The sequence below is a fragment of the Mesorhizobium sp. Root157 genome (genome assembly GCF_001427385.1).
Taxonomy (GTDB): Bacteria; Pseudomonadota; Alphaproteobacteria; order Rhizobiales; family Rhizobiaceae; genus Mesorhizobium.
On record NZ_LMGJ01000023.1, the window covers coordinates 1 to 57671 of the forward strand.

General features: G+C 60.8%; 50 protein-coding genes and 1 tRNA gene (1 of these 51 running past the window's edge). 19 read left to right on the forward strand and 32 right to left on the reverse strand.

Going from position 1 to position 57671, the window contains the following annotated elements:
- Positions 1 to 161: 161 nt before the first annotated feature.
- Both ASD64_RS12250 and ASD64_RS12260 read left to right on the forward strand, forming a co-directional pair.
- On the forward strand, positions 162 to 653 hold the full coding sequence (locus ASD64_RS12250) for a hypothetical protein (RefSeq protein WP_056105489.1): 492 nt from the start codon (positions 162 to 164) through the stop codon (positions 651 to 653).
- 390 nt (positions 654 to 1043) lie between these two features.
- On the forward strand, positions 1044 to 2261 hold the full coding sequence (locus ASD64_RS12260; RefSeq protein WP_156460127.1) for a hypothetical protein: 1218 nt from the start codon (positions 1044 to 1046) through the stop codon (positions 2259 to 2261).
- 29 nt (positions 2262 to 2290) lie between these two features.
- On the opposite strand, the gene ASD64_RS12265 is transcribed toward ASD64_RS12260, so the two are convergent.
- Positions 2291 to 2365: transfer RNA gene (locus ASD64_RS12265), tRNA-Val, on the reverse strand.
- 61 nt (positions 2366 to 2426) lie between these two features.
- A complete protein-coding gene (gene cpdR / locus ASD64_RS12270; RefSeq protein ID WP_056105492.1) occupies positions 2427 to 2789 on the reverse strand; it encodes a cell cycle two-component system response regulator CpdR in 363 nt (120 codons plus the stop codon).
- Positions 2790 to 2949: 160 nt separating this feature from the next.
- On the opposite strand from cpdR, the gene ASD64_RS12275 reads away from it, so the two are divergent.
- On the forward strand, positions 2950 to 3891 hold the full coding sequence (locus ASD64_RS12275; protein WP_056105493.1) for an N-formylglutamate amidohydrolase: 942 nt from the start codon (positions 2950 to 2952) through the stop codon (positions 3889 to 3891).
- Between the two features lie 261 nt (positions 3892 to 4152).
- Entirely contained in the window at positions 4153 to 4926 is a 774-nt protein-coding gene (gene hisN / locus ASD64_RS12280) for a histidinol-phosphatase (RefSeq protein ID WP_056105494.1), read from the forward strand.
- A gap of 7 nt (positions 4927 to 4933) precedes the next feature.
- Here the strand turns inward: hisN and ASD64_RS12285 are convergent, their stop codons facing one another.
- The gene (locus tag ASD64_RS12285) at positions 4934 to 5893 is read right to left on the reverse strand and encodes an alpha/beta fold hydrolase (protein ID WP_056105495.1); all 960 of its coding nucleotides are present in this window, start codon (positions 5891 to 5893) and stop codon (positions 4934 to 4936) included.
- A 455-nt stretch (positions 5894 to 6348) separates the two neighbouring features.
- On the opposite strand from ASD64_RS12285, the gene ASD64_RS12290 reads away from it, so the two are divergent.
- On the forward strand, positions 6349 to 6816 hold the full coding sequence (locus tag ASD64_RS12290) for an Hsp20 family protein (protein WP_056105496.1): 468 nt from the start codon (positions 6349 to 6351) through the stop codon (positions 6814 to 6816).
- Positions 6817 to 6888: 72 nt separating this feature from the next.
- Here the strand turns inward: ASD64_RS12290 and ASD64_RS12295 are convergent, their stop codons facing one another.
- Positions 6889 to 7941, reverse strand: coding sequence for a threonine aldolase family protein (locus ASD64_RS12295; protein ID WP_056105497.1), 1053 nt, complete (start codon positions 7939 to 7941; stop codon positions 6889 to 6891).
- 438 nt (positions 7942 to 8379) lie between these two features.
- Here ASD64_RS12295 and gltB point away from each other — a divergent pair, with 438 nt between their 5' ends.
- Positions 8380 to 13107, forward strand: a complete 4728-nt coding sequence (gltB, locus tag ASD64_RS12300; RefSeq protein WP_056105498.1) for a glutamate synthase large subunit — start codon at positions 8380 to 8382, stop codon at positions 13105 to 13107.
- Between the two features lie 189 nt (positions 13108 to 13296).
- A complete protein-coding gene (locus tag ASD64_RS12305) occupies positions 13297 to 14751 on the forward strand; it encodes a glutamate synthase subunit beta (protein ID WP_056105499.1) in 1455 nt (484 codons plus the stop codon).
- A gap of 26 nt (positions 14752 to 14777) precedes the next feature.
- On the opposite strand, the gene ASD64_RS12310 is transcribed toward ASD64_RS12305, so the two are convergent.
- Together ASD64_RS12310 and ASD64_RS12315 are read right to left on the reverse strand one after the other, a co-directional pair.
- On the reverse strand, positions 14778 to 16010 hold the full coding sequence (locus tag ASD64_RS12310; RefSeq protein WP_056105500.1) for a DUF459 domain-containing protein: 1233 nt from the start codon (positions 16008 to 16010) through the stop codon (positions 14778 to 14780).
- Between the two features lie 28 nt (positions 16011 to 16038).
- Entirely contained in the window at positions 16039 to 17265 is a 1227-nt protein-coding gene (locus ASD64_RS12315) for a lytic murein transglycosylase (RefSeq protein WP_056105929.1), read from the reverse strand.
- A 210-nt stretch (positions 17266 to 17475) separates the two neighbouring features.
- Between ASD64_RS12315 and galU the strand changes: the two genes are divergently transcribed.
- Complete coding sequence (gene galU / locus ASD64_RS12320; RefSeq protein WP_056105501.1) at positions 17476 to 18378, forward strand: UTP--glucose-1-phosphate uridylyltransferase GalU; 903 nt, start codon at positions 17476 to 17478, stop codon at positions 18376 to 18378.
- A gap of 4 nt (positions 18379 to 18382) precedes the next feature.
- On the opposite strand, the gene ASD64_RS12325 is transcribed toward galU, so the two are convergent.
- Positions 18383 to 20086 carry an outer membrane beta-barrel protein gene (locus ASD64_RS12325; protein ID WP_056105502.1) on the reverse strand — a complete coding sequence of 568 codons (1704 nt, stop codon included), beginning with the start codon at positions 20084 to 20086 and terminating at the stop codon, positions 18383 to 18385.
- Between the two features lie 144 nt (positions 20087 to 20230).
- Here ASD64_RS12325 and ASD64_RS12330 point away from each other — a divergent pair, with 144 nt between their 5' ends.
- Positions 20231 to 21235 (forward strand): KpsF/GutQ family sugar-phosphate isomerase, encoded by a 1005-nt coding sequence (locus ASD64_RS12330; RefSeq protein WP_056105503.1) that lies wholly within the window; start codon positions 20231 to 20233, stop codon positions 21233 to 21235.
- A 37-nt stretch (positions 21236 to 21272) separates the two neighbouring features.
- Here the strand turns inward: ASD64_RS12330 and ASD64_RS12335 are convergent, their stop codons facing one another.
- From ASD64_RS12335 to ASD64_RS12380, 10 genes are all read right to left on the reverse strand, one after another.
- Complete coding sequence (locus ASD64_RS12335) at positions 21273 to 21740, reverse strand: NfeD family protein (RefSeq protein ID WP_056105504.1); 468 nt, start codon at positions 21738 to 21740, stop codon at positions 21273 to 21275.
- Between the two features lie 24 nt (positions 21741 to 21764).
- Positions 21765 to 22712, reverse strand: a complete 948-nt coding sequence (locus ASD64_RS12340; protein WP_056105505.1) for an SPFH domain-containing protein — start codon at positions 22710 to 22712, stop codon at positions 21765 to 21767.
- Positions 22713 to 22856: 144 nt separating this feature from the next.
- The gene (gene hemH, locus ASD64_RS12345; protein WP_056105506.1) at positions 22857 to 23921 is read right to left on the reverse strand and encodes a ferrochelatase; all 1065 of its coding nucleotides are present in this window, start codon (positions 23919 to 23921) and stop codon (positions 22857 to 22859) included.
- Between the two features lie 123 nt (positions 23922 to 24044).
- Entirely contained in the window at positions 24045 to 25982 is a 1938-nt protein-coding gene (locus ASD64_RS12350) for a 5'-nucleotidase C-terminal domain-containing protein (RefSeq protein WP_056105507.1), read from the reverse strand.
- 264 nt (positions 25983 to 26246) lie between these two features.
- On the reverse strand, positions 26247 to 26624 hold the full coding sequence (locus tag ASD64_RS12355; RefSeq protein ID WP_056105508.1) for a hypothetical protein: 378 nt from the start codon (positions 26622 to 26624) through the stop codon (positions 26247 to 26249).
- Positions 26625 to 26703: 79 nt separating this feature from the next.
- Positions 26704 to 28149 (reverse strand): homospermidine synthase, encoded by a 1446-nt coding sequence (locus tag ASD64_RS12360; RefSeq protein ID WP_056105509.1) that lies wholly within the window; start codon positions 28147 to 28149, stop codon positions 26704 to 26706.
- A 224-nt stretch (positions 28150 to 28373) separates the two neighbouring features.
- Positions 28374 to 29288 (reverse strand): heme-dependent oxidative N-demethylase family protein, encoded by a 915-nt coding sequence (locus tag ASD64_RS12365; RefSeq protein ID WP_056105510.1) that lies wholly within the window; start codon positions 29286 to 29288, stop codon positions 28374 to 28376.
- 68 nt (positions 29289 to 29356) lie between these two features.
- Entirely contained in the window at positions 29357 to 30019 is a 663-nt protein-coding gene (locus ASD64_RS12370) for an aminotransferase class IV family protein (protein ID WP_056105511.1), read from the reverse strand.
- Entirely contained in the window at positions 29968 to 31119 is a 1152-nt protein-coding gene (locus tag ASD64_RS12375; protein ID WP_244480786.1) for an aminodeoxychorismate synthase component I, read from the reverse strand. Before ASD64_RS12375 ends, ASD64_RS12370 begins: the two co-directional genes overlap by 52 nt.
- A gap of 265 nt (positions 31120 to 31384) precedes the next feature.
- On the reverse strand, positions 31385 to 33220 hold the full coding sequence (locus ASD64_RS12380; protein ID WP_056105513.1) for a M3 family oligoendopeptidase: 1836 nt from the start codon (positions 33218 to 33220) through the stop codon (positions 31385 to 31387).
- Positions 33221 to 33357: 137 nt separating this feature from the next.
- Here ASD64_RS12380 and ASD64_RS12385 point away from each other — a divergent pair, with 137 nt between their 5' ends.
- Positions 33358 to 34887 carry a sigma-54-dependent transcriptional regulator gene (locus tag ASD64_RS12385; protein ID WP_056105514.1) on the forward strand — a complete coding sequence of 510 codons (1530 nt, stop codon included), beginning with the start codon at positions 33358 to 33360 and terminating at the stop codon, positions 34885 to 34887.
- Between the two features lie 310 nt (positions 34888 to 35197).
- Complete coding sequence (locus ASD64_RS12390; RefSeq protein WP_244480787.1) at positions 35198 to 36934, forward strand: DUF882 domain-containing protein; 1737 nt, start codon at positions 35198 to 35200, stop codon at positions 36932 to 36934.
- 82 nt (positions 36935 to 37016) lie between these two features.
- Here the strand turns inward: ASD64_RS12390 and ASD64_RS12395 are convergent, their stop codons facing one another.
- Together ASD64_RS12395 and ASD64_RS12400 are read right to left on the reverse strand one after the other, a co-directional pair.
- Complete coding sequence (locus ASD64_RS12395; protein ID WP_056105515.1) at positions 37017 to 37655, reverse strand: 2-dehydro-3-deoxy-phosphogluconate aldolase; 639 nt, start codon at positions 37653 to 37655, stop codon at positions 37017 to 37019.
- Between the two features lie 90 nt (positions 37656 to 37745).
- Complete coding sequence (locus ASD64_RS12400) at positions 37746 to 38618, reverse strand: N-acetylmuramidase domain-containing protein (protein ID WP_056105933.1); 873 nt, start codon at positions 38616 to 38618, stop codon at positions 37746 to 37748.
- A 182-nt stretch (positions 38619 to 38800) separates the two neighbouring features.
- On the opposite strand from ASD64_RS12400, the gene ASD64_RS12405 reads away from it, so the two are divergent.
- The 3 genes from ASD64_RS12405 to ASD64_RS12415 all read left to right on the forward strand — a co-directional run bounded on the left by ASD64_RS12405 (position 38801) and on the right by ASD64_RS12415 (position 41534).
- On the forward strand, positions 38801 to 39727 hold the full coding sequence (locus ASD64_RS12405) for a rhodanese-related sulfurtransferase (RefSeq protein WP_056105516.1): 927 nt from the start codon (positions 38801 to 38803) through the stop codon (positions 39725 to 39727).
- 106 nt (positions 39728 to 39833) lie between these two features.
- Positions 39834 to 40571, forward strand: a complete 738-nt coding sequence (locus tag ASD64_RS12410; RefSeq protein ID WP_056105517.1) for a tellurite resistance TerB family protein — start codon at positions 39834 to 39836, stop codon at positions 40569 to 40571.
- 201 nt (positions 40572 to 40772) lie between these two features.
- A complete protein-coding gene (locus ASD64_RS12415) occupies positions 40773 to 41534 on the forward strand; it encodes an SDR family oxidoreductase (protein ID WP_056105518.1) in 762 nt (253 codons plus the stop codon).
- A 15-nt stretch (positions 41535 to 41549) separates the two neighbouring features.
- On the opposite strand, the gene ASD64_RS12420 is transcribed toward ASD64_RS12415, so the two are convergent.
- Positions 41550 to 42737, reverse strand: a complete 1188-nt coding sequence (locus tag ASD64_RS12420; RefSeq protein WP_056105519.1) for a pyridoxal phosphate-dependent aminotransferase — start codon at positions 42735 to 42737, stop codon at positions 41550 to 41552.
- An 82-nt stretch (positions 42738 to 42819) separates the two neighbouring features.
- Here ASD64_RS12420 and ASD64_RS12425 point away from each other — a divergent pair, with 82 nt between their 5' ends.
- The 3 genes from ASD64_RS12425 to ASD64_RS12435 are packed head-to-tail and all read left to right on the forward strand — an operon-like array spanning position 42820 to position 44747.
- Positions 42820 to 43506, forward strand: coding sequence for a GNAT family N-acetyltransferase (locus ASD64_RS12425; protein ID WP_056105936.1), 687 nt, complete (start codon positions 42820 to 42822; stop codon positions 43504 to 43506).
- A 13-nt stretch (positions 43507 to 43519) separates the two neighbouring features.
- Positions 43520 to 44500, forward strand: coding sequence for a cation diffusion facilitator family transporter (locus tag ASD64_RS12430; RefSeq protein ID WP_056105520.1), 981 nt, complete (start codon positions 43520 to 43522; stop codon positions 44498 to 44500).
- 40 nt (positions 44501 to 44540) lie between these two features.
- Positions 44541 to 44747: a hypothetical protein gene (locus ASD64_RS12435; RefSeq protein ID WP_056105521.1), complete on the forward strand. Its 207-nt coding sequence runs from the start codon at positions 44541 to 44543 to the stop codon at positions 44745 to 44747.
- 2 nt (positions 44748 to 44749) lie between these two features.
- Here the strand turns inward: ASD64_RS12435 and ASD64_RS12440 are convergent, their stop codons facing one another.
- The 4 genes from ASD64_RS12440 to ASD64_RS12455 all read right to left on the reverse strand — a co-directional run bounded on the left by ASD64_RS12440 (position 44750) and on the right by ASD64_RS12455 (position 48670).
- Positions 44750 to 45814 carry a nickel/cobalt transporter gene (locus ASD64_RS12440; protein ID WP_056105522.1) on the reverse strand — a complete coding sequence of 355 codons (1065 nt, stop codon included), beginning with the start codon at positions 45812 to 45814 and terminating at the stop codon, positions 44750 to 44752.
- A gap of 10 nt (positions 45815 to 45824) precedes the next feature.
- The gene (locus tag ASD64_RS12445) at positions 45825 to 46487 is read right to left on the reverse strand and encodes a DUF1007 family protein (RefSeq protein ID WP_056105938.1); all 663 of its coding nucleotides are present in this window, start codon (positions 46485 to 46487) and stop codon (positions 45825 to 45827) included.
- 88 nt (positions 46488 to 46575) lie between these two features.
- Positions 46576 to 47475 (reverse strand): LysR family transcriptional regulator, encoded by a 900-nt coding sequence (locus ASD64_RS12450; RefSeq protein WP_056105523.1) that lies wholly within the window; start codon positions 47473 to 47475, stop codon positions 46576 to 46578.
- 4 nt (positions 47476 to 47479) lie between these two features.
- Positions 47480 to 48670 carry an amidase gene (locus tag ASD64_RS12455; protein WP_056105524.1) on the reverse strand — a complete coding sequence of 397 codons (1191 nt, stop codon included), beginning with the start codon at positions 48668 to 48670 and terminating at the stop codon, positions 47480 to 47482.
- Between the two features lie 548 nt (positions 48671 to 49218).
- On the opposite strand from ASD64_RS12455, the gene odc2 reads away from it, so the two are divergent.
- Entirely contained in the window at positions 49219 to 50352 is a 1134-nt protein-coding gene (gene odc2, locus ASD64_RS12460; protein WP_056105525.1) for an ornithine/lysine decarboxylase, read from the forward strand.
- Positions 50353 to 50488: 136 nt separating this feature from the next.
- On the forward strand, positions 50489 to 51055 hold the full coding sequence (locus tag ASD64_RS12465; RefSeq protein WP_056105526.1) for a GNAT family N-acetyltransferase: 567 nt from the start codon (positions 50489 to 50491) through the stop codon (positions 51053 to 51055).
- A 54-nt stretch (positions 51056 to 51109) separates the two neighbouring features.
- Here ASD64_RS12465 and ASD64_RS12470 read toward each other — a convergent pair whose 3' ends face one another.
- From ASD64_RS12470 to ASD64_RS12505, 8 genes are all read right to left on the reverse strand, one after another.
- Entirely contained in the window at positions 51110 to 51394 is a 285-nt protein-coding gene (locus tag ASD64_RS12470; RefSeq protein ID WP_056105527.1) for an SCP2 sterol-binding domain-containing protein, read from the reverse strand.
- Positions 51395 to 51550: 156 nt separating this feature from the next.
- A complete protein-coding gene (locus ASD64_RS12475; RefSeq protein WP_056105528.1) occupies positions 51551 to 52069 on the reverse strand; it encodes a hypothetical protein in 519 nt (172 codons plus the stop codon).
- Between the two features lie 22 nt (positions 52070 to 52091).
- A complete protein-coding gene (locus ASD64_RS12480) occupies positions 52092 to 52517 on the reverse strand; it encodes a hypothetical protein (protein WP_056105529.1) in 426 nt (141 codons plus the stop codon).
- 4 nt (positions 52518 to 52521) lie between these two features.
- On the reverse strand, positions 52522 to 53112 hold the full coding sequence (locus ASD64_RS12485) for a rod-binding protein (RefSeq protein WP_056105530.1): 591 nt from the start codon (positions 53110 to 53112) through the stop codon (positions 52522 to 52524).
- A 25-nt stretch (positions 53113 to 53137) separates the two neighbouring features.
- Positions 53138 to 53521, reverse strand: a complete 384-nt coding sequence (locus tag ASD64_RS12490) for a hypothetical protein (RefSeq protein WP_056105531.1) — start codon at positions 53519 to 53521, stop codon at positions 53138 to 53140.
- Between the two features lie 5 nt (positions 53522 to 53526).
- Complete coding sequence (gene fliR, locus ASD64_RS12495; RefSeq protein ID WP_056105532.1) at positions 53527 to 54279, reverse strand: flagellar biosynthetic protein FliR; 753 nt, start codon at positions 54277 to 54279, stop codon at positions 53527 to 53529.
- On the reverse strand, positions 54276 to 56363 hold the full coding sequence (flhA, locus tag ASD64_RS12500) for a flagellar biosynthesis protein FlhA (protein ID WP_056105533.1): 2088 nt from the start codon (positions 56361 to 56363) through the stop codon (positions 54276 to 54278). Before flhA ends, fliR begins: the two co-directional genes overlap by 4 nt.
- Before the next feature lie 113 nt (positions 56364 to 56476).
- Positions 56477 to 57671: the 3' portion of an MFS transporter gene (locus ASD64_RS12505; protein ID WP_056105534.1), read on the reverse strand. The gene runs 452 nt beyond the window's last position; 1195 of the gene's 1647 nt are visible here — the last part of the coding sequence; its start codon lies off the right edge, out of view; it ends in the stop codon at positions 56477 to 56479.

Sequence of the window (57671 nt, forward strand, 5' to 3'; positions counted from 1 at the left end):
AAAGGCCAATCCCTTGACCAAACCCTGATCAGAAAACCATACTCAGAGGTGGCTCACTTCTCGGTGGAAAAACCGGCTCAGTTCCGCGTGGAAACCAACAAGCCGGCACCAAGGCGATCTACAAGGCCTTCACTAAAGCACATACCGAGTGCGTCCGCCTGATGAAGGCGATCCACCGAGCGAAGGCGACGACGCTGGAGGGCTTTGCCGTCAAGGCTGCCGCCGTGGCGTTTGATCAATCGGACTTCGAAGTCTCCGATCCAGTCCCGACCGATGTAGCCGAACGGATGCTTTATCGGCTGGCGCGAGATATGGCGAAGGCGGTGAAGCCGGCAGATCCTGCGCCATCGCAATTGGATGCACTGATTGCTGCTCATCAAGCATCATGGGCGGCGCTAGACGCTGCCTGCAAGGTCACAGACGATGCTTTTGGAACGCCTGCCGAGGCCGCTGCCGAAAAAACTCAGGCGAAGGCAAGCGATGCCACGTTCGCCGCGATATCGAGCATCATCGAACATCCTTATGCGTCACTCGAGGAACTGAAACGGGGAGTTGCTTACGTCATCGGTCACCATCGGGCCACCGGTGACGGTGACCTAGGGGAATGGTTGCTGGGCTTGGCCAATCACTTGCTTGGCGAGGTGGCATCATGAAATCGCTCCGTCTCGTAGTCGCCTGTGCGATCCTCGCCGTTGCTGGCGTCCTGGCGGAAGTCATAGCCGGTCCGCCTATTGGCGAGCGACAGCCGCTCCGCCCCGTTGAGCAAATGCTTCTTGGCTCCATCGTCGGTCTTGCTATCTGCTTCTTGTGGATCTGGATCAGCGCGAGGGCAGGGCGGTGAAACCTGGCCTTTCGCACTTCGACCAACTGATGACCGAAGCTGAGGCGTGTAAACGGTATTCGCAACTCATTGGCGAGCGAGAGTTGCGGTCCGCCCGCCAACGTGCGGAAATAGCCTACGTCGTCGGCAAGAAAGGGGTGGTTCTCTACCATCCCGACGACCTTGCCCGGTATCTGAGTTCAAAGGCGCGGGGGGTTAAGGAATGTCAGCCAGGTTGTGGGAATACGCCGGATACTGGATCGGAAGCGCCCACGGCACGGAAACCCTCTACGCCTACTGGTATGACGACGGAAGACGCCAAACTCGTCGCAGATCGCTTGGCACAAAAATACTCGAAGATGCCAAGGAAAGGCTCATCACGCTTGCAGGAGCCACAAGGACAGACACCACCCGGTCGCCAGATCGGGTGATGCTGCTGGTCGCTCTCGACCACTACTACGACAATGACGTTTCGGGGAAACCATCTGCAGAGCAGGCGTTCCGGGCCATCACGATCCTGAAAGAGTACTTGTCGGCCAAGCTGCTGCCTACCGCGCCGGTGTCCGCCTTCGGGCCATTGCGTCAGCGCGAGTTCATGACGTGGTGCCGGGACCAATACAAGCATTCGGCCAACACCATCGCCCGCAACCTGTCGGTGATTTCTGCCGCATTCCGGTTCGGCAAGCGCGTCGTCGTGATCCGAGACGGATTCGGCAACGAGCAGGAAGTGCAACTTCTCGATATGGCTCCCGATGTCGTCACGCAGGCCAAGCGGGTAGCGGAACTCATCAACCTGCCGGCGCCGACGCCGCGCGAGTGGCTTCCAACCTTTGAGGAATTTGGCCGCTTCATCGACGGCATCGACAAGCGAAAGGAAAACCTGTTCCGCTTCGTCATCCTGGCCCTGAACACATGGGCGCGGCCCGACACGATCATCCATTTCCACGACACGCCGGAAATGGTCAATCGGCGGTTCGGCACCCTCGACCTCAATCCACCTGGCAGGCGGCAGACGATCAAGTACCGACCCAAGATCAGGCTGACCGCCAACCTGCGCGGCTGGCTGGACGAGTGGAATTCCGAAGCGCCGATGACATGGGATGGAGAACCGATCACCACCATCAAGCGGACCTTCAGGACACATGCGGCCGATTGCCACCTGCCGGATTTTTCACCGGGTACGATTCGGCATTTCATGGCGACAATGGTTCGCAGGGAAAAGCCGCCAGTATCGAAGGAGCAGCGCGACGTGTGGCTTGGCCATGACGAGAAGCGGACGGCAAATGCATACGAATCGTTCGACCCGGATTACCTGACCGAGTGCATGCAAGCCACGGATAGCGTCATCGCCAAGCTGCAGGAGCGCACGACCAGACGCCTTTCAACGTGCAAGGAACGTGCAAGGCCCGAATTTAAGGTGGTTTCGGGCGGTCGTGGCTAGCTGTAAGTATTTGATTTTATTGGGTCGGATGGTGGGCGTAACAGGGATTGAACCTGTGACCCCTACGATGTCAACGTAGTGCTCTCCCGCTGAGCTATACGCCCATCCGAAGCCGCGCATACACCACTTTTGCCCCAGTACGTCAATAGCGGGAAATGGAAAAGATCAGGCGGCTTGCAGCATCTTTTCGACCTCGTTGACGAGATCGCGCAGATGAAACGGCTTAGACAGGACCTTGGCGTCCTTCGGAGCCCTGGAATCGGGGTTGAGCGCGACGGCGGCGAAGCCGGTGATGAACATCACCTTGAGGTCGGGATCGATTTCGGTCGCCCGGCGGGCCAACTCGATGCCGTCCATTTCGGGCATGACAATATCGGTCAGGAGCAGGGAGAACGGCTCTTCGCGAAGCCGCTCATAGGCGCTCGCGCCATTGTCGAAGTCGCTGACCTGGTAGCCGGCGCGTTCAAGCGCCTTGACCAGGAATCGGCGCATGTCGTCGTCGTCTTCCGCCAGAAGAATGCGTGCCATCGTGTTCCGTCCGAATCACCCGCCCGAGCAGCCCATGGCTGGCCCGTTAACCATCCTGTATATGAAGTTGCGCCGGTAAAGATCAAGTGAACGTCTGTGTGAAAGAACTCGTACCGGACACCGGCTAGACCGTCGAGTTGCTGGACACAGTGCGTTCAAGGTGGCAGTTTTTGGACATGACGTATTTTCGCTTACGGGTCCAATCAAGTTGACGACGCCTGCCGAGGACTTTTCGGTTGTCCAGCCCTTCGAAATCCGTTCGGGGGTCGAGCAGCGCGTTCCCTTCATTTTCAGTTCGCCGCATAGCGGCCGCTACTATCCCGAGCGGTTTCTGGCCATGGCGCGGCTGGACCGCAACGCAATTCGCCGCTCAGAGGATTGCTACGTCGACGAGTTGTTCGGTGGCGCGGTGATGCTCGGTGCGCCGATGCTGGCCGCGAACTTCCCGCGAGCCTACCTGGACGTGAACCGAGAGCCGTGGGAGCTCGATCCGCGCATGTTCGCGGAACCGGTGCCTCCCTACTGCAATATCCGCTCGGCCCGGGTGGCGGGCGGGCTGGGCACCGTGCCCAAGCTGGTGGGCGAGGGGCTCGACATCTACTCCAGCCGCTTGCCACTGGCTGAGGCCATTGCGCGCATAGAGGTCGTCTACAAGCCGTTTCACGAAACGCTGAAGAGGCTGCTTGCCCGGACCCACGCAGCTTTCGGTTTCGCAGTTCTCGTCGATTGCCACTCCATGCCGGCCAGCATTCGGATCGGAGAGAACGGCTTCAAGCCCGATTTCATCGTCGGCGACCGTTTCGGCACGTCGGCTACAGCCACGTTGACGGCAACAGCCATCAATTTGTTGTCGGCAATGGGCTACACCGTAGCCCACAACAAGCCTTATGCCGGCGGCTTCATCACGGAACATTATGGGCGGCCTGTGCGGCATCTGCACGCGCTCCAGATCGAAGTGAATCGTGGCCTCTACATGAACGAGAGGACGCTTCAGAAAACGGTCGGCTTCGATGCACTTGCCCAGGACATGGCGCAGTTTTGCGCGGATCTGATGGCGATCCCGGACCATCATTTCCTCGAACTTCCAATGGCGGCCGAATAGGCGAAAGCGCCCGTATAAAAAAGGACCGCATCGTTGGCACGACGCGGCCTAGTCTAGGGAGGAAACGCCCAAGAAGGGCATGGACAGGAAACCCTATCCGAAAACGAGATTATTGTGCGCTGCACAAATGTCAAGCGCCCGCGACTTCTGGCGGAAGACGGAAACTGCCGCGGGGGTTCAGCGCGTGACAATCCAGCCACGATCTTGATATGACAAGTTCGAAACCAACGGCTTTGCGTTGGCGCTTTTCGGGAGACAGATTTGGATATCTCAACCGACTTCATTCGGCGGCTTGCGCATGTGGCTGCGGCCGAGACCCTGTCCCGTTTCCGCAGCCAGGGAACGGTGGACAACAAGTTGGCAGGCGGCTTCGATCCGGTCACGGCGGCGGACCAGGAAGCGGAACGCGCCATCCGGGCGCTGATCAACGCGGAATTTCCCGACCATGGTATTCTGGGCGAGGAGCATGGCAGCGAGAACCTCTCCAGCCGCCATGTCTGGGTTATCGATCCGATCGATGGGACTCGTGCTTTTATTTCGGGTGTGCCGGTGTGGGGAACGCTGGTTGGCCTGACCGTCGACGGCGACGCGGTGGCAGGCATGATGTCGCAGCCTTTCACCGGCGAACTCTTCTACGCCAACGCGTCGGGAGCCCATTATGAGGGGCCGGGCGGCCCGCGCCAACTTGCGACGCGCAAGACGGTGCAACTTTCCGAGGCGATCCTGTTCACCACGACGCCGGCGCTGTTTCAGGGGCAGATGCGCTCCCGCTATGACCATCTCGAAAAACAGGTGCAACTAGCCCGTTACGGCACCGACTGTTATGCCTTCGCGATGCTGGCTGCCGGCAGCGTCGATATTGTCACCGACCCCGGCTTGAAACCTTATGACATCGTTGCATTGATCCCGATCATCGAAAAGGCCGGCGGGGTCATCACCACTTTTGACGGTGGCCCTGCCGAACAGGGGGGCGATGTTTTGGCGGCGGCAACGCCGGAACTCCATGCCGCCGCGATGGCCGCGCTGCGGGGCTAAAAACTGGTTACGAAGGGCCGTCGCCGGTGCCAGGAATGAACGCATGGAACGCGGCGAGGGCCTGTTCGCGGTAGAGGTTCGCTTCCTGGAGCAACTCATGGCGGGCGCCGTCGATGGTCAGCAGCGAACCCAGCCGAAGATGTCTCGCATAGGAGGCAATCGCCTTGGTGGAGACGACACTGTCTGCGCCGGCGGCGATGATCAGCGTCGGGATGCGGATGCTGGCCATGAATTCGGGCGTGCTGACGGCAACAGCAGCCGAGCTTGCGGCGCGCAGCCAGCGGATCGTTGGGCCGCCAAGCGCCAGTTGCGGATGTGTTTCATAGATCGACATATTGCGCCGATACCGCGCGGGATCTGATGTCAGGTTGTTGGTGTCGAAAGGTGCCGATTGTCTGGGGCGCGGTCCCCAGGCTGCATAGAGTCGGCCGAGGCCCAGGAGGCTCAACGTTGTCGTGATGAACCGGATTCTTGCCATCGAGATACGTTGTCCGGGAATGCCGAGAAAGGGTGTGAGCAGCACCATGCGCTGCACGCGATTAACCATCGAGGATGCGGTCAGCAGCGCAACAAGGGCGCCAGTCGAATGGGCAAGGATGTAATAGGGGCCCCGGCAGTCGGGCAGCACAATCTCTTCGAAGAATTGTTCCAGATCTTCCGCATAGTCGCGAAAGCTTCTGACATAGCCGCGCTGCGGATTGCGGAGCAACCGGTCGGATCCACCCTGTCCGCGCCAATCGAAAGTGGCGACGCCAAGTCCCTTCGCAGACAGGTCGCTGACGGTTTCGAAGTATTTTTCAATGCACTCGTTCCTGCCTTGCAGCAGCACGACGGTGCCATTGTCAGGGCGACCAGTCGGGGCGAAACGCGCATAGCGGATTTTCCGGCCGTTGCGCGCCGTCAGGAAGCCGGCCGTTGCGTTGTCCGGAACCGGATTGCCGGGGGTATGGTAGAAGAGATCCGTCATTCGGCGCTTCGGCCTGTCTCTTTGGAGCGTCGTGAGGGCCCCTGTCCGGCTGGCGAGGCATCAGCACGGTGATAGAAAGCAAATGCGTGAATTGCAAAGGATTTCCGGCTGTAAGGCCGGAAGCCGCCCGAAGACGTGCTTCCGGCCTTGTCGACCCGAGAGGAAGGGACGTTACACCCGGTTCGGCCACGGCGCGGTTGATCTCTCCGCTGTTCCGTTGTGATCAGGAAATAGCTGAATGTGGCTGAACAGGCTTTGACCGGCTGGTTCATCGTGCGTTCATCGCTGTCGACGCTTCACGATGTCTGCCTCAAAAAAGAACCTTGAAACCGTTGGTTGGCACACCCAAATGAACTTTGCGGTCGCCGATGTCGGGACCGCTGGTTCAGGAAACGCCGTCAGGGTTTCTGGGCGGACCACAACGCAAACCTTGTTGCTCGACAGGAGAACACACCATGCGTCATGTTGATTTTTCCCCCCTCTATCGCTCGACCGTAGGCTTCGACCGCTTGTTCACCATGCTGGACTCACTTGCCCAGCCGGACGGCGCTCAGACCTATCCGCCCTATAACATCGAAAAGACCGGCGATGACGCCTATCGCATTTCGATGGCGGTTGCCGGCTTCTCGGACGACGAGATTTCGATCGAAGCGCACCGTAACGTGCTGACAGTCAAGGGTGAGCGCAAGGACGAGGCCGACGGCGACGGATCCGAGTTGCTGTATCGCGGCATCGCCTCGCGCGCTTTCGAGCGCCGCTTCCACCTCGCTGACCATGTCGACGTTGTCGGTGCCGCGCTGAAGAACGGACTCCTGTTCGTCGATCTCAAGCGCAACATTCCCGAGGAGTTGAAGCCGCGCAAGATCGCGATCACTTCGGCCTCGGCGAAGGCCAAGCAGATCGAGGCCAAGACCGCGAACTAAACTTCTCTCATCCTCCCGAGAGAAGGGGCGGCGTCGCAAGGCGTCGCCCTTTGTTTTCAAGAAAAATGGTTTCTAAGCGCCGATTTGACCGGCAAAACGGTCGACCTCGTCGGTCGTCGTCGCGAAACTGGTTACGAAACGGTAGAGCGCTTCATCCGAACCCATGGGTTCGGCGAAATTGGCAGGCACATGCCAGTCGTAGAATGCCGCTCCCGAGCCTTGCAGTTTTTCGGCAGCTTCCCGTTTCATGATCGCAAAGACTTCGTTCGCTTCAGGCGCCCAGGCTAGCCGTGCAGTGTTCGAAGCCTTGACCGCCTTGGCAAGGCGGGACGCCATTGCGTTGGAATGTCTTGCAGTGTCCAGCCACAGATCGGCCTGGAAATAGGCGTCGAATTGCGCGGCGATGAAGCGTGACTTGGAGAATAGTTGCGCGGCGCGCTTGCGCAGGAAGGCAAGCTCGTTCGCCCTATCCAGATCGAACAGCACGACCGCCTCGGCGCACCAGCAGCCGTTTTTCGTGCCGCCGAAGGAGACGATGTCAACGCCTCGCTTCCAGGTCATTTCCGCTGGCGTGGTGTCCAGAGCAACCAGCGCATTGGCAAAGCGCGCGCCATCGAGATGCAAGGGAACCGAATGGCGTTTTGCGATCGCCGAGATTGTCGCTATGGCGTCTAGACCGTAAACGGTACCGATCTCGGTGGATTGTGTGATTGAGACCGCCATCGGGCGGCCCGCGTGCACGAATTCCGGCGTGAGGCGGTCGAGAGCCTTTTCCAGATTTGCCGGATCGATCTTGCCGAGCGGGCCGTCCACGGCATGAAGACGTGCGCCACCTGAGAAATATTCCGGCGCTCCGCATTCGTCTTCGATGACATGCGATTCGCGATGACAAAAAGAGATTCCGCCGGGCTTGTTGTAGGCTGTCAGCGACAGCGAATTGGCAGCAGTGCCCGTAGCCACGAAGAAGACTGCCACTTCCCGCTCGAAGATTTCGCTGAAGCGCTGATAGACCGCCTTGTCCAGCGCGCCATCGCCATAGGCGGTGGAAAACCCACCGGCATTGGCTGAAAGATGGGCCGCAATGGCGGGATGGGCACCGGCCCAATTATCGGAAGCAAAAAACATTTGTCGGTCCATGATTGCTAAAAAATCGGGGCGAGATTGACCGAATTGCCCCGTTTTGCGCAAGGGCCAGGCTGCATGGCCTCTATGAAGCCAGGGACTTCCACTCGCTGCCTGCATTCGAAAATTGCTCGGCTGCGACCGTCCGTGTAATTTTCTATCGTCTCCTGTCGGCATTTTTTACGAAACGGTCTTGTGCGGTTTCCGGAATTCTGTCATAAAAAATTTAGGACAGTAATGCTGTCTTATTTATTTGCCCAAAGGCTGCATGGTTTGGCGTATGGTAAAAGGCCATTCCGGCTGTTGCTGCCAGCGCTATTCCATACGGGCCGCAGGGTTCGGCAGGTTGTCGCAAGACGGGCTGCAGACTGAAACGTTGGGGGCGGCAAGCTTCCCAGTTCAACCGGGCGCCTCTCCGGCGCAAAATGGAGGAAGACGACGATGACGGACGTGACGCCTTCTGCGACGACGGATTTCGAGCCGGCCGTGCAGATCAAGGCCGCCGACGTCAAACGCGGCGCTCCCGGCGGCAGTCTTCCAAATGCGCAAGGTTTCTACGACCCCCGCAATGAACATGATTCGTGTGGTGTAGGCTTCATCGCCCAGATGAAGGGTGTGAAGTCTCACACGATCGTCGAAGACGGGCTGATGATGCTCGAAAACCTTACCCACCGCGGCGCCGTCGGTTCCGATCCGTTGGTCGGCGATGGCGCGGGCGTGCTGGTCCAGATTCCCGACCGCTTCTTTCGTGAAGAGATGGCCAGGCAAGGCGTGGAACTGCCGCAAGCTGGTCGGTACGGCGTCGGCCACTGGTTCATGCCGCAGGATGCGGCATTGCGTGCGCATATTGATGAAATCATCGCCGAATCAGCACAGTCCGAGGGCCTGCCGCTGCTCGGCTTCCGGGATGTGCCGGTCGACAACTCCTTGCTGTCGAAGGCGGCCGATATCATCGCCGCCGAACCTTTCCACCGCCAGGTGTTCATCGGCCGCACGCCCGATATCGATGATGACGAGGAATACGAGGCGCGGCTTTATCTGCTCCGTAAGGTCATTTCGGGACGCATCTACGCCGAGAACAGCAACAGGGATATCGGCGCTTACTGCGTGTCGCTGTCAGCGCGCACGATCGTCTATAAGGGCATGTTCTTGGCCAACCAGGTCGGCCCCTACTACAAGGATCTCAACGATCCGCGCTTCGAAACGGCGCTGATCCTCGTCCATCAGCGTTTCTCGACCAACACCTTCCCGTCGTGGAAGCTTGCGCATCCATATCGCATGGTCGCGCATAATGGCGAGATCAACACCGTGCGCGGCAACAATAACTGGATGGCCGCGCGCCAGGCATCGGTCGACAGCGAACTGTTCGGCAACAACATCTCGAAGCTGTGGCCGATTTCCTATGAAGGCCAGTCGGATACGGCGTGTTTCGACAATGCGCTCGAATTCCTGTTCCAGGGCGGCTACAGTCTTGCTCATTCGATGATGATGCTGATCCCGGAAGCCTGGGCCGGCAACAAGCTCATGGATGACGACCGCAAGGCGTTCTACGAATATCACGCAGCCTTGATGGAGCCGTGGGATGGCCCCGCTGCCGTTGTCTTCACCGACGGACGCCAGATCGGCGCGACGCTGGATCGCAACGGGTTGCGCCCGGCCCGCTACATCGTCACCGACGACGATCGCGTCATCCTGGCCTCGGAAGCCGGTGTGCTGCCTGTGCCGGAAGACAAGATCGTCACCAAGTGGCGGCTGCAGCCGGGCCGCATGCTTCTGATAGATTTGGACAAGGGCCGCATCATTTCCGACGAGGAGATCAAGTCGGAGATCGCGACCAGGCACCCTTACAAGAAGTGGCTCGCAAACACGCAACTCATCTTGGAAGACCTCAATCCGGTCGAGCCGCGCGCATTGCGCAAGGATGTCTCGCTGCTCGATCGCCAGCAGGCATTCGGCTACAGCCAAGAAGACCTCAAGCTTTTGATGTCGCCGATGGCAACGACCGGCCAGGAGGCTGTCGGATCGATGGGCACTGACACGCCGATCGCGGCGATGTCGGATAAGCCGAAGCTGCTTTATAATTATTTCAAGCAGAATTTCGCGCAGGTCACCAATCCGCCGATCGACCCGATCCGCGAGGAACTGGTGATGAGCCTGGTTTCCTTCATAGGGCCACGGCCGAACATCTTCGACCTTGTCGGCTCGTCGCGCCGCAAGCGGCTGGAGGTGCGCCAGCCGATCCTGACCAATGCCGACCTCGAAAAGATCCGCTCGATCGGCCACACTGAAGAGCGCTTCGACACCAGGACCATCGACATAACTTATGCCGCAACCGAAGGGGCCGCAGGCATGCCTGCCGCCATCGAGCGACTGTGCGAGCGCGCGGAAGCGGCGGTGGCGGGCGGCTACAACATCATCATCTTGTCGGACCGGCAGATCGGGCCGGACCGCATCGATATCCCGACGCTGCTGGCCACGGCGGCCGTCCACCATCACCTGATCCGCAAGGGCTTGCGCACCTCTGTCGGCCTCGTGGTTGAATCCGGCGAACCGCGCGAAATCCACCATTTCTGCTGCCTGGCGGGGTATGGCGCGGAGGCGATCAACCCTTATCTCGCCTTCGACACGCTGACCGATATGCACAAGAAGGGCGCATTTCCACCGGAGGTGGATCCCCACGAGCTCGTCACCCGCTACATCAAGTCGATCGGCAAGGGCATCCTCAAGGTGATGTCCAAGATGGGGATTTCGACCTACCAGTCCTATTGCGGCGCGCAGATATTCGACGCCATCGGACTGAAGTCCGATTTCGTCGATAAATATTTCACCGGTACCGCTACGCTGATCGAGGGCGTGGGGCTGGAACAGATCTCCGCAGAGACGGTCGCCAGGCACAGCTCCGCATTTGGCGACGATCCGGTTCTGCGTAATTCGCTCGATGTCGGCGGCGAATATATGTACCGCATGCGCGGCGAGGCCCATGCTTGGACGCCCGACGCTGTTGCGACCCTGCAGCACGCGGTTCGGCAAGGTTCGTGGGAAACCTTCAAGGTCTTCTCCGAACAGGTCAATGATGCGGTCGCGAATGCTCACTCCATACGTGGTCTGTTCAGGATCAGGACCGCCGAGGAAGTCGGCCGCAAGAAGGCTCGGCTTGATCAGGTCATGCCGGCGTCCGAGATCGTCAAGCGCTTCTCGACGGGCGCCATGTCGTTCGGCTCGATCTCCAGAGAGGCACACACGACGCTGGCGATCGCCATGAACAAGATCGGCGGCAAGTCCAACACCGGCGAGGGCGGCGAGGAACCGGATCGCTACCTGCCGCTGCCTGGCGGCGGCAGGAATCCGGAGCGCTCGGCGATCAAACAGATCGCTTCCGGCCGCTTCGGGGTGACGGCTGAATATCTCGTCAATTCCGACATGATACAGATCAAGGTTGCACAGGGCGCCAAGCCCGGTGAAGGCGGCCAACTGCCGGGACACAAGGTCGATGCCACCATCGCCAAGACCCGTCACTCCACGCAAGGCGTTGGCCTGATTTCGCCGCCGCCGCACCATGACATCTATTCGATCGAGGATCTGGCGCAACTCATCTATGACCTGAAGAACGTCAACCCGGCGGCGGATGTATCGGTCAAGCTCGTCTCGGAGGTGGGGGTCGGCACCGTTGCCGCCGGTGTTGCCAAGGCGCGCGCCGACCATATCACCATTTCCGGCTACGACGGTGGCACCGGTGCTTCGCCGCTGACGTCGTTGAAGCATGCGGGCAGCCCTTGGGAAATGGGTCTGGCCGAGACGCACCAGACGCTGGTCCTCAATGGTTTGCGCTCCCGCGTGGCATTGCAGGTCGACGGCGGCCTTCGAACCGGGCGCGACGTGATCATCGGCGCCCTGCTTGGCGCAGACGAGTTCGGTTTCGCCACCGCGCCGCTGATCGCGGCTGGCTGCGTGATGATGCGCAAGTGCCATCTCAACACGTGCCCGACCGGCATTGCGACGCAGGACCCAGTGTTGCGCAAGCGCTTCAAGGGCGCGCCCGAGCACATCATCAACTACTTCTTCTATGTGGCGGAAGAGGTGCGCGAATTTTTGGCTGAAATGGGCTTCACCCATCTCGACCAGATCATCGGCGATACAGACCTCCTGGAAAAGCGGGCACTTGTCGAGCATTGGAAGGCCAGGGGCCTCGATTTCTCGAGGATGTTCCACAAGCCGGACGCGCCTAGGGACCAGACGCACTGGACCGAGCGGCAGAAGCATCCGATCTACGACGTACTGGACCGCAAGCTTATCGAACTGGCGCAGCCGGCCCTTGAGGCCAAGCAGGCGGTGACCATCGACGTGCCGATCCGCAATGTCGACCGCTCGGTCGGTGCGATGCTGTCGGGCGAAGTGGCCAAGCGTTTTCGCCACAAGGGCCTGCGCGAAGACACGATCTCGGTGAAGCTTACAGGCACGGCCGGCCAATCGTTCGGCGCCTTCCTGACGCGGGGCGTGTCATTCGAACTGGTAGGTGCGGCCAACGATTATGTCGGCAAGGGGTTGTCGGGCGGACGCCTCGTCATCCGGCCCCCGGACGAAGCCAGGATTGTGGCGGAAGACTCCATCATTGTCGGCAACACTGTGCTCTACGGCGCTATCGAAGGCGAGGCCTATCTGCGTGGCGTTGCGGGTGAACGCTTTGCCGTGCGCAATTCAGGCGCCGTCGCGGTCGTCGAGGGCGTGGGCGATCATGGCTGCGAATACATGACCGGCGGCGTCGTCGTGGTCATCGGCAAGACCGGCCGCAACTTTGCAGCCGGCATGTCGGGCGGGGTCGCCTATGTGCTCGACGAAGCGGGCGACTTTGCCAAGCGCTGCAACATGGCGATGGTCGAACTCGAACCGGTGCCGGAAGAAGACGACATACTGGAGAAGCTGCACCACCATGGCGGCGACATAGACCACAAGGGCCGCGTCGACGTGTCGGGCGACATGACCAGCCACGACGAGGAGCGCCTTTACCAGTTGATCTCGAACCATGTGCATTTCACCGGTTCGAAGCGCGGCCGGGAAATCCTCGACAACTGGGCGATCTTTCGGCCAAAATTCCGCAAGGTGATGCCGGTTGAGTACCGGCGCGCATTGCTGGAGATGGAGCGCGCTCGCATGAGCGTGGCGGCGGAATGACAATGACAATGGCCGCCATGCTTGCGCAACGAAAACGGGTTGGACACAAACCGGGGGCGCGCCCGCGCTGACCGGGAGGCTTCGCAGGCTTCATAGCGCCGGCATGAAAACCCGGCATTCCTATCCGATCCGTACGCACGACCGACGGCAAATGATCCAAGGTCGAACGCAAGTCCGAGGACCAAACGCATGGGCAAGGTAACAGGCTTTCTGGAGATTGATCGGCAGGTGCACAAGTACCAGCCGGCCTCCGATCGCATCCGGCATTTCCGCGAATTCACGTTGCCGTTGTCGGACAGCGAGGTCGAAAAGCAGGCGGCGCGCTGCATGGATTGCGGCATACCGTTCTGTCATGGCCCGACGGGCTGTCCGGTGCACAACCAGATCCCCGACTGGAACGATCTCGTCTACAACGGCGATTGGGAAACGGCGATCCGCAACCTGCATTCCACCAATAATTTTCCCGAGTTCACCGGCCGCATCTGCCCGGCGCCTTGCGAGGAAGCCTGCACGCTGAACCTCGAGGACATTCCCGTCGCCATCAAGACGGTGGAACAGGCGCTTGCCGACAAGGCTTACGAGACCGGTTTCATCCGGCCCTATCCGCCCCAGACCAAGACCGGCAAGCGCGTCGCGATCGTCGGTTCGGGCCCCGCCGGCATGGCGGCGGCGCAGCAACTTGGCCGCGCCGGCCATGAGGTCCACGTCTATGAACGTGAAAGCCGCCCCGGCGGGCTGATGCGATACGGCATCCCGGACTTCAAGATCGAGAAGCATTTCATCGACCGTCGCATCGAGCAGATGCAGGGCGAGGGCGTCACCTTCTTCTGCGGGTCCAATGTCGGCATCGACAAGCCGATGGCGGAACTGCTCGCCGACTATGATTCCGTGCTTTATTGTGGCGGCTCGGAAACGCCGCGCGCGGCTGGCATTCCCGGCGACGACCTCGACGGGGTGCATGATGCCATGCCCTATCTGGTGCAGCAGAACCGGCGTGTCGGCGGCGAAGACATACAGTCCGTGGCATGGCCGTCGCAGCCCATACTGGCCAACGGCCAGCATGTCGTTGTGGTTGGTGGCGGTGACACCGCTTCCGACTGCGTCGGTACGGCCTTCCGGCAAGGGGCGGTGCGGGTAACGCAACTCGATATCCGTCCACAACCTCCGGAAAAGGAGGACAAGCTTGCCGTGTGGCCCTATTGGGCAACCAAAATGCGCACCTCGTCCTCGCAAGCGGAAGGTGCGGAGCGCGAGTTCCAGGTGGCGACGCTGGAATTCATCGGCGAGGACGGACAGTTGACCGGCGTCAGATGTTGTGAGGTCGATGACAAGCGCAAGCCGATACCGGGGAGCGAGTTCGTCATCCGTGCCGATCTTGCCTTCATCGCCATCGGCTTTGCCGGACCATTCGCGGACGCTGTCCTGTCGGAACTGTCGGATGGCATGAAGACCGTTGTCGACAGACGCCGTTCCAAGAACATTGCAGCCAACGACCGTGACTATCGAACCAGCGTCGACAGGCTTTTCGCGGCTGGCGACGCGCGTCGCGGCCAGTCACTCGTCGTCTGGGCGATCCGCGAGGGTCGTCAGGCCGCGCACGCCATTGATGAGGCGCTGATGGGGTCGACCGTGCTGCCGCGCTGACTGGACGGCGACCACTCGGGCCTTGCTTAGCGAATGATCGCGGTAGTCTTGTCGCTGACACCCTGCGCGGCGTCCGGCAATTTCTTCTGCGGCCAGGAGAAGTCGTCGGCCCGGCCCGGAGACGCTGTCTGCTGGTGGTCCGCGCCCGCAGTCGTTCCGACGGATATGGGCTTCGTCAAGGCAGCGCCGGTACCAAGCAGATCGATGCCGCCGTCGAGAGCCGGATCGTTGAGCAGCATGGGAGGAGTTCGGTCGATGTTGATCGGAGCGATAGTATCGGCCGGAGTTCCCGCAGACAGGCCCATCGGCGTCAATGATGATATCGTTGCCGTTGGTGAGGTCAGGCCAAGGATCTTCAGCAGCGGCTTTTCCGTGTAGAAGGCTACTTTTCGCTTGCCGGCGCGCGTGAGATTGATCCCGTCGTCGGCGCGCAGGGTCACAGGCTGGCCATTGATATCGGGTCCCCTGGTGATGAAGGCACCGTTCTCATCGACGAAACCGTCCCAGATATCGACGAACTCGCCGCCGATCTGCTCGGCGGAAGCACGGTAGATCTCGTTGAAAGCCAACATATCCGACGTCATCTTGGCCGAACGAAAAGCCGGCATTCCGACCCACAGGAACGGCACCTTGGTGCTCGAAATCTGTTTGCCGAACGCCACAGTTCGTTTCTCGTACTCCTTGGTCCAGGCTTCCGAAAGCGGTGGCTCACGGACGTCGCCGATTTGCAGTTGCTGGCGGTCGTTCGACCCCAGCATGACGACCACTGCGGCAGGCTTTTCGGCTTCCAGAAGTGCACCGATTTCCGCGGGCCAGTTGTAGAAATCGTCACGCACAAAGCCGGATGAGCCTTTGCTGCGATCAACGACCCTGACGGCGGCGTTCTCGGCAAAGACCGCCTCCAGGTCGTTTGCCAGGCTGCCCGCCATGAAATCGCCCACCACGAGGATCGCGCGGGCGTCAGGCAGCTTTTCGACGACAGGCTTGGGCGGCGGCTCTGCGGGAGCACTGCGCTGGATCGACTTGCGTGTTTGCGTCCGGGCCTTTGGCGGCTGCATCGGGATGGCTTCGGGCGGCGCAATCCGCTCGCTCTTGCGAGGCCTGAACAAATCGCGCAGCGACCATGAGCGGTATTGCGGCTCTTGTGCCATGGCCGGGGAGTGCAGCGCTCCGGCAAACACCGCCAGCAAGGCGGCGAAAGCCAAAATCAGGATTGGCGTGCGGAATAGGGTCGCCCGGATACGCAGTGCCGAAACCAAATCAACCTCTCCACCTGCCGGGCTCGGGCTACCTCCCGCGCAGCCATTTGAGAACTTCCATGCTGGGGTGGCCGTCCTGGGTCAAGCCCGCCTGAGCCTGAAAAGCCATGATCGCCGCTTTGGAACCCTCTCCGATCTTGCCGTCGAATTTGCCGCTGTAGTAGCCGTGCTCGGACAGCCGCTTCTGCAATTCCTGCCGTTCCTCGAAACTCAGCTTCGTGAACGGACGGTTCCAATCCTGGACCAGTTCGCCATAGCCGGCAATCTGGTCGGCAAGAAGGCCGACGGCAAAGGCATATTTGTCGGCATTGTTGTAGCGCTTGATGACCGAGAAGTTCTTGATCACCAGAAATGCCGGCCCTTCCCGGCCTCCTGGCAGCTTGAGCACGGCCTGCTCGGACCCATTCCTGAATGGTTTGCCGCTGGCGCGGGTGACGCCGAGGGACTGCCATTTGTCGATCGACAATGATCCCGCCGGGAATTTGCGGCCGGGCGGAAGCGCCACTTCGTAGCCCCATGTCCTGCCGCTCTGCCAGCCGTTCTTCTTCAACAGGTTTGCCGCGGTTCCCAGTGCATCGGGAATCGAATTCCAGATGTCGCGCCGGCCGTTGCCGTCCATATCGACCGCGTAGGCCTGATAGCTGGTGGGGATGAACTGGGTGTGGCCCATCGCGCCTGCCCACGAGCCCGTGAGGTGGCTTTCATCGATGTCGCCGGTTTGCAGGATCTTCAAGGCGGCGATCAACTGCGTGCGTGCGAATTTCGAGCGCTTGCTGTCGGCATAGCCCAAAGTTGCCAGCGAGCGCACGACATTGCGCATGACGTCCTGGCGCTCAAGGATTTTGCCGTAGTTTGATTCCATCGACCAGATCGCCAGCAACACGTGGCGGTCGACGCCGAAACGCTGCTCGATCCTGTCCAGCCACGGTTTCCATTTGCGGGCCATCTGGCGGCCGATGGCGACCGATTCGTCGTGGACGCGGTTGTCGAAATAATCCCAGGCAGGGGCCGTGAATTCGGGCTGATAGCGGGCCTTTTCCAGGACAACGGGATCGATATCGGTGATACCGCGAAAGGCTGCATCATACACCCTGCCGGAAACGCCGCTTTGCACGGCCGTGGCACGGAAATTCGACACCCACTGGCGGAAACCTGCGTCTGCGAATGCCGAACCTGCCGGCACGAGCAAGGCGAAAGACAGGCTGGCCACGGTCAAAGCGCGCGTAAGGCTTTTTGCGGCGTTGCGAACGGGCATCTTTTCCTCCTTCACTATGTCGGAAGGATCATTCATCGCCGAATTCGGTTAGGAATTAGTTTACCATAGAAGCCTGGCGGAACGAAAATGCCTATCGTCGATTAAGGCTGCAACTGCTCACAAATCTGGCATTCAGCCTTCCTCAATGCCGGCATGACAATGTCCGAATAGAAGGACAGGCTGACAAGAACGGAATGGATCATCGGTAATATGAAGAAAGTTAGGAAAGCAGTTTTCCCGGTAGCCGGGCTTGGCACACGGTTTCTCCCTGCCACCAAGGCCATTCCGAAGGAAATGCTGACAGTCGTCGACAAGCCGGTCATCCAGTATGTCGTGGACGAGGCCCGGGAGGCCGGTGTGGAACATTTCATCTTCGTGACCGGCCGCAACAAGGCCGTCATCGAGGACCATTTCGACGTTCAGTTCGAGCTTTATGACACGCTCGCGCAGCGCGGGAAGGGCGATCAACTCTCGCGCTTGCAAAAATTGCAGCCAGGCCCCGGGCAGACCAGTTTCACGCGCCAACAGGTGCCGCTCGGTCTGGGGCATGCGGTATGGTGTGCGCGCGAATTGGTCGGCGACGAGCCGTTTGCGTTGCTCTTGCCGGACATGATCATGCAGTCGCAGAAGAGCTGCCTCAAGGCGATGGTGGATCTGTACGAAGAGACGGGCGACAACATCATCGCGGTTCAGGAATGCGACCCGGCCGAGGCCCACAAATATGGCATCGTCGGACGAGGGGAGGAAACGCATACCGGCTTCCGCATTACAGAAATGGTCGAGAAGCCGAAGCCAGGCACAGCGCCTTCCAACCTTTATATCAATGGCCGCTATATTCTGCAGCCGGAGATTTTCGGGATCCTCGAAAGCCAGGAAAAGGGAGCGGGCAACGAGATCCAGCTTACCGACGCCATGCTGAAACTGGGCAAGGAGCAGCCGTTCTACGGCTACAAGTATGACGGTCGGACCTTCGATTGCGGTTCGCCGGAAGGCTTCGTTGAAGCTAATGTGGCGTTCGCACTCTGGCGCAGCGATATGAACGAGAACATGGCTAGCGTCATCCGTACGCTGCTGGACGACATTTATCCGCCGCAGAAGCGTTCTGCCGGCTGAGCGCTCAGCGTCTCAGCGTCAGTCCGACATAGATGCTGTTGGTCTTGGCGTCGCGGCCGGGCAGGTTGCTGGATAGTGTTTCGTGCCGGGCACGGGTGGTGATGCCGGCATAGCGATTGAGCCACCATGTCAGCCCGGCTTCCGCACTGAAGATCAGGTCATGGCCACTGGAGCCGCTGTAGTCGCGCCAGTCCAGGCCCAGTTGCGCGGTACCGGTCAAGTTGGCGCGTATTTGGCGCTCCCCCGACAGGCGGCCGGAATAAAGCACTGAGCCGCCTTCGCCGGCGGTGGTCGTCCCTTCCACCGCGGTTGTGCCTCTCAGGCCGATGGTGGTGCCGCGTTCAGGCGACCACCTCAGGTCGGCATTGACCGTCGCGGCAGAGATTGGAGCCAGGCCGTCGTCATCGAATGACTCCCGCAGCCAGCCGGCGGAGAATTCGCCGGCCAATTTCTCGCCGAGGTCAAGTTCGAGACCGCCGCGCCCGCCGATCCTGGTCGCGGATCGTTCGAAGCCGCCAGTATCCACGCGTTCGTCGTAGAGCCGGCGGCCCGTCTCGATTTCCACGAATGGCGTCAAAGCCGGCGATATCTCGTAGCCGGTACGCAAGGTGGCTGTGTAAAGGGTTGAGTTGCGGTCTTTCTGGGACAGGAGACCACCCATGGAAAGCTTCGCATCGCCATAGATGTCGCGTTCGACAGCGCCGGTGAGGCCGATGCGCGCCTTGCCGACATTCTTCTCGATGCCGAGACTGCCATCGATGTTCTGGCGCAGGGGCTGGGAAGCCGTGCCGACGATTACCACAGGCGACGACGCGGACTCCGGCGCAGCTTCGTATCCGAGCTTGCCAACGGCACTCCATTCGTTGCCGAGGTCGATGTTGAGGGTTGCGTCCAAGCGCCCCCGTGCATCTTCGACCTCTTCGCCGGACAGGGTTTTTCGAAGGAGTACGTAGCCGTCGATGCTGGCGGAATTGGTACTCCAGTCGGAGATTGCATTGAGCCGCAGCGTCGTTTCAGAAAGCGCTGCCGGGCGTCCGCCGTTGCTTGCGTCCGCATTCGAGGTGGCGGTGATGCCTTGTTCCACCGATGGCCGCAAGGTGAATGATCCGACGCGGATGCCTGTCGGTGCAAACGGATCCGCCTCCGGGAGCCTGGCTAAGGTTTCGATGGCACCGGTGCGCTCCACGCGAGGATCGAGCGGAAGGTCGTCCTCTGCATCGATGGTGGAAGCGCGGCGGTTCGTGGCCGTGTCTTCTTCTGCTTCGCCTTCGCTTGGAGACGTGGCGTTTTCGGCACCGGCGGCTGGTGCGGTACCGGAGGCCGTGGTTGGGGGCCGGCGACGTGGCAAGGGTACAAGGTCTTCGGCAAAAGTGTTGGTGGCCGGCTGGGCGCCGAAGATGCTGCCGGTGGAAATGGTCGTGTCGTCGTCATCGCCAGCCGCACTCTGGCTCAATGGACGGTAGATGGGTGTGGGCAAGCCGCCAGCCGCAGTTCCGCTTTGTGCGGCTTGTGCCTGCGTCATTTCCTGCGTTTTTGCCTGCTGATCGCTCAGAATCATCGCCGATTCGGAAACTTCGCCACGCAGTTCAAGGTTTTGCGCCAGGAGCGAGTTTGTCGAAATCGGTAAAAGCGCGCTTGCCGCCAAAAGCAGCGTGCGAACCGTTCTGGTCCGCTCGGCCGTTCTGGTTCTGGACTGCGGACGCGGCATCACCACCTCGAAAGGCGCCGGCGCGCCATGCTTACCGAACCGTAAATCGGGATGGTTAACGGACGGTTGAAGCGCCGCCTTTCGGATGGTTGGATAAAGCAAATTGTTGGACAGTTGGCGTCCAACACGCTAAGCGCATCGACCATGAGCGCGGGCATATCCACCAAAAAACAGCAGCCGGATCGTCAAGCTTCGATCGCATCGGCTCTTAGAACCGTATCCACAAGCCAGGCTGGCCTTGAAGCGTTGGTCGAGGTTCTGCAAGACGGGCTGGCCTCACCGTTTGCTGAAGCTGTGGAGATGATATCGGGCATCAGCGGGCGAGTAATCGTCACCGGTGTCGGCAAGAGCGGCCATATTGGTTCGAAGATCGCGGCGACGCTGGCTTCGACCGGAACGCCTGCCTTTTTCGTGCATCCCTCCGAGGCCAACCACGGCGATCTCGGCATGATTGCGCCCGATGATGCCATCATCGCCCTGTCGTGGTCGGGCGAAACGGCAGAGCTGAAGGGCATCATCGCTTATTCACGCCGCTTCTCGATCCCGCTGATAGCTATTACGGCGGGGCAGAAATCGGCGCTCGCCCGCGAAGCGGACGTGGTCCTGCTGTTGCCGCGCGTGTCCGAAGCCTGCCCGCACGGATTGGCGCCGACAACTTCTACGCTGTTGCAACTGGTCATCGGCGACGCATTGGCGATTGCGCTGCTTGAGGCGCGGGGCTTTACGCCCGATCATTTCCGCACATTCCATCCCGGCGGGCAACTTGGTGCCAATCTGACAAAAATCCGCGACATCATGCACACCGGCGGCAGACTTCCGCTTGTGCAGTCCGGCACGGGTATGCGCGACGCAATCCTGGAAATGTCGGAGAAAGGTTTCGGCTGCGTGGCGATTGCGTCTCATGACGGCGCTTTGGCCGGCATCATCACCGATGGTGATATCAGGCGCAAGATCGACGGCGACCTGTTGGCCATGAGCGTCGATCAGGTGATGACAAAGAACCCCAAGACAATCGGTCCGGAGACGCTCGCCGCGACAGCGCTTCAAATCCTCAATTCATCGGCCATCACGACTTTGATGGTGGTGGAGAACGATCGCCCGGTCGGCCTCGTGCACCTGCACGACCTGTTGCGCATCGGCGCTGCCTGATCTGCAGCTATTTCCGCTTGCTTGGCCGCCAAAGGGCCTACTGGATCGCCTCGACGGTCAATTCCAGATCGGTCGCGGTTGCTCCGGTCACCCGTACGCGGGCACCTATTGGCAAGTCCGGCCCTGAAACACGCCACAACGTGTCGCCAAGCTGGATACGCCCGCGGCCTTCCCGGATCGGCTCGGTCAAGGTGGCGGTGCGGCCGATCATCTGTTCGCCGCGCTGGTTGAGCATAGGCTGATCGGTGTCCTGCCGCCGCGACCAGACGATCTGCTTGCCGATATAGGCGCAAATCAGCGACAGCATCAGAAAGACGACGACCTGTGCCTGCCACACCCAGAAGCCGACATCCCAGATAAGCAGCGAGACGATGCCGGTGATCAGCGCGGCGATGCCGATCCAGAGCAGGAAGACGCCCGGCACCATGATTTCAAGCACCAGCAGGATGAAGCCGATGACCATCCAGTTCCAGGGGCCGAGTTCGTGGAAGATGCGCTCAAGCATGGTTGCTGCCTTACCCCATTGCCTTCAGCTTTCGGTGGAGCGAACCACTGGCGGTCGGGTGGATTGGCGTGACTGCTTGCCGCCGTCGCTCCCGAAGACTTCCTTGGCAATCTCTCCGATTCCGCCAAGCGTACCGATAAGCGAGGACGCCTCCATAGGCATCAGCACCACCTTGGAGTTGCTGGCCGAACCGATCTTGGCCAGAGCTTCGGTGTATTTCTGTGCGACGAAGTAGTTCAATGCCTGAACGTCGCCCTTGGAAATGGCTTCCGATACAACTTGCGTTGCCCGGGCTTCGGCTTCTGCCGCGCGCTCGCGCGCCTCGGCGTCTCGAAAGGCTGCTTCTCGGCGACCTTCGGCTTCAAGAATTTGCGACTGCTTGAGGCCTTCCGCTTCGAGAATCTGGGCGCGCTTGGTGCGTTCAGCCATCATCTGCCTGGCCATCGATTCCACCAGATTGGCCGGCGGGTTGATGTCCTTGATCTCGACACGCGTTACCTTGATGCCCCAGGGGTGGGCGGCCTCATCGACGACACGCAGCAAGCGCTCGTTGATGGCGTCGCGATTGGATAGCAACTCGTCCAGATCCATCGAACCCATGACCGTGCGGATGTTGGTCATGGTCAGGTTGAGGATGGCATTCTGCAGGCCGGCGACCTGATAGGCTGCCTGCGGCGCGTTCAGCACCTGATAGAAGGCGACACCGTCGACGGCCACAATGGCGTTGTCACGAGTGATGATTTCTTGTGTCGGTACATCCAGCACCTGTTCCATCATGTTCATCTTGGCGCCGATGCGATCGACGAATGGAACGATGAGGTTGAGGCCGGGCGTCAGCGTCTTGGTGTAGCGGCCGAAACGCTCGACCGTATAGTTGTAGCCTTGCGAAACCGTCTTGATGCCGGTGAACAGCACCAAAAGCACGAGAACGACAAGGACCGGTATGACCACATCGAGACCAGTGAATGCCATTTGCTTTCCCCTCGAATAGACGGCCTGACCGCCTGTGACGCTGCATCACAGAAACACTTAAGGGCGTTTCCTCATCGTTACAATCACGTCATCGATTGCGGCTGATGGTGCGTCCGCCCGTTTCGAAGGCAATGGTGGTCGTTGTCAAACCCAGCCGGACAGTTCCCGCCTAGCCAAAGCCTCGATCACGCCCATGCCTTCTGCACTGTCGTTCAGGCAAGGGATGTGCGAAAATTTTTCGCCGCCGGCTGCAAGAAATTCATCGCGGACCTCACGTTCGATTTCGTCCAGCGTCTCAATGCAATCCGAGGAGAAGCCGGGATTGATGACGGCGATCCGTTTGACGCCCTCATGGGCAAGCTTCTCGACGGTCTTGTCGGTGTAGGGCTGCAGCCACTCCTGCGCGCCGAAACGCGACTGGAAGGTGGTCATGAGTTTTTCTTCGCTCCAGCCGAGCTTTTCGCGCAGCAGCCGCGTCGTTTCCAGGCAATGCCGGCGATAGGGGTCACCCTTGTCCGAATAGGGTTTCGGGATGCCGTGATACGAGGCAAGGATCCTTTCCGGCTCGAAGTCCAGCGACGCCAGGTGTCTGGTGACAGATGCGGCCAAGGCATCGATGTAGACAGGTTCGTCATAATAGGGCGGCACGGTGCGGACGGCTGGCGAGCGGCGCATTTTCATCAGCGCACGGAAGAGCTGGTCGTTGGCGGTTGCCGTGGTCGTTGCCGAATATTGCGGATAGAGCGGAAAGGTCAGAATGCGGTCGCAGCCGCGCTCGACCAGCTTGCGTGCGACGCTACCGGTGGAAGGATTGCCGTAGCGCATTGCCCAATCCACCGTGACATTGGGGAGATCGTGGAGCGACGCCGCTAGCTTCTCGCTTTGCGAGCGGGTGAAGGTGTGGAGCGGAGATTCATTGCGCTCCCGATTCCATATCCTGGCGTAGTTCGCCCCGGATTTGCTCGGGCGGAAGGTGAGCACCGGGCCGTAGAGGATCGGATACCAGATCAGCCTGTTCAACTCGATGACGCGCGGATCGGACAGAAATTCCCTGAGGTAACGCCACATTGGCTTGAAATCGGTGCCGTCCGGCGTGCCGAGGTTGACAAGCATCACGCCTACCTTGGCCGCCTTGCCGGAGGGCGGTGCAGTTCCAGCCGGGTTCGGGTTGTTTGCGCGCCTGGTTTTGGTCGGTTCGGAAAGGGTCATACGGTCGGTTCTCCACGCGCCGCAAACGTAACCGTACGGCGCGTGGATGCAATGCAGCTTGTGGCCGCACCTTGCTTCAACTTATCGTCACCGGCCATGCCGGTAACGACTGCCCCCGCAGTTTTAGTTCGCTGCGGGGATTTGCAAGGTGCCGCCGATGGGAAGCTGACGCGGTTTGTAGGCCGAATTGGCTTCGGCGATCGCCCGCCAGTTGGCTCCGTCGCCATAGATCTTGACCGCAAGGTCCCAAAGAGTGTCACCCGCAACGATGACATGGCTCGTTTCGCCGGTCTGCTCGGCGGCGGGGGCCGCTGGCGTGGTCTCGGTTGAGATCGTCGGTGGTGTTGCCGCTATGTTGCCGGATGCAGACGGCAGTTCCGGCAACTTCGTTTCAGCCTCTGCCGGTTCGGCCGGTTTTGCCGTCTCTTCTGCGGGGGCTGCAGCCGGCTGCCCTGCCGCCGCCTCGGTGATGCGGCCTTCAAGCTTCGGCGTATAGGGATTGTGCGCGCCCAGGTAGTCGGCCACGACCTGTTCCAGACCCGGACCGTAGTCATAGGCGTTCTTGGCGTTGTCGGCGAAAATCTTGTAGCCGTCACCACCCTGCCGCACGTAGTTATTGGAGGCGACCAGATAGTCCTTGCTGGGGTCGATCGGCACCCAGTTGCCGTTGTCCATCACTTCAACGGACTTGATCCGGCTTTCCGGGGCAGCCGACTTGTCGAAGGAATATTTCAATCCCGCAACTTGCGCGAAGCGACCGGCGCCGTCCTCAAGCTGGCTGACGCCGTTCTCAAGCGCCGCAACGATGTCCTTGCCGCCGATCTGGAAGGTTGCGATGGTGTTCTGGAAGGGGAGGACGCCCAGCACTTCGCCCATGGTCACCGGCCCCTGGTCGATCGAGGCGCGCAGACCACCGCCATTGGTGAAGACGATGGTTACGCCCTGATCCTTGACGCGATCGAGAACCGCATCCGAAACAAGGTTGCCCATTTCGCATTCGCGGGCGCGGCAGGCTTCACGGCTGCCGTCGATGGGCGCGGTGCTCTCGCCGACAAGCTTGCCTTTCAGTTCTTCGATGGGGGCGCCGAGTTCCTTGATACGGTCAAGCACTGCCTGGTCGGGGGTGATCGACTTGTCGAGATAGATGGGGTCGCCCGAAGCTTCCTTGACGACGCCATTGTCGTCGAACACCACCTTGAACTCACCAAGATATTTGGAATAGGAGGCGGCCTGGGTGACCGGTACCTTGTAGTCGTCAGGGTTGTCGACCATCGTCGGATACGGGCCTTCGGCCTTGTCGTCGGTGTTCGATAGAAGCGAATGCGTGTGGCCACCGACCACGACGTCGACGCCGGGAATCCTGGCGATCATTTCCTTGTCGCGCGGATAGCCGACATGGGTCAGCGCAATGATCTTGTTGACGCCTTCGGCTTTCAGTTTCTCGACTTCGGCCGTGATGGTCTTCACGTCGTCTTCGATGGTGATATTCGGGCCGGGCGACGCAATCTCCGGGGTCTCCGTGGTGACCGCACCGACTATGCCGATCTTCTGGCCGCCTATTTCAAGCACGACCGAAGGCTTGATGCGGTCCCCGACCTTGGCGGCGGCGCTCGCCTGAACGTTGGCGCTCAGCACCGGGAACTTGATGACGTCGAGGAATGGCGCCAGCGCGTCTTCGCCGTCATCGAATTCATGGTTGCCGACGGTCATGGCGTCGAATTTCATCAGGTTGAGGAATTCGGCCTCGGCCTTGCCCTTGTACGTCGTGTAGAACAGCGAGCCCTGGAAGTTGTCGCCACCGTTCAGCAGAATCACATTCTGCCCTTCGAGTTTCTTGCGTTGCTCGGCAATCGCCGTGACGAGGCGTGCTGCGCCTCCGATGCACTCGCCCTTGGTTTCTTCCTCGGCCGAACATGTGGATTCGAATTTGTTGTTGGATTCGATGCGGCTGTGCCAGTCGTTGATGTGGAGAATGTTGAGCGTGTAGTCGGCAAACGAAGCCCCGGCCGACAAGCCGAGCGTGGATGCCGACAAGGCGGCAATGGCAACGAATTTTTTCATGATGCTCTCCCGAATGGACTTGGCCAAAGGCGCTGAGGTTCCGATCCTGGCCGCCTTCCTTGACTGCAATATAACAGTCGGCGCTCCGCATGTTCACATTGCCGATTTTTGGTTGCAAGCGGAATCGATTGTGCCCCGCACGCCGTAAACAGGCATCCGTTGGGACTGCTCAAGTCGGTCTTCGGGAATCGGGGTCGCTAGACCCTGTCAGTGTATGCGGCAGCCGGGGCGCCATCAGGTGCACCCCGTCACCGCGGATATTGCTTAGGCGCGTCGCGTCAGAACGAAGTTCTGGCCGGCGGCGCTGGTGCAATTAAGCTGGCTGGTGGAAATCATCAGGCAGTTGAAGCTGATCGGCGACTGGCGGATCAGCGAGGTGCCGTTGATTTCGACCGAGGTCGGCCCGGTCATTGTGTAGGATCCATCCGACAACTTCTGGCCGGTGTCGGTCGCCACCGTCTGGAAGGTGCCCGCGTTGAACGTCGAAAGACCGGTCCCCTGAGCGTCGATCCAGGAACCCTCGACACCGGTAGGCGCGGCCGCTAGCGGCGGAGCCGGCGGGCCACTGGTTGTGCAGGCGGCGAGCGCGAAGCTGGCTGCCACGCCCAAGCTGGCTGAAAGAATTTTGCGCGCGATATCCATGTGCTTCTCCTCGGTCCGCCCCTTTCAATCGCCCGATTTCCGGGCGATTGCAAGGTGTGCGGGCGAGGTAGCAACTACGCTATCGGACCAGTATGTTGCGGAATTGCCACGGATTCTTGCGGTCGATGTCTTCCGGGAACAAGCCCGGACGATTGTCGAGCGGTGTCCAGTCCGTGTAGTAACCCTTGACTGGTCCCAGGTAAGGGGACTGCACTTCAAGGCAGCGGCGGTAGTCCATTTCGTCGGCCTCGACGATGCCGGCGTCAGGGTTTTCGAGGGCCCACACCATGCCGGAAAGGACCGCCGAGGTAACCTGGAGGCCGGTGGCGTTTTGATAGGGTGCCAGCTTTCGCGCCTCGGCCAGCGACAACTGCGAGCCGTACCAGTAGGCGTTCCTGTCGTGACCGTAGAGCAGCACGCCAAGCTCGTCGATGCCGTCAACCAGTTCGTCTTCGTCGAGGACGTGATGCACTGATTGCGGTTTGCCGGCGGCACCGAACATTTCGTGCATCGACAGAACTGCATCGTTGCAGGGATGATAGGCATAGTGGCAGGTCGGGCGATAATGCAGCTTGCCCTTCTTGCCGCGCACGGTGAAGAAGTCGGCGATCGAGATCGCCTCGTTGTGGGTGACCAGAAAACCGTATTGCGGGCCGGGCGTCGGGCACCAACTGCGCACGCGGGTGTTGGCGCCGGGCTGTTCCAGATAGATGCCGGCCTCGCTGCCGCCCTTGTGGCCCTTGGCGTTCTTCGGAATCCACTTCTCGTGCGTACCCCAGCCGAGTTCCGCCGGCTGCAAGCCCTCCGAGATGAAACCTTCCACAGACCAGGTGTTCCAGAACACGTCGAGCGGCTTCGGGTTTTTTGCACGCTGCGTGTCGCGCTCGGCAATGTGGATGCCCTTGACGCCGGCGTCCTGCATCAGCTTTGCCCATGCGTCGCGGTCGTGCTGGGCGGGCTGTGTGAACTTCAGGCCGAGATCGGTGGCAAGGTTCACCAGAGCCTGTTTGACAAGCCATGAAACCATGCCGGGATTGGCCCCGCAGGTGGATACGGCGGTGGTGCCGCCCGGATGCTTGTGCTTTTCCTTAAGCAGCGATTCGCGCAAGGCGTAGTTGGTGCGCGAGGCGTTGTCCGCGTCGGTGTCGAAGTAGAAACCGAGCCATGGCTCAATGACCGTATCAACGTACAGAACGCCGAGTTCGCGGCACAGCCGCATCAGATCGACCGATCCGGTATCGACCGACAGGTTGACGCAGAAACCTTGTCCGCCGCCCTTGGTCAGCAGCGGTGTGAGCAGTTCCTTGTAATTCCTCTTCGTCACCGCCTCTTGCACAAAGGCGATGTTGCGCTCGTCGAGCAGCTTGCGATTGGCGTCGTCCGGATCGATGACGGTCATCCGCGATTTGTCGAATTTGAAATGACGCTCGATGAGCGGCAATGTCCCGCGTCCGATCGAGCCGAAGCCAATCATGACAATGGGACCTGTTATCTCACCGTGGATCGGCCACTTTTCATTCGCCATTCTTGTGCAAACTCCCTTCACGCCAAATGTTACCGGCAGCACTGCCGCGCAAGCGGCGCGCTAAATCATAGTTTGATGTCATATACTAGCGCGATTGATGCCAAGCGGAAGCGCCGACGGCCAGGAATTCCAGATAAGCCATTATAATTATTTGACTTTATCGATCGATGGCTTGTCCGAATCTCGGTCAATATGGCTTTCCCGATGGGGTCTTCGGCTCAAAATCAAAGGGCGGCAATGCGCTCCAATGCGGCGATCAGCCGGCCGCGGTCCCCTGTCAGCCCCTTGTAGTCAAGCTGTGCTTCGTCGAGTGCAGCCAGTTGTGCCGCGAAGGAGGTCGCGATGCGCTTGCGGTCGTCATGTCGCGCGAGAACGGCCAGAGGGTCCAGAAAGATGCGTATGGTGAAGAGGATATCGCCGGAAACGGGCAGCTTCCTCAGCGTTTGCCGCTCGACCCGGATGAAGGCGCTGGCGTTGATATCGTTGTCCGTGAAGCGGGAGGGGCGCATCGTGGCGCGGTCGATGCGCTGTTCATCCGACAGCGGATGATAGAGAGCGTCACCGGCCTGGATCGACCAGTTGTAGCGTTCTACCGGTTGTTCCACGGCGAGGCTGTCGAAGATGCGCTCGATCAGGCCGGCTATGCGCGTACCCGGTCCGAAGTCCGGTACGGGAATGTGGATGTCCTGCATCGTCTTGCCGAATTTTTCGGTGAGCGACCATGACGAGGGGAAGCACAGTGCGCCCGCGACGAGCCGCCATCCTTCGGCACTCTTGCGCATCAGGATCAGGTCTTCCTGCACCAGCAGCGAGGCAATGTGGAGCGGCGGCAGATCGGCGGGGATTTTGGGCTGCCCGGCAACGACGATGCTCTTGCCATCGACGCTGTAATGCCACGGGTAGCGGACAGGCAGGTGGTCGATCAGCAGGGAGAGGACTTCCGCCTGCGCAGCTTTTGTGTCCGGTTCCTCGACAAAGACAGTGGGACCATATTCCGCATGAATGCGCCGCTTTTCGCCCAGATGAAAATCGAACGTATCGTCGACCTCGATCCATTCATTGAGATCAAGCGGTTTCAGCCCGATGGCAAAGAGCTTTGACGAGCCGTCATAGGGCGTGTGGGCCGGGCTTGATGCCAAGGCGTTTCCTGCGATTGTTGATGGTTACGTCGATAGCAAGGGTAGCCCATCGCCGCAATCGATGACGCTTAGGCCAGTTTGGCCGGGATCAGCCCGCGCAATGAGTTGCCGACGAAGATTGTTCTGGCGGTTTTCAAGGCGTCGTAGGAAATGACCGCCTCGACGGCACGGCCTTGTTCGAGCAGTTCTCGACGCAGAATGCCCGGCAAAAGACCGCAGTCGAGGCGAGGGGTCGTGAGCAGGCCGTCACCAAAATCGGCGAACAGGTTGGTGATGGTGCCCTCGCAGGCTTCGCCACGCTCGTTCATCAGCAGGATTTCATCGGCCTGTGTGACTAGGTGTTCTGCTCGTGCCCGGACATAGACCTCGCGGCGTGTGGTCTTGTGAGCGAGCAGCGTGTCCGTCGAATCGAGCCGTACGCGGGCGAAGCGCAGGCGCCAGATCTTGTTGGCGGCGAGCGGTACGAATGGTTGCACCGCAGCTTCGGCAGTTCCGTTCCTTGTCAGGACGAGGCGCACGCGCTGGGGGGACGCGGCATCCGCAACCGCCTTGCCGAGCGCTTGCCCGACATCGCTTGGCTCGCATGCGAAGCCAAGGGTGGCGGCCGAACTGTAGAGGCGCGCCAGATGCCGTTCCAGCCGTACGAAGCCGGTGTCGGGCTCCCAGCGCAGCGTTTCGATCAGGTCGAAGTTGGCGGCATTCCCGTCGCGAAGCGCGCTTTGAGCAGACACTCCTTGTACTCCTCTTCCGCCGTGGAATCGAACACGACACCGCCGCCGACATTGTAGACGGCTTCGCCGTCCGGGTAGAGAGATATGGTGCGGATGGCGACCGAGAAACGCATCGTCCCGCCAGGAGCGACCCAGCCGATGGCGCCGCAATAGACGTTGCGCGGTCCGCTTTCCAGGTCGTGCAGCACTTCCATGGCGCGGATCTTGGGTGCGCCGGTGATGGAACCGCAGGGAAACAGGGCCGCGAATATCTGCCGGATGGTCAGGCCGGGCAGAAGCTTGGCCTGCACCCGGCTCACCATCTGGTGCACGGTCGGATAGCTTTCGATGCGAAACAGTTCAGGGACGTCGAGGCTGCCAACTTCGCTGATCAAGGAAATATCGTTGCGCAGCAGGTCGACGATCATCCTGTTCTCGGCCTGGTTTTTCTCGTCGTTGCGCAGAAATTCCTTGAGTTTTCGATCTTCCTCGACCGTCGCACCGCGCGGTGCCGTGCCTTTCATCGGATGCGTTTCGATGATGCCGTCGCGGGTGACTTCGAAGAACAGTTCGGGCGAACGCGACAGCACGACCGGGCCGTTTCCAAGCGAGACCAGGGCTCCATACCTGACCGGTTGGCGCTCTGTCAGGGCATTGAAGGCGGCCAGCGGGGCGCCCGACCAGTGGGCATCGACCCGGAAGGTCAGGTTGCCCTGATAGCAGTCGCCTTCGCGGATGTGGCGGTGCAATCGATCGAACCTGGGGCGGTAGTCGTCGAACGACCAGTTAGCCCTGGCGTCGAAAATCGGACCGTTGGTGGCGGCGTTGTCTTGTTGGGTGGCGACCTGTTCGGACGGCCGCTCGAACACGCCGAGGCAGAACAACGGCACTCGCCTGCCCTCTGGCAAAAGCGGCACCAGCTTGGGTTCGAGCAGGTAGCCTGCCTCATAGGAGAAATAGCCGGCAAGCCATTTCCCGGCTTCGTGGGCCTTGTGAACTTCGGCCCATGCCGCTTCGAACTCACTGGCCTGCGTCGGCGCAATGATGGCCGAAGGCCGTTCGAACAGGACCTCGCGCCCGGCGAGGTCGTCACGAAAAAGGGCGAAGGGGGAAGCGAGCAATTGAGAGCACCAACGATATTGCCGAGAAGGCCGTTCTTTAGGACCAATCGACATTCAGGTTTCGGGCGTGGCGCGAGCCGGATTTCGGTCCTGACAAGGAGAAAAGCGCAAGGCGGTGTCGACCACCGTCTAGCATTTTCGACGCAGTCGGGGCTGAAATCCGCTGCGTCCCGCAGGGATATGGCCAAAATCGCCCATTTCCACGTCGCGAAGCCTCGACGGTGGGCAATCATACCACGCTCCAAACCCTGAATGTCGATTGGTCCTAGTTCAGCGCTTCCAGTTCGTCGATAAGGTTGCCGATGATGCCTAGGCCAATCTGCCAGAAGGCGGGATCGGTTGCATCGAGGCCAAATGGCTCCAGCAATTCCGAATGGTGCTTGGTGCCACCGGCGCGCAGCATGTCGAAATACTTCTCCTGAAAGCCACGTTCAGCATTTTGATAGACTGCGTAGAGCGAGTTCACCAGGCAATCGCCGAAGGCATAGGCATAGACATAAAACGGCGAGTGGATGAAGTGCGGAATGTAGGTCCAGAAGGTTTCATAGCCGTCGCGCAGCTTGATCGCCGGGCCGAGGCTTTCAGCCTGAACCTCAAGCCAGAACTTGCCAAGCTGGTCGGAGGTGAGTTCGCCGTTCTTGCGTTCGGTGTGGACCTTGCGTTCGAACTCGTAGAACGCGATCTGGCGCACGACCGTGTTGATCATGTCCTCGACTTTCTGGGCCAGCATCGCCTTGCGCTCGCGACGGTCGCTTGTCTGGTCAAGCAGCGAGCGGAAAGTGAGCATTTCGCCGAATACGGATGCGGTCTCGGCCAGCGTCAATGGTGTCGAGGCCATCAGCGTGCCCTGGCCTCCTGCCAGCACCTGGTGCACGCCGTGGCCAAGTTCGTGGGCAAGCGTCATCACGTCGCGTGGCTTGCCCATATAGTTGAGCAGCACATAGGGATGAACCGAGGGCACGGTCGGGTGTGCGAAAGCGCCCGGCGACTTGCCCGGCCTGACCGGCGCGTCGATCCAGTTGCGGTCGAAGAAGGTACGGGCGATGTCGGCCATCTGCGGCGAGAAGCGGTTATAGGCGGTAAGCACCGTGTCCTTCGCATCGCGCCATTCGATGGTCGCTTGCGGAGTTTCCGGCAAGGGTGCGTTGCGGTCCCAATGGTTCATCACCTCCATGCCGAGCCAACGCGCCTTCATGGCGTAGTAGCGATGCGACAGGCGCGGGTAGGCTTCGCGCACGGCGCTCGCCAACGCATCCACCACGTCGCGCTCGACGCGATTGGCGAGGTGGCGTGAATCAGCGATATCGTCGAAGCCGCGCCAGCGGTCGGAAATCTCCTTGTCCTTGGCCAGCGTGTTGGTGATCAGGGTGAAGGTTCGCAGGTTCTCCGAAAACGTGGCGGCCAAGGCCTCCGACGCCTTGCGCCGCACGTCGCCATCCGCATGCTGGAGCCGGTTGAGGGTTGGTTCCAGAGTGAGGGCTTCGCCGTCGATGTCGAAGCGCAGATCCGTCATCGTTTCGTCGAACAGGCGGTTCCAGGCGCCCCGCCCGGTAATAGACTTCTCATGGAAGAGTTGTTCTATGCGGTCTTCGAGCTGGTGGGGCTTGTCTTTCCTGAGGTCGAGGACCCAGGGCCGGTAGTGGTCGAAAGTGGCATCCGTGGCCAGTGCCTTCTCGATGGTGCCGTCATCGATCTGGTTCAACTCCAGCGCAAAAAACAAAAGATGCGCGCTGGCATCGGTCATCTTTTCCTGGATGTCACCGTAGAGTTTGGCGCGTTTCGGATCGGAGGTGTCGCCGGCGTAGACCAGTCCGGCATAGGAGACGATGCGCCCGACCAGTTCCTCCAATGCCTCGTATTCCCGCATTGCCTGGCCGAGCTCGCCCGCGCCCTCGCGACTGGCCTCGATGGCCAGCGTGCCCTTCCACCGGGCTTCGAAAGCCAACGCATCGGCGGCCGCCTTGTCGAGATCGTGCTTCAGTTCGGGCGCGTCCATGCCGGTATAGAGATCCGACAGGTTCCATTCGGGCAGATCGCCAAGGCCACTCCTGGCTTGCCCGGCAGATGCCGCCGCAAACTGTCGATCCGAAACCGTGCGCATCGCTAAACCTTCCAAACTGGGCTGAATACCGGTCAAATCGTAAGGGTTTCGTTCACCGGCTTTTTTGAAACCTTATTTAGAACCCTGTGCCAAGATGATCCATAGGGGAAAACTAACGGCGGATATTTCGGGCACTCATGACAGGTTCCATTCTCATAGTCGACGACGATCCGGTGCAGCGCAGGCTGCTCGAGGCGGCTGTGGTGAAATTCGGCCACACTGCGATTGTCACGGATGGCGGCGAAGCTGGCCTGCAGGCGATGGATGGGCCGAATGCGAGCGACATCTCGGTCGTTATCCTGGACCTGTCGATGCCAGGCCTAGACGGCATCGGCGTGCTCAAGGCCATGCGCGAGCGTGGCATCGCCATTCCTGTGATCGTTCAGACCGCGCAAGGCGGCATCGAAACCGTGGTCCTTGCCATGCGCCACGGAGCCTTCGATTTCGTGGTCAAGCCCGCTTCTCCCGACCGTCTGCAAACTGCTATCGCCAATGCACTCAAGGTCGAGGCGGTGGAGGGCGAGGTCAAGCGCTCGGCCCGACGCAGCAGTGGCTCCCTTACCTTCAAGGATATTGTGACGCATAGCCCGACCATGGAACGGGTCATCCGGCTCGGCCAGAAGGCCGCAAGCTCCCACATTCCCATTTTGATCGAAGGGGAATCCGGCGTCGGCAAGGAACTGGTGGCGCGTGCAATCCAAGGCACCAGCGGCCGCCGCTCGCGTCCGTTCGTCACCGTCAATTGCGGCGCGATCCCGGACAATCTGGTCGAAAGTATCCTGTTCGGACACGAGAAGGGCTCGTTCACCGGCGCGACCGACAAGCACACGGGCAAGTTCGTCGAGGCGCATGGCGGCACGCTGTTTCTGGATGAAATCGGCGACCTGCCTCTTGATGTGCAGGTGAAGCTTCTGCGCGCCGTTCAGGATGGCGAGGTCGATCCGGTTGGCGGGCGTGCGACGGTCAAGGTCGATATCCGGCTCATCTCGGCGACACACAGAAACCTTCTGCAGCAGGTTAAAGATGGCAAGTTCCGCGAGGACCTTTTCTATCGCCTGAACGTCTATCCGATTTTCGTGCCCCCGCTCAGGGATCGTGGGGAAGATATCCCCCTGCTGGTCGACCATTTCATGCACAAGGTGGCGCCTGCCGATCCAGAGCGACGCCTGCGCGGCATTTCCAGAAACGCACTCGCTTTGCTTCAGGCTTATGATTGGCCAGGCAACATCAGGCAATTGGAGAATGCGGTCTTCCGCGCTTCCGTGCTGTGCGAAAACGATGTGCTGACCGAGGAGGAGTTCCCTCAAATCCGCGCCCAGGTCGAGGGGACAGTCAATCTGGATCGACCCCTTGCCGAACAGAAAGACGGTGATGTGGAAAGCCGCGATAGTTTCGCGCAAGCCGCTGATATTGCGGTGGATGGCGAAAGCGTTGCAGGCCGTGCGCAAAGCACGTTTGGGTTGCTGCAAGCGCTGGACGAACGCGGTAACGTGCGCCCTCTGGCCTCAGTCGAACTTGAGATGATCAAATTCGCCATTGACCATTACAATGGCCAGATGAGCGAAGTGGCGCGCCGACTCGGCATCGGCCGCTCGACGCTGTACCGCAAGCTCAAGGAATACGGCATCGACCCCGAAACCGGACGCCCCGAGCGCATAGCCTCTTAGGATACGGCGCTTGCCAGAGGTTAGCTTTTTGCGTTAAGAGCCTGTTAACGCAAATTAAACGGGTGGTTTACCAAGAAAATGCATGGGCATTTTTTGCCGGGATATCGCCACTGTGTTACCGCATTTCGACTTCAATAAGCGATGATTAACCATTAGGATCGATATTCGGATGTGACTTCTCCACATCCGTTTGGACAAATCCGGGGACAAACGGCAGCCTGCAGGGCCTTTTGATTTGAACAGAATCGAACGACAAAAAAACGGGCGGCAATCTTACAACGTCTGGCCAAAATGGCTGGCGGCAGCGGCTTTGGCCGTTGGTGTTTTCGCCGCTTCGGCAACGACCGCAAGCGCGGAAGTGCGGACCCTCAAGCTTTACAATCTGCATACCAAGGAGAAGGCGGAAATCGTCTTCAAGCGCAACGGAAAATACGATCAGTCCGGCTTGCGCGAGGCGAACGCGTTTTTGCGCGACTGGCGCCGCAACGAGCCGACCAAGATGGACCCCCGTCTGCTCGATCTGGTCTGGGAAGCTTATCGTGCCAGTGGGTCGAACGGATTTATCAACGTCATCTGCGGCTATCGCGCACCGGCAACGAACTCGATGTTGCGCAGCCGCAGCAACGGCGTTGCCAAGAAGAGCCAGCACATGCTCGGCAAGGCGATGGATTTCTACATCTCCGGCGTGCCGCTGAAGAAACTGCGTGATATCGGTCTCCAGATGCAGGGTGGCGGGGTCGGCTATTACCCGACCTCCGGTTCGCCCTTCGTTCATATGGATGTCGGTAACGTCCGCCATTGGCCGGGTATCAGCCGTCAGGAACTCGCCAGGGTTTTCCCGAACGGCAAGACGCTGCATGTTCCGAGCGACGGCAAGCCGTTGCCGGGTTACGACCAGGCGCTTGCTTCCTATAAGTCCCGAAAGAGTTCTGGTTCCCCAGCCATTGCCCTTGCCAGTGCAGGCGGTTCGACCAGCAAATCCGGTGGACTCCTGGCAGCATTCTTCGGCGGTGGCGCCGACGAGGAAGAAGACAACAACGATGTCGTAGCGGCCGCTCCGGCGCCCAAGAAGGCAGTCGTCACTGCTTCTTCTAAAAAGAACGTTCCTGGTATCGCGATCGTGGCGCCGCAGGACGCAAACCGCGCCGAGGTTCCTCAACTGGCGGAAGAAGAAGCGGCTCCGAAGCAGGATACGCCTGAAACCATCATTGCGGCATTGCCGGCGCGCAGTGTCCCGCTGCCGGGCTTCGCACCGCGGCCCAAGGCCGATGTGGGCGCCGTCTCGCCGGATAACGTGCCGTTCGGTACGGCTGATGCCGGCTTGGTTCAGACAGCTTCTCTCGCGCAAGAGCCGGCGGACGCTCCTTTCGCTGCTGCACAGGCTACCGAAGGGGCAAGCAAACTGGCCTCGGACGACGTCGCGGCGAGCGGTGTTCCCTTGCCGACCTGGCGCCCCGAGCATGGGATGCCGTCCCTCGTGCCGCAGCAGCAGGACAAGGGCTCGACGCTATTGGCATTGGCTGACAGCGGCCAAGGCACGACGGCGACGGACGCGTTCTCGGTGCTCCCGGCCACCCGCCCGGATGACGAGGTAAAGACGTTGCTCGAGCAGACTGCAGCCGACGAGTATCAGGTTGCCGCAGTGTCGCTGGAACGGTCGGCCTTCAACGACCCGGCCATCGACCAGGCTTCGCCGCGCACAGCCGCGATTGAAATGCCTTCAGATCCGACCGGAGCGATTGGCGGAAACGTCAAGACGACGCGCAAGGAAGCGCGCGCCACGCAACAAGACCTGAAGCCGGAGCCAAAGACGAAGATCATTGCCGCCGAGCCGAAGCTTGCGCGTTGGGCTCTGCATAGCAACGATTATGTGGCCAAGGTGTCCGATGCCACTACGGCGCCGCGCTATGCGTATAATCTTGTTCGCACCGCGCCGACGGAAGTCTATACGAACGGTTTCCAGTCCGGCGACGAAATGAACAATGCTAACCGCTTCACGGGCACTGCAGTGAAGTTCCTGTCGGTGGCGCGCTTCCAGGCCAAGTAGTCGGGTTAAGCGTGAATCAAGGGCCGCGCCTGACAACAGGCGCGGCCTTTTTGTTTCAAGGCTCGCGGACTATCCGCGTTTGCTATTTTCGAAATCCGGCTGCTTCGCGGGCCAATGCCTCGATCTGGGCCCAGTTTCCTGCCCTGACGAGATCGTCGGGTGCAACCCATGACCCGCCGACACAAACGACATTCGGCAGGCTCAGGTAGTCCTTGGCGTTCGCCACGCTGACGCCGCCAGTGGGGCAGAATTTCACATCGGCGATCGGAGAGGCCAAGGCCTTCAGGAAGGCGGCGCCACCAGCCTGTTCGGCCGGAAAGAACTTGAGGAAGTCGAGGCCCGCCTGCCGCGCGGTCATGATTTCGCCGGGCGTAATGGCGCCCGGGAGAAACGGAACGTCGCTATCATCCGCCGTTATCATGAGTTCGCGTGTGATGCCGGGGCTGACGATGAATTTCGACCCCGCCGATACGGCATCCTTGAACTGCTGCCTGTCGAGGATGGTGCCGGCGCCGACAATGGCTTCCTCTACCTCGCCGGCCACACGTCGGATCGCTTCCAGCGCAGCGGCGGTCCTCAAAGTGATCTCGATGGCTGGCAGGCCGCCGCGCGCCAGGGCGCGTGCCAACGGCACGGCGTCGGCAATATCGGCGATCTTCAACACCGGAATTACCGGTTGACCATTGAGCAGGGCGAGCAGTTTCTCAGTCTTGGTCGGCATCACGATCTTCCGGGATTTGATAATTCAACCGATTTAACAGATGCAATACCGCGTGTCCACGCTGCGAGACGTGAAGCTATCCGTGGGGCGTCAGCTTGCCAGCCAGCGCTTTAGCCATGTCCACAAGCGGCGGATGAAACCACCGGACACCAAGGCAGTTTGGATTGCCTCGCCGGTTCTTTTCCCGACGAGACCATCGGCGTCGAGGCCGTTATCTGCCTGAAAGCGCTCGACGGCTGCCAAGGTGGCGGGGCCGAAAATACCATCGGCCGACAAGGGATAGCCAAGCGCCGTCAGCCGGCGTTGGAGGTCGGCCACCGCCTCTCCCTGCGACCCTGGCCGGAGCAGCGAGGATTGCGCTATGGCCTTCAATGGCTTGCCGGTGGCGTAGTGTCCATAAGTGTCGGCGATCTTCTCGTCATAGGCGTTTTTCTTGTAACCCGGCCCGTTGTAGCCATGGGCAAAGGCCTGCCAATCGTGATTGCGCAACGCCTCCACCAAGCCTGCCTTTTCGATGTATCTGACCATCAGCCTTACCTGGCCGAACGCGCCGGAGCGAGCCTCGTCGACCAGAGCCTCCACGCTGCCATAGCCCAGCCATTGCCAATGAGCGCCCATGACTTGACCGAGGCCCCAGGACACGGATTCATAGGCAGCCTTGGCGTCGATCGCGGCTGCTTGCTTCAGCATTTTCCAGCGATCGGCCTGGATTCCAGGGTTAGCGACCGCGCCAGCGGTGGGAGAAGCCAGTCCGCGTTCTCGCGCCAATGCCTGCTTGTCTGCGCTCAGCCTGCGGTCGAAGTAATGGCCCTCGAAACGGATCAGCGGTTCCTGCCTGCCTTCGACCAACGCGAATACCTGGCCGGCGCTCTCAACGGCGGTCACGGCGAGCAGTGCTGCCGGCTCCAGCCCGGCTTCCTGCGCGGCTTGCCTGATCTCGTTGATGACGTTCTCGCTGAACATGGTTGGCACCGAATCTCCCATTGCCCGGCTAGTGTCATGCAAAGCTTGCGTATGTGGATAGGTTTTGCGCGCTCATGACGCCTCGGCGGGACTAAAGCACGGAAAAGTGCGGCATTTCTTTTCTGCAGAGTGAAAAACCCACGGCTTGAATCCCCGCTTCTGAAGCGATACGGGCATTCGTCATGGACGAAATCATCGCACCAGAGTTGTTCCGCGTTGCGGCACTCTATCGTTTTTGCCGGTTGGAGCGCTTCGAAAGCTTGCGCGCGCCACTGGACGAATTCTGTTGCGCGCGCGGCATCAAGGGCACGCTTCTTCTTGCGCGCGAAGGCATCAACGGCACCGTTGCGGGCGGCGAAGCGGCTATCGGCGACCTGATTGCCCATCTTCAGTCGGTTCCTGAATTTGCCGGGCTCGAAGTCAAGTACAGCCACGCCGCCGACATGCCGTTCCATCGCATGAAGGTGCGTCTCAAACGCGAAATCGTCACGATGGGTGTAGATGACATCGACCCGATGCAAAGCGTCGGCACCTATGTTGCGGCCGGTGATTGGAACGCCCTGATTTCCGATCCTGATACAATCGTCATCGATACGCGCAACGACTATGAAGTGGCGCTGGGAAGCTTCGAGGGTGCCGTCGATCCACGCACGGCAAGCTTCCGCGAGTTCCCGCGCTGGGTAGAAGAACATCGCGCCGACCTCCAAAACAAGAAGGTCGCCATGTTCTGCACCGGGGGCATCCGCTGCGAGAAGGCGACGGCGTTCGTGAAGTCGCTGGGCTTTGAGGATGTGTTCCATCTCAAGGGCGGCATCCTTAAATATCTCGAGGAGGTGCCGGCGGCTGAAAGCCGGTGGCAGGGCGAATGCTTTGTCTTCGACGAGCGAGTGTCCGTCTCGCATGGGCTGGCGGAAGGGGATGCGCAACTATGCCGGGCCTGTCGCCATCCCTTGACGTCGAAGGATTTAACGTCGGCCAAATACCAGGCAGGCATTTCATGTTCGTATTGCCACGATCAGCGAACGGATGCCGATCGGGCCCGCTATGCGGAACGCCAGCGCCAGGTCGAACTGGCTGAGCGGCGGGGCAGGGGCCACATCGGGAGTTAAGCACCGGCCGGGCAAAACGTTTGTCCCGTCATTGTAATGCCAAGGTTCGGCCCCTACCTCACCGGCACAGGAAACGTGCCCAGCCGGGCCAACTGCGGAGGTGCCGATGTTCGACCCCAAGAAATTGCTCAACGATCTGCTGGGCTCACAAGTTCCCGGTACGGGTACCACGGTGCGGGACAAGGCGGGCCAAGCCGTGCAGATGGCGAAGGACAATCCGCTGGCGGCAGGTGCCCTTGCCGCCGTGTTGCTTGGTACTGGAGCCGGGCGGCAAGTCACGGGCGCTGCGCTGAAGCTTGGCGGTCTGGCCGCGATCGGCGGCCTCGCCTACAAGGCCTATCAGAACTACCAGAACGGCAAGACGCCCGCCGAAACGGCGGCAGGTCAACCGGAACTCCTTCCACCTCCACAGGACACTGCATTCCACCCGTCGCAGGCGCCGCAAGGTGAATCCGAATTCGCTTCGACGCTGGTGCGAGCAATGATCGCTGCTGCAAAGGCGGATGGCCGCATCGACGACGAGGAGAGGCGCAAGATCGGCGACAAACTCAGCCTTTCCGGGCTGGATTCGGATGCCGAAGCTTTCCTGAAAGCCGAACTGGACGCGCCCCTGGACCTGGATAAGCTGGTCGCCGCTGCGCAGACTGATGCACAGAAGGTGGAGCTTTATACGGCATCCCGCCTTGCCATCGATCCCGATACCCGTGCCGAGCGCGGCTATCTCGATCTGTTGGCGGGGCGGCTAGGGTTGCCGGATGCATTGGTCGAACACGTCGAAGCGACGGTCAGCGCGGCAAAGGCGGCGGTACCGGAACCAGCCGCAAACCCGCAATCGCCTTGGTGAATGCCGCGAGGCGAGGTTGACAAATTAGGTTTCTGTTAACCCAACAAGCGCATCATTTTCATCAGTCGGACCCGCTTTCCTCCTCCCGAGCGTGGTTCAGATCAGGGGGCGGTCGCCAATGGCCGCCCTTTTTTGACAGGACCTGAGCCTTGTCATGCGTTCCTTCATTTGCGATTTGGCAGCGCAGTTGGAGGAAGGCGCATGGCTATAGAGAAAACAGCAATCGTAACCGGGGCCGGGTCCGGGATCGGCAAGAGTGTTGCGTTGGCATTGGTCGAAGCCGGATGGAACACCGTGTTCTGTGGCCGCCGTCTGGATTTGCTGCAAGCGGCTGTGGCGGAGGTCGAGCTCGGCACCACTGGAACGCGGGCGCTGGCCATTTCCTGCGACATCACCAAGCCCGATCAGGTCGATCGCCTGTTTGAAGAGACCGTAAAGGCTTTTGGCCGGGTCGATCTTCTCTTCAACAACGCCGGCATTGCCTACAAATCGACGACGATCGACGAGATTCCGGTCGATGCGTGGAACGATGTGGTGGCGGTCAACCTTACCGGCTCGTTCCTGTGTTCGCGAGCGGCCTTCCGCACCATGCGCAGACAAAGTCCGATGGGCGGCCGCATCATCAACAATGGCTCGGTTTCGGCGCATGCGCCGCGTCCGGGCTCGGTTCCCTACACATCGACCAAGCACGCCATTACGGGCCTGACCAAGACACTGGCACTTGATGGCCGGCCTTTCGACATCGCCTGCGGCCAGATCGACATCGGCAATGCCTTGACGGAAATGGCCGCACCGATGGCAGTTGGTGTTCCTCAAGCCAACGGCACCGTCGCCGCCGAGGCGGTCATGGACGTCAGCCGTGTGGCGGAAGCTGTCGTCTACATGGCAGGCCTGCCGCTCGACGCCAACGTGCTGTTCATGACGGTGATGGCAACCAAAATGCCTTATGTGGGGCGCGGGTAGACCCTTCGCGCCGGCTCACTTCGACTTGAGGAAAGCCTCGATCCGCTCCAGCGCGCGCAGGATGTTCTCTTCCGAGTTTGCGTAGGACAAGCGCATGTAACCCTCACCCAGAATGCCGAAATCGGGGCCGCCGATCAGAGCGACGCCAGCCTCTTCAAGCAGGGCCGACGCCAGCTTCTTGGCCTTCCAGCCGGTGCCGGACATATTCGGGAAGGCATAGAAGGCGCCCTTCGGCGTGATGCAGGAAATGCCTGGCAGGGCATTCAGCCCTTCGACCACCAATTTTCGGCGGCGATCGAAGGCGCGCATCATCTTGTCGACATCGTCCTGCGGTCCGTCGATGGCGGCAATGCCGGCATATTGGCTCGGCGCGTTGACGCAGGACCAGCAATTGACCGCCAGCTTGCGAACCTTTTCATAAAGGTGAGCGCCTTTGTCGCCGTTCGGCCAGATCGACCATCCCATGCGCCAGCCGGTCATTGCCCAGGTCTTCGACCAGCCGTTCAGAACGATGAGCCTGTCGCGAATTTCAGGGAACTGCAGCAGCGAGCAGTGCTTCTCGCCATCATAGGTCATGACGTCGTAGATTTCGTCGGAGAGGATGGCGACGTCAGGGTGTGCCTCCAGTCCCTTAACCAGTTTTTCGATCTCGGCGCGTGGCGTGACGCCACCGGTCGGATTTGCCGGTGAATTGAGGATAAGCAAGCGGGTCTTGGGCGTGATCAGCGCCAGCGTCTCTTCAGCCGAGAAAGCGAAGCCATTCTTCTCGCGGATCGGCACGGGGATCGGCTTGGCGCCAGTGAATTCGATCATCGATCGATAGATCGGAAAACCTGGGTCCGGATAGAGGATTTCCACACCCGGTTCGCCGAACATCAAGATGGCTGCGAACATGGTCGGCTTGCCGCCTGGTAGGATCATTACCGTTTCCGGCGACACTTCGACCCCGGTGGTGGCCAGCGTGCGGCGCGAGACGGCTTCACGCAGCGCCAAAAGGCCAGTGGCTGGCGTGTAGCCATGATGGCCGTCGCGTAGCGCCTTTATGGCGGCTTCCACGATATGCGCAGGGGTCTGGAAATCGGGTTGGCCGATGCCGAGATTGACGATGTCACGGCCCTCATGGGCAAGGGCAGTGGCCCGTGCCAGCACGGCGAAGGCGTTTTCCTCGCCAAGGCGGTCGAAAGCCGAAATGGTGTGGAGCATTTTTCCCGTCCCTGTGGTTCTTTTGAGCCGGCCGCTTTCTTGTGAGCCTGCTTACCTAAAGTCAACTGAATTGGAGTTCGCTGTGCCTGACGATCTGAACAGCTGGCAACCGCGTCCACGCCCTGAACGCAAGGTGCTGGAAGGCCGTTACGTGCGCCTGGAGCCGCTGGACGCGGCCAGGCACGGCGACGGCCTTTTCGAGGCCTCGACAGTGCCAGATGCGGACGGTCGCTTTGCCTGGCTGTTCGAAAAACCTCCGGCAAGCCGCACCGAGTTCCAGACGTGGCTGGAAAAGGTGGAAGCGAGCCAGGACCCGCTTTATTTCACGGTAGTCGACAAGGCGAGCGGCAGGATCGCGGGACGCCAGACGCTGATGCGCATAGAGCCGACGCATGGCGTCATCGAGATTGGTAGCATCTACTGGGGACCGTTGATCTCCAGGAAGCCGGCGGCGACGGAGGCGCAGTTCCTGTTCACCAGATACGCTTTCGACGAGCTTGGCTATCGGCGCTACGAATGGAAATGCCACAACGAGAACTCTCCATCAAAGCGTGCCGCCGAACGGTTCGGCTTCAAGTTCGAGGGGATTTTCCGGCAGCACATGGTCGCCAAGGGCGCAAATCGCGACACGGCATGGTATTCAATCATCGACAAGGAGTGGCCGGCGCTGCGAAAAGCCTATGAAGCCTGGCTCGATCCTTCGAATTTTGATGGTGAAGGCCGACAGGTAAAGCGGCTCGAGGACTATCGAGCGCAGTACGGCGCATAAGGGATTTCGCCGCATGGTGGATGATCATTTCCACGATCACGGTTCGCAAGATCATGGCCACGGCCATGGTGCTCATGTGCATGGCTCGACCGACAAGGGCAGGGTTCTGATTGCGGCCGGCCTGACTGGCGGTTTCATGGTCGCCGAGGCCGTGGGCGGATGGTTCACCAATTCGCTGGCGCTGCTTGCCGACGCAGGCCACATGCTGACCGATACGCTGGCGCTCAGCCTCGCCTGGTATGCTTTCCATCTTGCAGAACGGCCAGCCACCGGGCGACTGACCTATGGCTTCGGCAGGGTCAAGACGCTGGTCGCCTATACCAACGGCATCGCCATCTTCGTCATCGCGCTTTGGATCGTCTACGAAGCATGGCAGCGCTTCATGGACCCGCCCCCTGTGCTGGGTGGCCCGATGCTGGTCATCGCCGGGCTGGGATTGCTCGTGAATATCGCGGGGTTTCTGATCCTGCATGGCGGCGACCGCGAAAGCCTCAATATGCGCGGGGCGATCCTGCATGTGCTGGGCGATCTTCTTGGTTCGGTCGCGGCCATCGCCGCCGCGATCGTCATCATCGCGACGGGCTGGACGCCGATCGATCCGATCCTGTCCGTGTTCGTGGCTGTGATCATCCTGTCTACCGCCTGGAGGCTGATGCGTGAGGCCGCGCACCTGCTTCTCGAAGGCACGCCGACCGCCCTCGACCGCGATGCAATCGCCAGGGACCTGGAAGCCAATATTGCAGGGCTGCGTGAAGTTCACCACATGCATGTATGGTCGCTCGACGGCGCCAAAAACATTGCCACGCTGCATGCCTGTCTCGACAATGGCGTCGATTCACATGCTGCGATCAGCGCTGTCAAGAAACGCCTTGCCGCCAAGCACAATATTACCCATGCGACAGTGGAGCCGGAATTCGACCGATGCGCTGACGGCAACGACGACGACCATGGCCATTCGCACGAGAACGTGCCAAACCATCGGCATCACCACTGATTGGCGGGCGCCCAGTGCCTACAACATTCGGGATTTTATAATGGATCGAGAGAGCAGGAACGCGGCAATTGCCGCGCTGTTGATCATCGGCGCGTTTGGCTCGTTCGCCTACTATCTGCCGAATGTCATGCTTGCTACGGGGGAGGTTTCGTCAATTCTGGCGGTCGTCGTCGTTGCCATATTCATGGTGGCATTGTTTGTCGTCTTCTGGCTTCGGGGGATCAGCCAGCGCAGGAAGGGCAAATAGGCTCACGCGCTGAGGCTTGCCGACAATAAAAGCAGACCGAGCGCGAACACGAAGGCTGCGCCGCCGATTTCGATCGCGGAGTGGATGTTGTTGCCGAGCCGGCCGTCGCCGGCCATCAGCACGGCCCAGTTCTTGGCGGTGACGGCAAGCGTGGCCAGCGCTGACACGGTGATCGCCGTGCCCAGCGCCATGCTAAGCACCGAGAGCACGCCTGCCAGCCACAAGCCGTTGAGCAAGGCGAAAGACAGCACGATCAGCGCGCCAGAACATGGCCGGATGCCCACGGCAACGACTGCCGACCAGGCTGTGCGCCAATCGAAGCGTTCTCCCGACAGCAAAACAGGGTCTGGAGCATGCGAATGGCCACAGGTTGAGCAGACCGCGCCCTCATGATGACGGTGCGCGCCGTGGTCATGGTCGTGCTGATGCCCGTGATCGTGGCTATGACCTTGTAAATGCTCGTGTTCATGCGCATGCGCGGCCGATAGGCTGTGCGCGGGACCAGCGCCGGCAAGACGGCGCACCAACGGTCCGGCTTTTTGCCATAACAGCCAGGCGCCGAATGCCGTCACGAAGACATAACTGGCGATTTCGAGGAACCAGGCGGCGTCCGTCATCGAGACTGATGTGCCGCGCAGGACGAACCAGGCAAGCACCATCACCACGATCGCCGTCAGCGCCTGAAGGAAGGCTGACACGAAGGACAGCATGACACCGCGCTTGAGCGCCACTTCGTTGGCAACCATGTAGGACGAGATCACCGCCTTGCCGTGGCCCGGACCTGCCGCATGGAAGATGCCGTAGGCAAAGGACAGCCCGACAAGCAGCCACATGTTGCTGCCGTCGTCGCGCATGGCCTTCATCGTGGTGGAGAGCGAACGGTAGAACGCCTGCTGGTGCTGGTTGATCCAGACCAGCCAGTGGGAGAACAGGCCGGTCGAAGGGGCAATGGCGTCATTGGTGCCGATGCCGAGCGAGCTTTGCGCATGGGCATGGCCGATCAGATGCGCCAGCACATAGGCCAGTGCCAGAACGGCGAATGTGGCGCGAACGGCCGTCTTGCTCATAAGGCTGCCCTCATGCCCGACAATTCAGTTCGAGCTTCGTTGCAAAAATCTTGCTCATGTCGGTGCCGGTCGGGTCGTTGAAGAACGCATCGGTCAGGGTTTGCTGATTTTGCGCAATCGCCGTGTCGGGATCAGGGCGAACGACCGTGCGGGTGCACGACGCGGGCAAGCCCTCGACCGCCATGTTCTCGTCTTCGGTGAAATCGATGGCGGTGTAGAAGGTCGGGTCGTAGATTCCCAAAGTGATCTTGCCTGAAAGCGGAATTGCGGTTTCGGGCGTCGATTCGAACAGCACGATCAACTGGTTGTTGTCGAGGTTCACCATCAGCGCTGCGGGCGGCTTCATCTTCACATCCTTGCCGTCGACGGTGACCAACTGGAAGTAGTTGTATTCGGCCAGCGACGTGAAGATGGTCTCGGACACTTCCTTCAATTCGGCATCGTCCAACTTCAGGTCGGAATTGGCGTCGAACTCCATCAGCACCGTGCTGGAGAATAGGTCGTCGAAGCGCCACACATGCCTGAGCCCGGTGATCGATTGGTGATCGGGAGCGAGGACGACATCCAGCCTGGCTTCGGCGAAGACGTGGGGGTGCACATTCGCCGGTGCCGTTGCCGCCACAAGGCCAGCCACGGCCAATGCAGCCGGAAGAACTTTGCGTTTCAAAGGCATGAGTTGGCGCGATTCCCTCGGTTGCCGCATTTTGCCGAGGGTTATCAGAAAGCGGGCGAAATTGGGACCGCTCCACCGATGGACAAGGCTATGCCGCTTCGCGTGCCTTGAACCACTGGGCAAGGAAGTCGACGAGGACGCGCACCTTTGCCGGCAGGTAGCGGCGGTGAGGGTAGACGGCAAAGATGCCGCCGCCCTGGAGGATGCGGTCATCGAGAACCGGCACGAGGCGTCCGCCGATGATCTCCGGCGACGCGATGAAGTCCGGAAGGATCGCGAAGCCGAGGCCGGATACGGCAGCGGCGCGAGCGACCATCGGGCTGTTGACTTCCATCGGGCCGGAGACGGAAACGCTTATCGTGTCGCTTGTTTCGCCCTTGAACGGCCAGTTGGAAAGCCAGCGGCCATTGGTATCGACGATGCAGGGCAAGCGGGCAAAATCCTGGGGCTTTGTTGGCATGCCATGCTTGGCGATCAATTCCGGCGAACCGCAGATGCGAACCGAAAAGGGCGCCAGCCGCTTTGCAATCAGCGACGAGCTTTCCAGTCGCGAAATGCGGATTGCCAGATCGAAACCCTCTTCGACCAGATCGACGAAGCGATCGTCGAGGTCGATCTCCAGCACGATGTCGGCATGCTCCTTGGCGAAGTCGACCAGCGACTGGCCGATGGGCGCGTCGGCGAAAGTGCGGGGCGCCGAAAGCTTGATGCGGCCGCGCACGTCGCCGGAGGATTCACGCACATCATCGGCGAGGCTGTCGACTTCGCGTACGATTTCCGAGGCGCGCCGGTAGTAGGTATGCCCCGCCTCGGTCAGCGAGAACTGGCGCGTCGTGCGGTTGAGCAGGAGGGCGCCGAGTTCGTCTTCCAGTTCGCGCACGTATTTGGACAACAGCGCCTTGGAACGGCCGATCTTGCGCGCCGCCGCCGAGAAGCCTTCCGCTTCCACGACGTCGATGAAGGCGCGCATGCGGGTCAATGTGTCCATCGTGTCAGCCCTTTGTCGCGTCGAGGATCCGGCGTCCCAGCCCGAGAAGCGCCATATCGCTACCGGATGGGCCGAGCAGCGACAGGCCGAACGGCGCGTCGTGAACAACACCCAGTGGCAGCGTCAGTTGGGGGAAGCCCGTCAAGCCGGACAGGCACAGCAGTTTCAACGCGCGTTCGCGATAATCGAGCAGGGCATCGTGGCCGGCATCCTTCAAAGGCGCTGGGCCGGGAACGGTCGGCAGGACAAGGAAACCGTCGGAACCGAGCAGTTCGGCAAGCTCCTGACGGACGATGCCTCGGCGTTCCCGTTCGCGCCTCACGTCCTCGGCGCTCAGCGTGCGGCCGAAATCGAAGCGCTCCTTCACGCCCGGACCAAGTTGCGGATCACGGCTGGAGATCCACGCCCCATGCTCGGCCCAGGCCTCGTCGGCCTGGATGTAACGGAAGCACCGGTAAAGTTCGTCCGGCGTTGCACTGAACCCCACGGGCTGCGGCCCGCCGACAATGGCGGCGGCAATGGCTGGCAGCCTCTTGTATTCCGCTGCTTCGTCCGGCCCGGTGACCAGCGCATCCAGCCATTCGAAAGAAAGAGGGCGTTGGAGGCTGATGCCCTTGGCATCGTCACCCAGCAACACCTTGCCTACGGCTTCATAGGTGTCCATGTCGCGGGCAAACCAGCCGAATGTGTCGAGGCTTGCCGCCAGTTTCATTGCGCCTGCGAGCGGGATGCGCCCGTGGCTGGTGCGCAGGCCGATCAGCCCGCAGAAACTGGCCGGGGCGCGGATCGAGCCGCCGGTGTCGGAGCCGATGGCGATATCGGCAAGGCCACCTGCGATGGCCGCGGCTGAACCGGACGACGAGCCGCCTGTTACACGCTGGGGTGCTGCAGGGTTGATGGGGAATTGAAAATGCGCATTTTGCCCCATCAACGAGAACGCCAGTTCGTCGGTTTGTGTCTTGCCGGCGAATCGCGCGCCCGCATCGAGCAGCTTCTGGATGGGGGGCGCCGTTTTCAGCGCCGGCTGGCTTTCGGCGTACTTCTTCGGGTTGCCGCAACCGGTACGATAGCCGGCGACATCGAAAATATCCTTCACCGCCAGGGACAAGCCGTGGAGGGGCCCGGAATCCGTATTGGAAACAGGCGCTTGATGCAGATCGAGAAAGGCGTGGAAAGGGTCGCGTGCGACGGTCATTGTCTTCAATTTCGATACGGTTGAGGCAGCATTGTTCGATAATGCAGTTTTTTCAAGCAGGGCGCAGAATTTAATTGATTGTGAAGGGCGATCTCCCTATATCGCGCTTGCCCAAAGTCGCACGTGCCTGTGGGTGTCCGCCGATCCTCGAATGGCGAGGAAATCGGTAAGGTAACTGGAGCCAACCCCTCCAGTCGGTTTAGCGGCCAACCGCGAAATCGAGGACACCTTGAAGCAACGACGGTGCGGGCCTTTCTGGTTCTCTTTCGGCTGTCCAAAAGTCGGAGTTACTGAAGAGGCACACCATCATTGCCGGCAGTGCGGAACGGGATCCTCCCATTTCCAAGCCAAGGCAGACAAAGCGAATTTTTGACCGGGCAAGGTCAAGGATTCACCGCCGCGAGACGGCGTTTCCTGGTTCCGGTGTCTCCACCAGCCGGCTCCATGAGACTCCCGCCCCGCCTTTGTTTGACCGCGCTATGCGAGGCTGCGAGCCCGTATGCGCAGCCTTTGTGCACGCCGGTTCCGGCGTATTTGGAGCGACCCCGATGGCAACCCAGCGCATTCTCGATTTCCTTGCCACCCGACGTCCGACCGGCCCTTGCCTTGTCGTCGACCTCGATGTCGTGCGCGACAATTTTTGCGCCTTTGAAAAGGCGCTGCCCGATTCCAGGATCTACTATGCCGTGAAGGCCAATCCAGCGCCGGAAATCCTGCGTTTGCTGGCCTCGATGGGCTCGTCCTTCGACACCGCCTCGGTGGCCGAAATCGAAATGGCGCTCGACGCCGGCGCGCCCGCGTCGCGCATATCCTTCGGCAACACGATCAAGAAGGAGCGCGATATTGCGCGCGCCTATGAACTCGGCATCCGCCTGTTCGCGGTCGATTGCGTGGAAGAGGTCGAAAAGGTGGCGCGCGTGGCAGCCGGCAGCCGCGTGTTCTGCCGCGTGCTTACCGACGGCGAAGGGGCCGAATGGCCGCTGTCGCGCAAGTTCGGCTGCGTGCCGGCGATGGCCGTCGATGTGTTGCGCCATGCGGCTTCGCTCGGCCTCGAAGCTTACGGCGTCTCGTTCCATGTCGGCTCCCAGCAGACTGACCTCAGCGCCTGGGATCGGGCACTGGGCGATGCCGCCAAGGTTTTCACCACGCTTGCCGGGGAAGGCATCCTGCTCAAGATGGTCAACATGGGGGGCGGGTTCCCGACCCGTTACCTGAAGGACGTGCCGGCGGCGCAGGCCTACGGCCAGGCGATCTTCGAGGCGCTGAGCAGGCATTTCGGCAACCGCATTCCCGAAACGATCATCGAGCCGGGCCGCGGCATGGTCGGCAATGCCGGCGTCATCAAGTCCGAGGTCGTGCTGATCTCCAAGAAGGCCGACAACGACAATGTTCGCTGGGTCTATCTCGACATCGGCAAGTTCGGCGGATTGGCCGAAACCATGGACGAGGCGATTCGCTATCCGCTGGTCACGCCGCGCGACGGCGATGCGGTGGCGCCTTGTGTGCTCGCCGGACCGACCTGCGATTCGGCCGACGTGATGTATGAAAAGACGCCGTATCCGCTGCCTTTGTCGCTGACCATCGGCGACGAGGTGCTGATTGAGGGAACGGGCGCATACACCACGACGTACTCGGCCGTCGCCTTCAACGGGTTTGAACCGCTCCGATCCTACGTGATCTGAAAGTTCGGGCAGAAAGGTCGGGAGGCCCGGCTGCAAATGCCAAGGCCTGCCGGCTTTCGATGCCGAACACGCCGCCAGCGTCATTCGCCGGCGGTTCGCTTGTGGAACAGATCTCCGCTCGTGAAGGATTGCGGAAATGGAACTTGCTCACGAACAACCAATCGACGCGGCGAACCTTGCTGTCGTTGCCGAAAATGCGACCGACGCGGTGGCGCGGGACGCATTGCTCGACCGCGCAATGGGACCGGGCCGCAAACGCAAGTCGTCGGAAAAGCTCCGGCGCGGCCGGCGCCCGTCCGAAGGCCTTGCCTTCGTCGCTCGCGATCAGACGGGTACGCTCGTCGGTACGGTGCGGCTGTGGGACGTTGCGCTAGGCGAGGGCGGGCAACAAGCGCTGCTGCTCGGCCCGCTCGCCGTCGAACCGGCGTTGAAGGGTGCTGGCGCAGGCTCGGCGCTCATGCGCCATGCCGTGGCGGAAGCGAGGCGACTCGGCCACCGCGCCATCCTGCTGGTGGGCGATGAACCCTACTACCAGCGCTTCGGCTTTTCGGCGGCAAAGACAGGGCGGCTTGCCATGCCCGGCCCGTATGAGCGGCACCGCTTCCTTGCACTGGAGCTTGTCGTGGGGACGCTGGACGGCGCTGCCGGCACGCTCGAGGCCGCTGGCCGCAAGGTCCGCCCGGAAAAACCCGAGGCCGCCTGAAGCAAAAAGGCCACCCGATCGGCGGGTGGCCTTTTTGCTCTCAAGAATTTTGCATCAGCCGATCAACTGGCTGAGCTGCATGGCGATCGACATGTCGCCTTCGATCTTCAACTTGCCGGTCATGAACGCCATGGTTGGATTGAGGTCGCCGGCGATCAGCGATTCCAGATCGTCCAGCGACAGTGTGATGGTGCAGTCGGCCGGGCCGTCGGTGGTCGAGATGGTGGCGCCGTCGATCAGGATCACGCCGTCGCCGCCGGTGTCGAACTTGACCGACCGGTCGAAGCCGGCGCTCTCGACCTGAGTTTTCAGCTTGGCTGCGATTTCCTGGACACCCATGGCATTTCCTTGTCGTTTTGCGTTTTACGTTCGGATTTGCCCGGGCCATGCCCAAGCCGCTCGAAGGCGCATGCGCGCCGTTGCACGGATATATGGGGTATATGACGTTTACGTCAACGTGATTTCAAGTGAGTCGTACTTCGACCGCTGCAGGCATCAATGCGTGGAGGTCGGCTCGGTCTGCGAATTTGCCGGCGTGGATGGCTTGCGCCGGCGCTTGGCGTTGTCGCGGATGTCGTCCTTGGTCAGGAAGTCGATCTGGTCGACGAGCACTTCCTTGATCAGGTCGATGCCAACGCGGGTATTGATGCTGTCGCGCAGGCTGGTGCGGAAAGCATCCAGATCGATCGTCGTCTTGTCGGAGAAGTCGATCTGCGGGTTGGAATAGAGATAGGAATAGACCTGGTCGGTGATGATCGAGGTCGGCGGAACGGAAAGTTTCGCCAGCTTGGCCGGCTCGGCGGTGAACACCAGTTTGGTGAGGAAGTAGCCGTCCACGCGGGCGTTGCGGACGTAGGGCACGGTGATGATGTCGGTGCTGACGTAGTCGAGCCCGCCGAACAACGGCTTGGCGGTGGCGGCTTCGTCGCGGGCTCCCGCAGCCTGAAAGGAATAGAACACCGCGCCGACGGTGACGGCGCATATCCACAGTGTGGCAACGATGAACTTGATCATCTGGCGGCGGCCCCGGCCAGGATCACGTTTGGGCCCAGCCGAATTGGCCGGCGGAGTAGGTTCCGTCGGCTTCGGCGTGCTGGATGGCATTCTTCAACAGGTTGGCTACCTCCTTGACCGCGTTGAGGTGGGCCAGGATCGCCGCCTCGTTGCGAGCCAGCTTCTGCCGCAGACGGGTCAGCCCATCGCGGTGTTCTGCCAGCAGATCGGGTTGGTCGATCCCCTTGATGGCACGGTTGAGTTCGTAGAGGTAACGGCTCTTGCGTGCATTCGATGCCTTGATGTCGAAACCGGCATTGTTGCGGATCGAGGCCGTTTCCTCTTCGACCGCCTCCTCTATGCGCCCGATAATGGCGGCGAGGTTACCCGGCCTCTGGGAAACGAGATGCCGCTCAGGGCTGACCGCCGTTGCGGGCAGGTTGGACGTGAATTCCGAATAGTCGGTCATCGGGCTACACCTTCTTACTCACTGCCGAAGCCTGATCGTCGCTTAGCGTCCGTGCGATCTTCATTTGAAATTCCTGCACGAGCGACGTGGACAGCCGCGCCCGTTCATCGATTTCCGTTTTCTGCGGGCTTGTCGAGACCGGGCCGATCGGCACCTTGCGCTTGCCGTCGAGATAGTGCGCGGCGGCGAGCGACCTGGCGATGCCGATGCCGCCATTGTCGGCCACCACTCCGGCCAGATGCTCGGCAAGCTGCGACTTCCACATGTCGCCCGCCAGACCCTTGCCGTAGACGCCTTCGGCGTCCTTCGGCAGCATGTTCTGGATGAAGGTCTGCAACACCATCGCTTCGAACTGCTTGAAGTTTTCGGCAGAGGGGTTGGGGGTGTCCTTACTTGCCGTGCGCGACAGCATCGGGGCATCTGTGACGGAGAAGGGTTCCGCGCTGGCGCCGGTGCGTTGCATCAACTGGGCGCGTGCCTGCTGGATATCGGCAGGGTTCGCGGCGCGGGCAACGTCCAGAACGATGTCGCTGGGTGGGGAGATCGCCAAGGAAAGGACCTTCTGCCGATTGTCGGTGCGATCATCGCGCAACAAGCTTGTGGCAACCTGACTTGCGCGCTCAGTCGGTCGAGCGCTTCTGCTCGATGAGGTCGAGCCGCTCGCGGTCCGACTGGTGACGCTCGTCCAGGCGGCGGACCTCGTCGTAGGCGCGCTCCACCATATTGGTCCGCGCCGTAGCCGCCGCGACGAGCGCGGCCTCGTTGCGGGCCTGCTCCAGATTGTCTTGGCTGCGCGCCACGGCGTTCGCGATCCTGTTGTTGTAAAGGTCGGGAAAAAGGCCTGACAGGGATCCGGGCGCATCGAAGGTTTCCACAAGCGCTTCCGCTTCGTGTTTTGCCGCGGCTGCATTCGACAGAAACGTCGCGCGACGCGTCTCATGCAGCGCTTTCAATTGCTCCTGCACCTGGACCAACTTCCTCAAGCGCTCTTTGCGTGTGGTCATTTCCGCTACCTTGCCAGGCTGATGTCGATGAAGCCGTCAACGAACAACGACAGCATGGTGGCGAAGCCGAAATAGAACAGGATCAGGCCTCCGGCGATGACGAACGGCAGCGAGATGAAGTAGATCGGAATCTGCGGGGTGAGCTTGTTGACGAAGCCGATCGTCAGGTTGACCAGAATGGCGTAGGCGACGAACGGACTGCCAAGCCGGATGACGAGAAAGAAGCTTTCCGACAGCGTGTCGGCGACGTCGACCAGCGCTGCCTGCGGATTGAAGAACACATTGACCGGGGCGATCGCGTAGGAGGAAACCAGCGCGCGAATGACCTCCTGGTGGAAATCGAAGACGAACAGCAGCAACAGGGCAGAAAACGAAATGAGCGCCGCCAGCGCCGCCTGCGGCTCGGCTTCCTCAATGGCGGTTCCGCCCATGCTGTTGAAGCCGATCAGCATGGCAAGGGAGGCGCCAATGAAGCGCAAGGCTTCCATGTAAAGCCGCGTCATCGCGCCGATCAGGCCGCCGATCAAAAGCTCCGAAACGATCATCGGGGCAAGGACAGCCGGGCGCGCATCGACGAACGGGTAGATGCGGTCCCACAGGAAAACAAGCAGACCGCCGGTGACCGCGATGGCGAGAAAGAGACGGACCTGCAAAGGCACGCGCACGCTGGAGAGGCCGGGCATGACCATGAAACAGGAGCCGATACGGCAGAAGGCAAGAAACGCCGCCAGAACGAACCCTTCCGCCAGCGCGCTCACGATATCGTTCCGAGCACCCTGATTTCGACACCCTTGGCGATCTCGACATGGGACAGCACGGGCAGCGTCGCGAACAGGCGCTCGATGATCATGCGCACATAGGGGCGGGCGTCCGGTGACGTAACCAGCACGAACCGCTCGCCCGCCTCGAGATGCTTGCGGATCGCCTTGGTGGCATCCTGGCCGAACTCTTCCAGTTGGCGCGGGTCGATGTCGAATTCACGTATCTCGCCCTTGCCGTCGCGCTTCAGGCTCTGATGAAAGGCAAGGTCCCAGCGGTTGCCGAGGCGCAATACCTTGAGCACGCCTCCTTCGGAGAGGTCGCCGCAAATCTGCTGCGCCATGCGGATGCGGACGTGCTCCACGATCTGTTCGGTGCGGCGCACATGCGGCGCGATCTCGGCGATCGCTTCGATGATGAGATGCAGGTTACGGATCGAGACGCGCTCGGCCAGCAGCAGTTTCAACACCGCCTGCAGGCCGGGATAGGAGATGTGAGTGGTGCAGATCTCGTCGGCAAGCTTGCGGTATTCGGGGTCCTGCCGCTCGAGCAGCGCCTTCATGTCCTTGTAGGACAGCAACTGCGGCAGGTTGTTGCGAATCACTTCGGACAGGTGGGTGAGCAGCACCGACATGTTGTCGGCGTAGGTGAACTGTTCGCGCTTCAAGTCCTCTGCGAAGGTATCCATCACCGAATAGGCACGCATGCCGAAGGCCGGCTCACGCACTTCCTCGCCTGGAATATCGGGCAGGTCGCGCGTGCCGAGCAGCACCATGATTTCACCCACGCGCATTTCATGTTCGGCAACCACGGTGCCGTGGATCTTGATCTGGTAGCTTTTCGGCGGAATGGCGAAGTCGTCGGTGAGGCGCACTTCCGGGACGACGAAGCCATACTGCGTGGCGAACTTCTTGCGCATCTTGGCCATGCGGAAGGCGAGTTCCTGATGCGAACTCAACAGGCGCGTCGACAGTTGCTTGCCGATGAGAAGCTCGATCTCGGCGGTGGCCAGCGAAGCCTTGACCGAGTTCTTTTCCTCTTCCGCCTTGGCGGCGGCCTCGTTGTTCTTCACGGCCTGCTGTTCGGCGAGTTCGCGATTGTGCCGCATGGGGATGACGTAGCCGAGACCGGCCATCGCCAAAGCCAGTATGAGGAATGGAAACAGCGGCAGCCCGGGCATCATGCCGAGCAGGGCAAGAAGAGAGGCCGCGACGTAGAGCGCCCGCGGATAGGCGCCAAGCTGGCCGAATACGGCCTGGTCGGCCGAGCCGCGGGTGCCGCCCTTGGACACCAGAAGGCCGGCGGCAAGCGATACGATCAATGCCGGGATCTGGGTGACGAGGCCGTCGCCCACGGAAAGCTTGATGAACACGTCGGCTGCTTCGCCCATGCCCATGTCATGGCGCAAATAGCCAATGGCGATGCCGCCGACGATGTTGATCGCCGTGATGATGAGACCGGCGATGGCGTCGCCGCGCACGAACTTCGAAGCGCCGTCCATGGAGCCGAAGAAGGAAGATTCCTCTTCCAGTTCGCGGCGCCGCAACTGTGCCGTCTTGTCGTCGATGGTGCCGGCGGAAAGGTCGGCGTCGATCGACATCTGCTTGCCCGGAATGGCATCGAGGGTGAAGCGGGCGCCGACCTCGGCGATGCGGGTCGCGCCCTTGGTGATGACGATGAAGTTCACCACGACCAGGATCAGGAACACGATGAGGCCGATGACGAAGTCGCTGGACATGACCAGCTTTGAAAAGCCGCTGATCACATAGCCGGCGGCATGGGTGCCTTCATTGCCATGGGACAGGATCATGCGGGTGGTTGCGATGTTGAGCGAAAGGCGCAGCATCGTGGCGATCAGCAGGATGGTAGGGAAAGACGAAAAGTCGAGGGGGCGCTGGATCCATAGCGCAACCATCAGGATCAGCACCGAAAGGGCGATCGAAAAGGCCAGCCCGACGTCGATAAGGAATGCCGGGATTGGCAGGAACAGAACCGCCAGAATGACGATGATACCGAGTGCGAAGAAGACGTCGCGCCCATTGCGTGGAGCCGTGACGGTCGAAATGCTTTCGCTGATGGCCATCGTGTCTTCACGCCTCATGCATGGCGCGGCGCAAGGCAGCGCCACGGTTGGCCGAATCTAGCGGCCCAAACTTGCGCGAAGGTGGGGAAGCAAGCCGACCGCCGCCGTTCGGCTCAATGCAGGTCGATCGGGCCTCTTGGCGTGACGATGGCTTGTTCGGCGGTGGTCGGGCGTTCGATCATGCGGCGCACGCGCGGCCGCTCGCTGCCGCTGTGAAGCGCACGAATGCGTTCCGTGATGGCGGCATCGGCGAATGTCGCGCGGGTGTTGTGGCGCACATATTCCAGCCAGGTCGGCGTGTGATAGGTTTCGATCCAGATTTCGGGATTCTCCAGGTCGCGCGCCAGCGTCCAGTTACGGGCTCCGTCACGGCGGCGGATACGCCCTCGCTCGGCCATCAATTCGATGAATTCGGAAAGATCCTCGTCGCGGATGACATACTCGATCAGGATCGCGATGGGACCGCTGCGCGGTTTGAGGTCGAGCGACAACAGCGGCTCGGTCCAGCGGTTGAGCGGGTCGAGGTTGAGCGTCGCCAGTTGCGGCAGCGGCGCCAGAAAGCCGAGGGCGCTGCCGGCCAGCATGGAGATAGCCGCAGCGATCAATGCCATTTCGACGCCGTGCGTTTCGGCGACGATGCCCCAAATCCAACTGCCCAGCGCGATGCCGCCGAAAGTGGCGGTCTGGTAGATGGACAGCGCCCTGCCCACCACCCATCGCGGCGTCGACAATTGGACCGTGACGTTGAAATGCGACAGCGCCAGCACCCAGCATGCTCCGCCGACCAGAAGACCAGCGCAGGTCAGCCACGCCTGTGAACTGACGGCGGCAATCAGCCCGCATAACGCAAAGCCGAGGAAAGCGTAGCGGACCATGACTTCGCTGGACAGAGCCTGACGCAGTCTTTCGCTGGCGAGCGCGCCACCGACAGCGCCAAGGCCGAAAGCACCTAGCATGATGCCGTAGACAAGCGGCCCGCCCTGGACGAGGTCTCGCGCCACCAGAGGGAGCAGTGCAAGGATTGAACCACTGGTGAAACCGAACACCGATGCCCGCAACAGCACCTTTCCGATGCTGGGCGACATGGCCACGTAGCGTATGCCGGCGCCCATCGCCACGCCCAGAGTTTCGCGCGGCAGATTTGCCGCCGGAATTTGCGGCTTCCAGCGAAACAGCACGAAAATCAGCGCGACATAGCTGGCGGCATTGGCGGCAAAGGCGGCGGCAGCGCCGGCGGTTGCCACGATGATGCCGCCGATGGCCGGACCGACGCTACGGGTGAGGTTGAAGCCCATGGAGTTCAGAGCG

What these genes read in the sequence shown, in the direction of transcription:
- ASD64_RS12250 (WP_056105489.1), top strand. Translation starts at nt 162, where the DNA reads ATGAAGGCGATCCACCGAGCGAAGGCGACGACGCTGGAGGGCTTTGCC.
- ASD64_RS12260 (WP_156460127.1), top strand. Translation starts at nt 1,044, where the DNA reads ATGTCAGCCAGGTTGTGGGAATACGCCGGATACTGGATCGGAAGCGCC.
- cpdR (WP_056105492.1), bottom strand. Translation starts at nt 2,789, where the DNA reads ATGGCACGCATTCTTCTGGCGGAAGACGACGACGACATGCGCCGATTC.
- ASD64_RS12285 (WP_056105495.1), bottom strand. Translation starts at nt 5,893, where the DNA reads ATGACGGATCTCTTCTACCATACCCCCGGCAATCCGGTTCCGGACAAC.
- ASD64_RS12290 (WP_056105496.1), top strand. Translation starts at nt 6,349, where the DNA reads ATGCGTCATGTTGATTTTTCCCCCCTCTATCGCTCGACCGTAGGCTTC.
- ASD64_RS12295 (WP_056105497.1), bottom strand. Translation starts at nt 7,941, where the DNA reads ATGTTTTTTGCTTCCGATAATTGGGCCGGTGCCCATCCCGCCATTGCG.
- gltB (WP_056105498.1), top strand. Translation starts at nt 8,380, where the DNA reads ATGACGGACGTGACGCCTTCTGCGACGACGGATTTCGAGCCGGCCGTG.
- ASD64_RS12305 (WP_056105499.1), top strand. Translation starts at nt 13,297, where the DNA reads ATGGGCAAGGTAACAGGCTTTCTGGAGATTGATCGGCAGGTGCACAAG.
- ASD64_RS12315 (WP_056105929.1), bottom strand. Translation starts at nt 17,265, where the DNA reads ATGCCCGTTCGCAACGCCGCAAAAAGCCTTACGCGCGCTTTGACCGTG.
- galU (WP_056105501.1), top strand. Translation starts at nt 17,476, where the DNA reads ATGAAGAAAGTTAGGAAAGCAGTTTTCCCGGTAGCCGGGCTTGGCACA.
- ASD64_RS12325 (WP_056105502.1), bottom strand. Translation starts at nt 20,086, where the DNA reads ATGCCGCGTCCGCAGTCCAGAACCAGAACGGCCGAGCGGACCAGAACG.
- ASD64_RS12330 (WP_056105503.1), top strand. Translation starts at nt 20,231, where the DNA reads ATGAGCGCGGGCATATCCACCAAAAAACAGCAGCCGGATCGTCAAGCT.
- ASD64_RS12335 (WP_056105504.1), bottom strand. Translation starts at nt 21,740, where the DNA reads ATGCTTGAGCGCATCTTCCACGAACTCGGCCCCTGGAACTGGATGGTC.
- ASD64_RS12340 (WP_056105505.1), bottom strand. Translation starts at nt 22,712, where the DNA reads ATGGCATTCACTGGTCTCGATGTGGTCATACCGGTCCTTGTCGTTCTC.
- hemH (WP_056105506.1), bottom strand. Translation starts at nt 23,921, where the DNA reads ATGACCCTTTCCGAACCGACCAAAACCAGGCGCGCAAACAACCCGAAC.
- ASD64_RS12350 (WP_056105507.1), bottom strand. Translation starts at nt 25,982, where the DNA reads ATGAAAAAATTCGTTGCCATTGCCGCCTTGTCGGCATCCACGCTCGGC.
- ASD64_RS12355 (WP_056105508.1), bottom strand. Translation starts at nt 26,624, where the DNA reads ATGGATATCGCGCGCAAAATTCTTTCAGCCAGCTTGGGCGTGGCAGCC.
- ASD64_RS12360 (WP_056105509.1), bottom strand. Translation starts at nt 28,149, where the DNA reads ATGGCGAATGAAAAGTGGCCGATCCACGGTGAGATAACAGGTCCCATT.
- ASD64_RS12380 (WP_056105513.1), bottom strand. Translation starts at nt 33,220, where the DNA reads ATGCGCACGGTTTCGGATCGACAGTTTGCGGCGGCATCTGCCGGGCAA.
- ASD64_RS12385 (WP_056105514.1), top strand. Translation starts at nt 33,358, where the DNA reads ATGACAGGTTCCATTCTCATAGTCGACGACGATCCGGTGCAGCGCAGG.
- ASD64_RS12395 (WP_056105515.1), bottom strand. Translation starts at nt 37,655, where the DNA reads ATGCCGACCAAGACTGAGAAACTGCTCGCCCTGCTCAATGGTCAACCG.
- ASD64_RS12400 (WP_056105933.1), bottom strand. Translation starts at nt 38,618, where the DNA reads ATGTTCAGCGAGAACGTCATCAACGAGATCAGGCAAGCCGCGCAGGAA.
- ASD64_RS12405 (WP_056105516.1), top strand. Translation starts at nt 38,801, where the DNA reads ATGGACGAAATCATCGCACCAGAGTTGTTCCGCGTTGCGGCACTCTAT.
- ASD64_RS12410 (WP_056105517.1), top strand. Translation starts at nt 39,834, where the DNA reads ATGTTCGACCCCAAGAAATTGCTCAACGATCTGCTGGGCTCACAAGTT.
- ASD64_RS12415 (WP_056105518.1), top strand. Translation starts at nt 40,773, where the DNA reads ATGGCTATAGAGAAAACAGCAATCGTAACCGGGGCCGGGTCCGGGATC.
- ASD64_RS12420 (WP_056105519.1), bottom strand. Translation starts at nt 42,737, where the DNA reads ATGCTCCACACCATTTCGGCTTTCGACCGCCTTGGCGAGGAAAACGCC.
- ASD64_RS12430 (WP_056105520.1), top strand. Translation starts at nt 43,520, where the DNA reads ATGGTGGATGATCATTTCCACGATCACGGTTCGCAAGATCATGGCCAC.
- ASD64_RS12435 (WP_056105521.1), top strand. Translation starts at nt 44,541, where the DNA reads ATGGATCGAGAGAGCAGGAACGCGGCAATTGCCGCGCTGTTGATCATC.
- ASD64_RS12440 (WP_056105522.1), bottom strand. Translation starts at nt 45,814, where the DNA reads ATGAGCAAGACGGCCGTTCGCGCCACATTCGCCGTTCTGGCACTGGCC.
- ASD64_RS12445 (WP_056105938.1), bottom strand. Translation starts at nt 46,487, where the DNA reads ATGCCTTTGAAACGCAAAGTTCTTCCGGCTGCATTGGCCGTGGCTGGC.
- ASD64_RS12450 (WP_056105523.1), bottom strand. Translation starts at nt 47,475, where the DNA reads ATGGACACATTGACCCGCATGCGCGCCTTCATCGACGTCGTGGAAGCG.
- ASD64_RS12455 (WP_056105524.1), bottom strand. Translation starts at nt 48,670, where the DNA reads ATGACCGTCGCACGCGACCCTTTCCACGCCTTTCTCGATCTGCATCAA.
- odc2 (WP_056105525.1), top strand. Translation starts at nt 49,219, where the DNA reads ATGGCAACCCAGCGCATTCTCGATTTCCTTGCCACCCGACGTCCGACC.
- ASD64_RS12465 (WP_056105526.1), top strand. Translation starts at nt 50,489, where the DNA reads ATGGAACTTGCTCACGAACAACCAATCGACGCGGCGAACCTTGCTGTC.
- ASD64_RS12470 (WP_056105527.1), bottom strand. Translation starts at nt 51,394, where the DNA reads ATGGGTGTCCAGGAAATCGCAGCCAAGCTGAAAACTCAGGTCGAGAGC.
- ASD64_RS12475 (WP_056105528.1), bottom strand. Translation starts at nt 52,069, where the DNA reads ATGATCAAGTTCATCGTTGCCACACTGTGGATATGCGCCGTCACCGTC.
- ASD64_RS12480 (WP_056105529.1), bottom strand. Translation starts at nt 52,517, where the DNA reads ATGACCGACTATTCGGAATTCACGTCCAACCTGCCCGCAACGGCGGTC.
- ASD64_RS12490 (WP_056105531.1), bottom strand. Translation starts at nt 53,521, where the DNA reads ATGACCACACGCAAAGAGCGCTTGAGGAAGTTGGTCCAGGTGCAGGAG.
- flhA (WP_056105533.1), bottom strand. Translation starts at nt 56,363, where the DNA reads ATGGCCATCAGCGAAAGCATTTCGACCGTCACGGCTCCACGCAATGGG.